At 70.1% G+C, this 56,636-nt stretch carries 54 protein-coding genes (1 of these 54 running past the window's edge); 22 read left to right on the top strand and 32 right to left on the bottom strand.

From position 1 onward, the window contains the following. A protein-coding gene (locus ACIRG5_RS40480; RefSeq protein ID WP_402915282.1) for an Hsp70 family protein crosses the window boundary here: on the bottom strand, positions 1–88 show its beginning. 1,793 nt of this gene lie to the left of the window's left edge; the window shows 88 of its 1,881 coding nt (coding positions 1–88); the start codon lies at positions 86–88; its stop codon lies beyond the left edge, outside the window. 97 nt (positions 89–185) lie between these two features. Between ACIRG5_RS40480 and ACIRG5_RS40475 the strand changes: the two genes are divergently transcribed. Continuing rightward, positions 186–4,742: an ATP-dependent helicase gene (locus ACIRG5_RS40475; protein WP_402915609.1), complete on the top strand. Its 4,557-nt coding sequence runs from the start codon at positions 186–188 to the stop codon at positions 4,740–4,742. A 1-nt stretch (position 4,743) separates the two neighbouring features. Here the strand turns inward: ACIRG5_RS40475 and ACIRG5_RS40470 are convergent, their stop codons facing one another. The 4 genes from ACIRG5_RS40470 to ACIRG5_RS40455 all read right to left on the bottom strand — a co-directional run bounded on the left by ACIRG5_RS40470 (position 4,744) and on the right by ACIRG5_RS40455 (position 7,511). After that, positions 4,744–5,730, bottom strand: a complete 987-nt coding sequence (locus tag ACIRG5_RS40470; RefSeq protein ID WP_402915280.1) for a 1-aminocyclopropane-1-carboxylate deaminase — start codon at positions 5,728–5,730, stop codon at positions 4,744–4,746. Then, entirely contained in the window at positions 5,727–6,356 is a 630-nt protein-coding gene (locus tag ACIRG5_RS40465) for a GntR family transcriptional regulator (protein ID WP_402915278.1), read from the bottom strand. The genes ACIRG5_RS40470 and ACIRG5_RS40465 overlap by 4 nt, the downstream gene beginning before the upstream one ends. Positions 6,357–6,462: 106 nt before the next feature. Further along, entirely contained in the window at positions 6,463–7,026 is a 564-nt protein-coding gene (locus tag ACIRG5_RS40460) for a GNAT family N-acetyltransferase (protein WP_402915276.1), read from the bottom strand. Then, the gene (locus ACIRG5_RS40455) at positions 7,023–7,511 is read right to left on the bottom strand and encodes a YbaK/EbsC family protein (protein ID WP_402915274.1); all 489 of its coding nucleotides are present in this window, start codon (positions 7,509–7,511) and stop codon (positions 7,023–7,025) included. Before ACIRG5_RS40455 ends, ACIRG5_RS40460 begins: the two co-directional genes overlap by 4 nt. Positions 7,512–7,714: 203 nt before the next feature. On the opposite strand from ACIRG5_RS40455, the gene ACIRG5_RS40450 reads away from it, so the two are divergent. Then, the gene (locus ACIRG5_RS40450) at positions 7,715–8,134 is read left to right on the top strand and encodes an SAV_6107 family HEPN domain-containing protein (RefSeq protein WP_402915272.1); all 420 of its coding nucleotides are present in this window, start codon (positions 7,715–7,717) and stop codon (positions 8,132–8,134) included. Next, complete coding sequence (locus tag ACIRG5_RS40445; RefSeq protein WP_402915269.1) at positions 8,131–8,877, top strand: maleylpyruvate isomerase N-terminal domain-containing protein; 747 nt, start codon at positions 8,131–8,133, stop codon at positions 8,875–8,877. The genes ACIRG5_RS40450 and ACIRG5_RS40445 overlap by 4 nt, the downstream gene beginning before the upstream one ends. Here ACIRG5_RS40445 and ACIRG5_RS40440 read toward each other — a convergent pair. Then, positions 8,854–10,419 carry an alkaline phosphatase D family protein gene (locus tag ACIRG5_RS40440; RefSeq protein WP_402915266.1) on the bottom strand — a complete coding sequence of 522 codons (1,566 nt, stop codon included), beginning with the start codon at positions 10,417–10,419 and terminating at the stop codon, positions 8,854–8,856. The genes ACIRG5_RS40445 and ACIRG5_RS40440 overlap by 24 nt on opposite strands. 24 nt (positions 10,420–10,443) lie before the next feature. Between ACIRG5_RS40440 and ACIRG5_RS40435 the strand changes: the two genes are divergently transcribed. Continuing rightward, a complete protein-coding gene (locus ACIRG5_RS40435) occupies positions 10,444–10,938 on the top strand; it encodes a VOC family protein (protein WP_402915263.1) in 495 nt (164 codons plus the stop codon). A 252-nt stretch (positions 10,939–11,190) separates the two neighbouring features. On the opposite strand, the gene ACIRG5_RS40430 is transcribed toward ACIRG5_RS40435, so the two are convergent. Next, a complete protein-coding gene (locus tag ACIRG5_RS40430; RefSeq protein WP_402915260.1) occupies positions 11,191–12,843 on the bottom strand; it encodes a DUF885 domain-containing protein in 1,653 nt (550 codons plus the stop codon). A 107-nt stretch (positions 12,844–12,950) separates the two neighbouring features. Between ACIRG5_RS40430 and ACIRG5_RS40425 the strand changes: the two genes are divergently transcribed. Then, entirely contained in the window at positions 12,951–13,604 is a 654-nt protein-coding gene (locus ACIRG5_RS40425) for a DUF3153 domain-containing protein (RefSeq protein ID WP_402915257.1), read from the top strand. Here the strand turns inward: ACIRG5_RS40425 and metF are convergent. Continuing rightward, positions 13,601–14,482, bottom strand: a complete 882-nt coding sequence (gene metF / locus ACIRG5_RS40420; RefSeq protein ID WP_402915255.1) for a methylenetetrahydrofolate reductase [NAD(P)H] — start codon at positions 14,480–14,482, stop codon at positions 13,601–13,603. The two genes, ACIRG5_RS40425 and metF, sit on opposite strands and share 4 nt — an antisense overlap. Before the next feature lie 104 nt (positions 14,483–14,586). Between metF and ACIRG5_RS40415 the strand changes: the two genes are divergently transcribed. From ACIRG5_RS40415 to ACIRG5_RS40405, 3 genes are all read left to right on the top strand, one after another. Continuing rightward, entirely contained in the window at positions 14,587–15,654 is a 1,068-nt protein-coding gene (locus ACIRG5_RS40415; protein WP_402915252.1) for a polyprenyl synthetase family protein, read from the top strand. A gap of 170 nt (positions 15,655–15,824) precedes the next feature. Continuing rightward, complete coding sequence (gene mptB, locus ACIRG5_RS40410) at positions 15,825–17,273, top strand: polyprenol phosphomannose-dependent alpha 1,6 mannosyltransferase MptB (RefSeq protein WP_402915249.1); 1,449 nt, start codon at positions 15,825–15,827, stop codon at positions 17,271–17,273. Further along, complete coding sequence (locus tag ACIRG5_RS40405; protein WP_402915246.1) at positions 17,270–18,157, top strand: phytoene/squalene synthase family protein; 888 nt, start codon at positions 17,270–17,272, stop codon at positions 18,155–18,157. Before mptB ends, ACIRG5_RS40405 begins: the two co-directional genes overlap by 4 nt. An 80-nt stretch (positions 18,158–18,237) precedes the next feature. Here ACIRG5_RS40405 and ACIRG5_RS40400 read toward each other — a convergent pair whose 3' ends face one another. Next, positions 18,238–18,603 carry an Rv2175c family DNA-binding protein gene (locus ACIRG5_RS40400; protein ID WP_030474641.1) on the bottom strand — a complete coding sequence of 122 codons (366 nt, stop codon included), beginning with the start codon at positions 18,601–18,603 and terminating at the stop codon, positions 18,238–18,240. Positions 18,604–18,680: 77 nt separating this feature from the next. On the opposite strand from ACIRG5_RS40400, the gene pknB reads away from it, so the two are divergent. Further along, the gene (gene pknB, locus ACIRG5_RS40395) at positions 18,681–20,717 is read left to right on the top strand and encodes a Stk1 family PASTA domain-containing Ser/Thr kinase (RefSeq protein ID WP_402915243.1); all 2,037 of its coding nucleotides are present in this window, start codon (positions 18,681–18,683) and stop codon (positions 20,715–20,717) included. Positions 20,718–20,790: 73 nt separating this feature from the next. Here the strand turns inward: pknB and ACIRG5_RS40390 are convergent, their stop codons facing one another. Further along, a complete protein-coding gene (locus ACIRG5_RS40390) occupies positions 20,791–22,179 on the bottom strand; it encodes a class II 3-deoxy-7-phosphoheptulonate synthase (protein ID WP_402915241.1) in 1,389 nt (462 codons plus the stop codon). A 176-nt stretch (positions 22,180–22,355) separates the two neighbouring features. On the opposite strand from ACIRG5_RS40390, the gene ACIRG5_RS40385 reads away from it, so the two are divergent. After that, a complete protein-coding gene (locus ACIRG5_RS40385) occupies positions 22,356–23,363 on the top strand; it encodes a DUF2891 domain-containing protein (protein ID WP_402915238.1) in 1,008 nt (335 codons plus the stop codon). 110 nt (positions 23,364–23,473) lie between these two features. Here ACIRG5_RS40385 and ACIRG5_RS40380 read toward each other — a convergent pair whose 3' ends face one another. Beyond that, a complete protein-coding gene (locus ACIRG5_RS40380) occupies positions 23,474–24,238 on the bottom strand; it encodes an IclR family transcriptional regulator (RefSeq protein WP_402915235.1) in 765 nt (254 codons plus the stop codon). A gap of 80 nt (positions 24,239–24,318) precedes the next feature. Here ACIRG5_RS40380 and ACIRG5_RS40375 point away from each other — a divergent pair, with 80 nt between their 5' ends. From ACIRG5_RS40375 to dmpG, 3 genes are read left to right on the top strand one after another with little or no spacing between them, the layout of a single operon-like run. Further along, positions 24,319–25,098 (top strand): 2-keto-4-pentenoate hydratase, encoded by a 780-nt coding sequence (locus ACIRG5_RS40375; protein WP_402915234.1) that lies wholly within the window; start codon positions 24,319–24,321, stop codon positions 25,096–25,098. After that, a complete protein-coding gene (locus tag ACIRG5_RS40370) occupies positions 25,098–26,021 on the top strand; it encodes an acetaldehyde dehydrogenase (acetylating) (RefSeq protein ID WP_402915232.1) in 924 nt (307 codons plus the stop codon). The genes ACIRG5_RS40375 and ACIRG5_RS40370 overlap by 1 nt, the downstream gene beginning before the upstream one ends. Beyond that, complete coding sequence (gene dmpG, locus ACIRG5_RS40365) at positions 26,018–27,016, top strand: 4-hydroxy-2-oxovalerate aldolase (RefSeq protein ID WP_402915229.1); 999 nt, start codon at positions 26,018–26,020, stop codon at positions 27,014–27,016. The genes ACIRG5_RS40370 and dmpG overlap by 4 nt, the downstream gene beginning before the upstream one ends. Here the strand turns inward: dmpG and ACIRG5_RS40360 are convergent. Genes ACIRG5_RS40360 through ACIRG5_RS40345 form a run of 4 tightly spaced genes read right to left on the bottom strand, consistent with a single transcriptional unit; the run spans position 27,006 to position 30,134 of the window. Beyond that, positions 27,006–27,938: a 2,3-dihydroxyphenylpropionate 1,2-dioxygenase gene (locus tag ACIRG5_RS40360; RefSeq protein ID WP_402915226.1), complete on the bottom strand. Its 933-nt coding sequence runs from the start codon at positions 27,936–27,938 to the stop codon at positions 27,006–27,008. The genes dmpG and ACIRG5_RS40360 overlap by 11 nt on opposite strands. Further along, entirely contained in the window at positions 27,938–28,822 is an 885-nt protein-coding gene (locus tag ACIRG5_RS40355) for an alpha/beta fold hydrolase (RefSeq protein ID WP_402915223.1), read from the bottom strand. Before ACIRG5_RS40355 ends, ACIRG5_RS40360 begins: the two co-directional genes overlap by 1 nt. Then, on the bottom strand, positions 28,819–29,322 hold the full coding sequence (locus ACIRG5_RS40350) for a cupin domain-containing protein (protein WP_402915220.1): 504 nt from the start codon (positions 29,320–29,322) through the stop codon (positions 28,819–28,821). The genes ACIRG5_RS40355 and ACIRG5_RS40350 overlap by 4 nt, the downstream gene beginning before the upstream one ends. Positions 29,323–29,363: 41 nt before the next feature. Next, positions 29,364–30,134, bottom strand: coding sequence for an SDR family oxidoreductase (locus ACIRG5_RS40345; protein ID WP_402915217.1), 771 nt, complete (start codon positions 30,132–30,134; stop codon positions 29,364–29,366). A 39-nt stretch (positions 30,135–30,173) separates the two neighbouring features. Here ACIRG5_RS40345 and ACIRG5_RS40340 point away from each other — a divergent pair, with 39 nt between their 5' ends. The 4 genes from ACIRG5_RS40340 (at position 30,174) to ACIRG5_RS40325 (ending at position 33,313) form a co-directional block, all read left to right on the top strand. Next, complete coding sequence (locus tag ACIRG5_RS40340; protein ID WP_402915214.1) at positions 30,174–30,956, top strand: IclR family transcriptional regulator; 783 nt, start codon at positions 30,174–30,176, stop codon at positions 30,954–30,956. Positions 30,957–31,033: 77 nt separating this feature from the next. Then, positions 31,034–32,539: a flavin-containing monooxygenase gene (locus tag ACIRG5_RS40335; protein ID WP_402915212.1), complete on the top strand. Its 1,506-nt coding sequence runs from the start codon at positions 31,034–31,036 to the stop codon at positions 32,537–32,539. A 91-nt stretch (positions 32,540–32,630) separates the two neighbouring features. Next, entirely contained in the window at positions 32,631–32,957 is a 327-nt protein-coding gene (locus ACIRG5_RS40330; RefSeq protein WP_402915209.1) for a cupin domain-containing protein, read from the top strand. After that, on the top strand, positions 32,954–33,313 hold the full coding sequence (locus ACIRG5_RS40325) for a nuclear transport factor 2 family protein (RefSeq protein WP_402915206.1): 360 nt from the start codon (positions 32,954–32,956) through the stop codon (positions 33,311–33,313). The genes ACIRG5_RS40330 and ACIRG5_RS40325 overlap by 4 nt, the downstream gene beginning before the upstream one ends. A gap of 37 nt (positions 33,314–33,350) precedes the next feature. Here ACIRG5_RS40325 and ACIRG5_RS40320 read toward each other — a convergent pair whose 3' ends face one another. The 5 genes from ACIRG5_RS40320 to ACIRG5_RS40300 form a co-directional block, all read right to left on the bottom strand. After that, positions 33,351–35,150: an FAD-dependent monooxygenase gene (locus tag ACIRG5_RS40320; protein WP_402915203.1), complete on the bottom strand. Its 1,800-nt coding sequence runs from the start codon at positions 35,148–35,150 to the stop codon at positions 33,351–33,353. A gap of 2 nt (positions 35,151–35,152) precedes the next feature. Next, positions 35,153–35,509: a putative quinol monooxygenase gene (locus tag ACIRG5_RS40315; protein WP_402915201.1), complete on the bottom strand. Its 357-nt coding sequence runs from the start codon at positions 35,507–35,509 to the stop codon at positions 35,153–35,155. Positions 35,510–35,705: 196 nt separating this feature from the next. Further along, a complete protein-coding gene (locus tag ACIRG5_RS40310) occupies positions 35,706–36,734 on the bottom strand; it encodes a 6-phosphofructokinase (RefSeq protein WP_319978683.1) in 1,029 nt (342 codons plus the stop codon). A 75-nt stretch (positions 36,735–36,809) separates the two neighbouring features. Continuing rightward, positions 36,810–37,322 carry a polyadenylate-specific 3'-exoribonuclease AS gene (locus tag ACIRG5_RS40305; protein WP_402915198.1) on the bottom strand — a complete coding sequence of 171 codons (513 nt, stop codon included), beginning with the start codon at positions 37,320–37,322 and terminating at the stop codon, positions 36,810–36,812. A gap of 21 nt (positions 37,323–37,343) precedes the next feature. Continuing rightward, a complete protein-coding gene (locus ACIRG5_RS40300; RefSeq protein ID WP_402915195.1) occupies positions 37,344–38,078 on the bottom strand; it encodes a lysophospholipid acyltransferase family protein in 735 nt (244 codons plus the stop codon). Between the two features lie 233 nt (positions 38,079–38,311). Between ACIRG5_RS40300 and ACIRG5_RS40295 the strand changes: the two genes are divergently transcribed. Beyond that, on the top strand, positions 38,312–38,767 hold the full coding sequence (locus ACIRG5_RS40295) for a hypothetical protein (protein ID WP_402915193.1): 456 nt from the start codon (positions 38,312–38,314) through the stop codon (positions 38,765–38,767). A 417-nt stretch (positions 38,768–39,184) separates the two neighbouring features. Here the strand turns inward: ACIRG5_RS40295 and ACIRG5_RS40290 are convergent, their stop codons facing one another. The 7 genes from ACIRG5_RS40290 to ACIRG5_RS40260 all read right to left on the bottom strand — a co-directional run bounded on the left by ACIRG5_RS40290 (position 39,185) and on the right by ACIRG5_RS40260 (position 43,841). Further along, positions 39,185–39,409 (bottom strand): DUF2945 domain-containing protein, encoded by a 225-nt coding sequence (locus ACIRG5_RS40290; protein WP_319978378.1) that lies wholly within the window; start codon positions 39,407–39,409, stop codon positions 39,185–39,187. Between the two features lie 163 nt (positions 39,410–39,572). Beyond that, a complete protein-coding gene (locus tag ACIRG5_RS40285; protein WP_402915190.1) occupies positions 39,573–40,571 on the bottom strand; it encodes an ROK family glucokinase in 999 nt (332 codons plus the stop codon). After that, the gene (locus ACIRG5_RS40280) at positions 40,571–40,930 is read right to left on the bottom strand and encodes a hypothetical protein (RefSeq protein ID WP_402915187.1); all 360 of its coding nucleotides are present in this window, start codon (positions 40,928–40,930) and stop codon (positions 40,571–40,573) included. Before ACIRG5_RS40280 ends, ACIRG5_RS40285 begins: the two co-directional genes overlap by 1 nt. Before the next feature lie 14 nt (positions 40,931–40,944). Then, positions 40,945–42,153: an ArsA family ATPase gene (locus ACIRG5_RS40275; protein ID WP_402915185.1), complete on the bottom strand. Its 1,209-nt coding sequence runs from the start codon at positions 42,151–42,153 to the stop codon at positions 40,945–40,947. Next, positions 42,150–42,590, bottom strand: a complete 441-nt coding sequence (locus ACIRG5_RS40270; RefSeq protein WP_093599897.1) for an SRPBCC family protein — start codon at positions 42,588–42,590, stop codon at positions 42,150–42,152. Before ACIRG5_RS40270 ends, ACIRG5_RS40275 begins: the two co-directional genes overlap by 4 nt. Before the next feature lie 23 nt (positions 42,591–42,613). Further along, complete coding sequence (locus ACIRG5_RS40265; RefSeq protein WP_402915182.1) at positions 42,614–43,402, bottom strand: metallophosphoesterase; 789 nt, start codon at positions 43,400–43,402, stop codon at positions 42,614–42,616. Positions 43,403–43,460: 58 nt separating this feature from the next. After that, positions 43,461–43,841 carry a polyketide cyclase / dehydrase and lipid transport gene (locus tag ACIRG5_RS40260; RefSeq protein WP_319978383.1) on the bottom strand — a complete coding sequence of 127 codons (381 nt, stop codon included), beginning with the start codon at positions 43,839–43,841 and terminating at the stop codon, positions 43,461–43,463. Between the two features lie 98 nt (positions 43,842–43,939). On the opposite strand from ACIRG5_RS40260, the gene ACIRG5_RS40255 reads away from it, so the two are divergent. Both ACIRG5_RS40255 and ACIRG5_RS40250 read left to right on the top strand, forming a co-directional pair. After that, positions 43,940–45,736 carry an AMP-dependent synthetase/ligase gene (locus ACIRG5_RS40255; protein WP_402915179.1) on the top strand — a complete coding sequence of 599 codons (1,797 nt, stop codon included), beginning with the start codon at positions 43,940–43,942 and terminating at the stop codon, positions 45,734–45,736. Between the two features lie 249 nt (positions 45,737–45,985). Beyond that, positions 45,986–48,853, top strand: coding sequence for a BTAD domain-containing putative transcriptional regulator (locus ACIRG5_RS40250; protein ID WP_402915177.1), 2,868 nt, complete (start codon positions 45,986–45,988; stop codon positions 48,851–48,853). Between the two features lie 469 nt (positions 48,854–49,322). On the opposite strand, the gene ACIRG5_RS40245 is transcribed toward ACIRG5_RS40250, so the two are convergent. The 5 genes from ACIRG5_RS40245 to ACIRG5_RS40225 all read right to left on the bottom strand — a co-directional run bounded on the left by ACIRG5_RS40245 (position 49,323) and on the right by ACIRG5_RS40225 (position 54,029). Next, entirely contained in the window at positions 49,323–49,625 is a 303-nt protein-coding gene (locus ACIRG5_RS40245; protein ID WP_402915176.1) for a MerR family transcriptional regulator, read from the bottom strand. A gap of 77 nt (positions 49,626–49,702) precedes the next feature. Next, on the bottom strand, positions 49,703–50,806 hold the full coding sequence (locus tag ACIRG5_RS40240; protein WP_402915173.1) for a glycosyltransferase family 4 protein: 1,104 nt from the start codon (positions 50,804–50,806) through the stop codon (positions 49,703–49,705). Positions 50,807–50,816: 10 nt separating this feature from the next. Further along, positions 50,817–51,590: a hypothetical protein gene (locus ACIRG5_RS40235; RefSeq protein ID WP_402915171.1), complete on the bottom strand. Its 774-nt coding sequence runs from the start codon at positions 51,588–51,590 to the stop codon at positions 50,817–50,819. Positions 51,591–51,600: 10 nt separating this feature from the next. Further along, on the bottom strand, positions 51,601–52,605 hold the full coding sequence (locus ACIRG5_RS40230; RefSeq protein WP_402915168.1) for a C40 family peptidase: 1,005 nt from the start codon (positions 52,603–52,605) through the stop codon (positions 51,601–51,603). A 65-nt stretch (positions 52,606–52,670) separates the two neighbouring features. Then, complete coding sequence (locus ACIRG5_RS40225) at positions 52,671–54,029, bottom strand: NYN domain-containing protein (RefSeq protein ID WP_402915606.1); 1,359 nt, start codon at positions 54,027–54,029, stop codon at positions 52,671–52,673. A 183-nt stretch (positions 54,030–54,212) separates the two neighbouring features. On the opposite strand from ACIRG5_RS40225, the gene ACIRG5_RS40220 reads away from it, so the two are divergent. Then, positions 54,213–55,913, top strand: a complete 1,701-nt coding sequence (locus tag ACIRG5_RS40220) for a DEDD exonuclease domain-containing protein (protein ID WP_402915165.1) — start codon at positions 54,213–54,215, stop codon at positions 55,911–55,913. Positions 55,914–56,172: 259 nt separating this feature from the next. Further along, complete coding sequence (locus tag ACIRG5_RS40215; protein WP_030465012.1) at positions 56,173–56,460, top strand: Lrp/AsnC family transcriptional regulator; 288 nt, start codon at positions 56,173–56,175, stop codon at positions 56,458–56,460. Positions 56,461–56,636: the final 176 nt, after the last annotated feature.

Here is a 56,636-nt window from a genome sequence, read left to right as displayed (position 1 = left end):
TCGGCCCACCGTCCACATCCACCACGCCGTGGTCGGACAGCACCGCAACCGTGTTGGCGGTGCCCAGGTCGACGGACAGGACGCGCACCGTGCTCCCCTCGCAGACGTACTGCGGTGATCGTGCCACAGAGGGCTTCGCCGGGTGCTCGGACCTGCGCGATCGGAAATTGTCAGACCCCGGCGTCATGATGGTCGCCATGGACGTGATGGAGGCATTCTCACCGGCGACCAGGCAGTGGTTCGCCGGGGCCTTCGCCGCGCCCACCCAGGCGCAGACAGGTGCGTGGGCGGCCGCGGCGGCGGGCGAACACGCGCTGGTCATCGCCCCGACGGGCTCGGGCAAGACGCTGGCCGCGTTCCTGTGGGCACTGGACCGGCTGGCCGCCTCCCCGACGCCGGCGGAGCCGAAACGGCGCTGCCGGGTGCTGTACGTGTCGCCGTTGAAAGCGCTGGCGGTGGACGTCGAACGAAACCTGCGCGCTCCGCTGACCGGCATCCGGCAGGCCGCTCAGCGGCTGGGGGTGACGGAACCGTCGATCACCGTGGGCATGAGGACGGGCGACACGTCCCCCGAGGAGCGGCGGGCGTTCGGGCGCACTCCCCCCGACGTGCTGGTGACGACGCCGGAGTCGTTGTTCCTGCTGCTCACGTCGTCGGCGCGCGAGTCGTTGCGCGGCGTGGAGACGGTGATCGTCGACGAGGTGCACGCGGTGGCTGGCACCAAACGCGGCGGGCACCTGGCGTTGTCGCTGGAACGGCTCGATGCGCTGCTCGAACGGCCCGCACAGCGGATCGGGTTGTCGGCGACGGTGCGGCCGGTCGAGGAGATCAGCACGTTCCTCGCCGGCGGGCGGCCGGTGTCGGTCGTGCAGCCGAAGACCCCGAAGGTCATCCAGGTCGAGGTGGAGGTGCCGGTCGAGGACATGGCGCTGCTCGGCCAGCCGACGGGTGAGGTGTCGGGGTCGGCCGCGGGAGCCGAGCAACGCACGTCCATCTGGCCGTCGGTCGAGGCACGGATCCTGGAACTCGTGCGGGCGCACCGGTCGACGATCGTCTTCGCGAACTCGCGGCGGCTCGCGGAACGGCTGACCGCGCGCCTCAACGAGCTCGCCGAAGAGGCGGCCGAGCTGGAGTCGTTCCCGGCCGAGGCCATCGGCCAGTCGGGCATGACGGTGCAGAAGACCGCGTCCGTCGCCCGCGCGCACCACGGCTCGATGTCGCGAGAGCAGCGCACGGCCGTGGAAGAAGACTTGAAGACCGGGCGGCTGCCGTGCGTCGTGGCGACGTCGTCGCTGGAGCTCGGCATCGACATGGGCGCGGTCGACCTGGTGGTGCAGGTGGAGGCGCCGCCGTCGGTCGCGTCCGGGCTGCAGCGCGTCGGCCGGGCCGGGCACCAGGTCGGCGCGGTGTCGCGGGGCGTGATGTTCCCGAAGTTCCGCGGCGACCTGGTGTCGTGCGCGGTGGTGGCGGAACGGATGCGGGACGGCGCGATCGAGGCCGTGAGGTTCCCGCGCAATCCGCTCGACGTGCTGGCGCAGCACATCGTGGCGATGGTGGCGATGGAGTCGTGGACGGTCGAGGAGCTGACGGCGCTGGTGCGGCGGGCCGCGCCGTTCGCCGGGCTGCCGGACTCGGCGCTGAACGCGGTGCTCGACATGCTGTCCGGCCGGTATCCGTCCGAGGAGTTCGGCGAGCTGCGGCCCCGGATCACCTGGGACCGGGTGAACTCCGAACTGCGCGGCCGGCCGGGCTCGCAACGGCTGGCGGTCACGTCCGGCGGCACGATCCCCGACCGGGGGATGTACACCGTCATGACCCCGGCCTCGGAGAACGGGGCCGGTTCGCGCGTCGGTGAGCTCGACGAGGAGATGGTCTACGAGTCGCGGGTCGGCGACACGTTCCTGCTGGGCACGTCGTCGTGGCGGGTCCAGGACATCACGCACGACCGGGTGATCGTGGTGCCCGCGCCGGGGCAGCCCGCGCGGATGCCGTTCTGGAAGGGCGACGCTCCCGGCCGCCCGCTGGAACTCGGCCGTGCGATGGGCAAGTTCCTGCGCGAAGTGTCCACGATGGAGGACTCGGCGGCGCGTGAACGGGCCAGGTCCGCCGGTCTGGACGAGTGGGCGACGGACAACCTGCTCGCGTACCTGGGCGAGCAGCGGGAGGCCACGCGGCACGTCCCGAACGATAGGATCGTTCTGGTGGAACGGTTCCGCGACGAGCTGGGCGACTGGCGGCTCGTCGTGCACTCCCCGTTCGGCGCCCAGGTCAACGCTCCGTGGGCGCTCGCGATCGCGGCACGCCTGCGGGAGAAGCGCGGGGTCGAGGTGCAGGCCGCGCACTCCGACGACGGCATCGTGCTGCGGCTGCCCGACGCCCTGGACTACGAGGGCGTGGAGGTGACGGCGGGCGCGGAGGACGTGCTGCTCGATCCCGACGAGGTCGAGCAGATCGTGGTCGCGGAGGTGGGCGGCTCGGCGTTGTTCGCGGCCCGGTTCCGCGAGTGCGCGGCCCGGTCCCTGCTGCTGCCCCGCCGTGATCCACGCCGCCGCACCCCGTTGTGGCAGCAGCGGCAACGGTCGGCGCAACTGCTGTCGGTCGCCTCGAAGTACGAGAGCTTCCCGGTGGTCCTGGAGGCGATGCGCGAGTGCCTGCAGGACGTGTACGACGTGCCGGGCCTGCGGGAGCTGATGTCGGACGTCCGCGCGCGCAAGGTGCGCGTGGTCGAGGTGGAGACGCAGTCGCCGTCGCCGTTCGCCCGCAGCCTGCTCTTCGGCTATGTCGGCATGTTCCTCTACGAGCTGGACGCTCCGCTGGCGGAACGGCGTGCGGCGGCGTTGTCGCTCGACTCGACGCTGCTCGCGGAACTGCTCGGCTCGGAGGCGATCCGCGAACTGCTCGACCCGGAGGTCGTGGCCGAGGTCGAACGCAGCCTGCAGCGCCTCTCAGAGGACCGCCGGCCGCGGCACGCCGAGGACACCGCGGACCTGTTGCGGTTCCTGGGAGATCTCTCCGACGCTGAGGCGCTCGAACGCGGTGTTCCCCGCGCGTGGCTCGACGAACTGGTGTCCGAGCGCCGGGTGATCCGGGTCCGGATCGCCGGCGAGGAACGCAGCATCTCGATCGAGGACGCGGGCAAGGTCCGTGACGCGCTCGGTGTCGCTCTCCCGGTCGGCGTGCCGGAGGCGTTCACCGAACCGGTGGCGGACCCGCTGGGCGATCTGCTGAGCCGTTACGCCCGCACGCACGGGCCGTTCCCCGCCTCCGAACCCGCCGCCCGCTTCGGTCTGGGCGTGGCCGTGGTGACGGGGGTGCTGGAACGCATGGCGGCCACGGGCCGGTTGGTGCGCGGTGAGCTCCGGCCTGGTGGCACGCACACCGAGTACTGCGACGCGGACGTGTTGCGCCGTCTGCGCCGGGCCTCGCTGGCTCTGCTGCGGTCCGAGGTGGAGCCGGTCGAACCCGCCGCGCTGGGCCGATTCCTCCCGCAGTGGCACGGCCTGGGCCGCCGGTTGCGGTCGGCGCCGACGGTCGACGACGTGTTCTCGGTGGTGGAACAGCTCGCCGGAGCGCCACTTCCCGCGAGCGCCCTGGAATCGCTGCTGTTCCCGTCCCGGTTGCCCGGCTACTACCCGGCGTTGCTGGACGAGCTGACGGCGTCCGGCGAGGTCACGTGGACGGGGTGTGGCGCGCTGGCCGGTGGCGACGGCTGGATCGCGCTCGCGCCGACCGACGTGGCCGATCTGCTGCTGCCCGACCTGGTACCGGAGTCCATTCCGGAGTCGCCGCTGCACACGGCGGTGCTGGAGGCGTTGTCCGGCGGGGCGTTGTTCTTCCGCCAGGTGGTCGACCGGGCCTCGCTCACCGTGACGTGCACGGACGCCGAAGTCGTCGGCACGCTGTGGGATCTGGTGTGGGCGGGGCTGATCACCAACGACACGCTGGCGCCGCTGCGCGCGCTGGTGTCCGGTGGCGGGGCGGCGCACAAGCCTCGCCGCACTGCCCCGCGCGGCCGTTATGCACGGCTGCGCGCCGCTCGTCCCGACATGCCTTCCCGCACGGGGCCGCCGACCGCCGCCGGTCGCTGGTCCCTGGCGGTCGCGCCGGCGGAGGACCCGACCCGCCGGGCACACGCTCGCGCCGAGGCTTTCCTGGAACGCCACGGCGTGCTGACCAGGGGCGCGCTGGACACCGAGCGCGTGACAGGTGGGTTCAGCGGCGTCTACAAGGTGTTGCGGGCCATGGAGGAGTCGGGACAGGTCATCCGCGGCTACGTCGTCGAGGGGCTGGGCGCGGCCCAGTTCGCGGCGCGCGGCGCGGTGGATCGCCTGCGGGCGTTGTCCCGTCCTCCTGGTCAGCCGTCCCCGGCCGACCAGGCCGCGGTGGTGCTCGCCGCGGCCGATCCCGCCCAGCCCTACGGTGCCGCGCTGGCGTGGCCGGACCCGTTGGGCGAGGGCAAACACCGACCGGCTCGCAAGGCCGGCGCGCTGGCGGTGCTGGTCGACGGCACCCCGGCGCTCTACGTGGAGAGAGGAGGTAAATCACTGCTGTCGTTCACCGACGACGAGCCGACCCTGCGCACCGCCGCGAACGCCCTGAGCCGGGCCGTCCGCGATGGCTGGCTGGGCCAGCTGGCGGTCCAGCGGGCCGACGGCGAGGTCGCGCTGACCTCGCACCTGGCGACGGTCCTGCAGGAAGCCGGTTTCCGCGCCACTCCGAAGGGTCTGCGCCTGCGCGCGTGACTTACGCGGGGAACAGGGAGCTGTAGGCGTTGAGCGCCGGCTGCCCGCCGAGGTGGGCGTAGAGGACCGTGCTGTCGCGGCCGATCTCGCCCGACGACACGAGGTGGATGAGCCCTGCCAGGGACTTTCCCTCGTAGACCGGGTCGGTGATCATGCCTTCGAGGCTCGCGCCCAGGCGCATGGCGTCCACGGTGGACTCGTCGGCGATGCCGTAGGTGCCGGCGTGGAAGCGGTCGTCGAGGAGGATGTCCTCTTCGGACACCGTGACCTCGCGGAGCTTGGCGGTGTTGTGCGCGATGCGGGTGATCTGGGCGAGGGTCTCGGCGGGTTTGGCGGACGCGTCGATGCCCAGCACGCGGCGGTTCGGGTCGTTCGCGAAACCGGCGACCATGCCCGCCTGGGTGCTGCCGGTGACCGAGCAGACGACGACGGTGTCGAAGAAGACGCCGAGCTGGGCTTCCTGCTGGCGGACCTCGTCGGCCCAGTTCGCGAAGCCCATGCCGCCCAGCGGGTGGTCGGAGGCGCCGGCGGGGATCGGGTAGGGCTTGCCGCCGTTCACGCGGACCTCTTCGATCGCCTGTTCCCAGGCGGGTTTGACGCCGATGCCGAACTCGGCGCTCACCAGCCGGACGTCGGCTCCCATCATGCGGCTGAGCAGGATGTTGCCGACCCGGTCGCTGCCGACGTCGGCCCAGTCGACCCAGCTCTCCTGCACCAGCACGGCTTTCAGGCCTGCCCTGGCCGCGGCGGCCGCGACCTGCCGGGTGTGGTTGGACTGGATGCCGCCGATCGACACGAGGGTGTCGCAGCCGGTGGCGAGCGCGTCGGCGACGAGGTACTCGAGCTTGCGGGTCTTGTTGCCGCCGTAGGCGAGGCCGGAGTTGCAGTCCTCGCGCTTGGCCCAGACCGCGGCGCCGCCGAGGTGAGCGGTGAGGCGGTCCAGGCGGTGGACCGGCGAGGGGCCGAAGAGGAGCGGGAATCTGTTCACAGCTCGGCCTCCAGGGTGTTCCAGTTCTCGTCGACCAGGGTGGCGGCCAGCGCGGGGTCGCCCTTCTCGCACGCCTCGATGATCTGCTGGTGCTGGGTGACGGAGTGGCGGGCGTCCGGCGAGGAGAACCGGCTGTGCTCGGCCCGGCGCACCAGCGGGGTGAAGCGGTCGATGGTCGCGGCGATCGCGAAGTTGCCGCAGCGGTGGACGGCCACCGCGTGGAACTCGTCGTCGGCGGCCAGCGCGGCGACGGCGTCGTTGGTGTCGAGCGCCTTCTTGAAGGCCTTGTTCGCGGCGCGCATCGCGGCGAGGTCCTCGGCCGGCATCTTCGGCACCGCGATGCCGATGGCGAGGGCGTGCATGGACTGGACGACGACGAGGGCGTCGCGCACGGGTTCCGCTTCCAGCGCGGTGACACGCGTGTACGCGTGCGGCTTGGTCTCGACCAGGCCCTCGTCGGTCAGCGTGGCGAGTGCCTCGCGCACCGGGGTGCGGGACAGGCCGAGCTTCTCCGCCAGTTCGACGTCCTTGATGGGCGTGCCCGGCTCCAGGTCGCCGCGCACGATCGCCGTCCGTATCTCGGCCGCCGCCCGCTCCTTCAGTGACCCATATCCAATATATTGCATATCAGTGAGCGTAGGGCTCGGGTCGGGTGATCGCAACAACAAGCCCCCGAGCCGCGGCGCGACTCGGGGGCTTGGGTGGTTCAGGCGAGTTGACTGACCGGCGGTGTCAGTTCACGGGCAGGGCGCGGCCGAGGACCGCGAACGGCCGCGGGTCGCCGGTGAACTGGTAGTGCCGCAACACGTCCACGAAGCCGACGCGGCGGTAGAGCTTCCACGCCTTGCTCGGACCTTCGGGCGTGGACAGCAGCACGCGGGAGGACGACACGCCCTCCATCAGGCGGCGCAACAGCTCCTCGCCGAGGCCACGGCCCTGGGCGCGCGGCAGCACGTGCAGTTCGGTCAGCTCGAAGTAGTCGGTGAGCCAGTCCTCGACGACGGTGGGCGGCGAGACCTGCATCAGCCCGCGCCGCACCTGCTCGTGCCACCACTGGCCGGCCGCGCCGCGATAGCCGTAGCCGATGCCGACGAGTTCGTCCTGCTCCCCCAGCGCGACGACGCAGCGCCAGTCCTCGCGCATCATGTGCGCGAGCCACATCGGGGCGCGCTGCTCGACGGTGCCGGGCGGGTAGTTCATGGCCGTCACGTACAGCGCGAGCGCTTCGCCCAGCCGCACGTTCAGCTCCGAGGCCGTCATCTCGACGATGCGCTCCAGGCGCGGCGAGGCCGTCATGCCGTCACCACCGCCACGCGTCCGCCCGTCAGCGCCACCAGATCCGCGAAGGTCGTGGGGTAGACGGCGTGCGGATGCCCCGCGGCCGCCCAGATCTCCTCGTAACCGGACAACGCCCTGTCCACGATGGTCTCGATCGGCGCCGGGTGCCCGACCGGCGACACCCCGCCGATCACCTGGCCCGTGTGCTCGCGGACGAACTCCGGGGCGGCGCGCTTCACGGCGTCCGCGCCCACGAGTTCGGCCACCATCGACGTGTCCGCGCGGTGTGCGCCCGAGGTCAGGACCAGCAGCGGGGCGGCGACTCCGTCACGCACCGCGGCGAACAGCAGGCTGTTCGCGATCGCGCCGACCTGCACGCCCACCGCTTCCGCGGCGGCCGCCGCGGTCCGCACGGCGTCCGGCAGCACGACGATGCGTTCGGCGGTGGCTGACGGCAGGGCTTCCGCGACCTTGCGGATTCCGGGGTGTTCGAGCGCACTCACGTATCCATCAGACCACGACTCGCGCCCACGTGGTGGGGCGGGTTGAGGAATCCATCGGCCGGGAGCTACGCTGACGGAGACTCGAACATGTGTTCGAGTCTCACCATGCCTCGGAGGTGGGGTGGGGGAAGCACCCCACCTCCGAGAGCCGCCGGCTTCCCCTCGGCGGTGACGTCGTTCACCGACGCCACGAGGAGGCCGAGATGACAGCCGATCTTTCGAATCCGGCAGCCTTCCCCATCCCGTTGCCACCCGCGTCCGCGCTCGCCCTGCTGCGGCAGGCCCACGACTCGCTCGCCGAGTCGGAGCGGACGCCCGAACCCCCGCAGCGGTTCGCGACCGCTTATCTCGCCGCACTGCGCGCTGCCGCCGCGGTGCTCGCCTTACGTGGACGACCCCATCGCGGACGGTCGAGGCCGACCAGCGCGTGGGTGCTGCTCGGCGCGCTCGCGCCGGAGATGAGTGAGTGGGCCGCTTTCTTCGCGTCGTGGTCGTCCACGCGGGCTGCCGTGCTCGCGGGGATCACCCGGCACGTCGACGCGCGCACGGCCGACGACCTGGTGCGCCAGACCCATCAGTTCGTGCTGCTCGTCGACCGCGTGATGAGCGAGGAGATGCGGTGAACTCTCTCGACATCCTGCGTCGTGAGGCGGAACTGCTCGCCATGTCCGCGATCGGCCAGCCACCGCACAAGGGCGTGCCGGCCTGTCCCGGTCTGAACCTCGGGGAGACCGTGCGGCACATCGGCGGCGGTTACCGCAGCGTGCTGGCGTGGATCAGGCTCGGCCGGGAGCCCCGAGCCGGGGAGTGGCAGGACTACCCGGCGCCCGGCGAGGACACGCTCGACTTCATGCGGTCGGGCGCGGAGGCCGTGATCGCGGAACTCGAGGCGCACGACGAGGACGAGCCGTGCGCGACGTGGTGGCCTGACCGGCAGAACTACGGGTTCTGGCGGCGACGGCTCGCGCACGAGACGACGGTGCACCGCATGGACGTCCAGGGCGCCTCCGGCGTAGAACCCGGCGCCGTCGCCGACGAGGTCGCGATCGACGGCGTCGACGAGGTGCTCACGTTGTGGCTGGGACACAAGCTGGACGTGCTCGGGGTGCGGGGGTCGCGGGAGAGCCTCGTGGCCATCCAGGTCGAGGACCACCTTTGGCTCACGCGCTGCGGCCCGCGCGGCGCGTCGGCGTGGCGCGTGGTCGACCCGGAGGACGCGCACGCCGCCGACGCTCAGGTGTCGGCGAGCCCGATGACGATGTACCGCTGGCTGTGGGGCCGGTTGCCCGACCGTCTGGTCACGACGGTCGGCGACGACGACGCCATCGCGCAGCTGTGGGCGCTACTGCGGCTCGCGACCAAGTAGGACGGACGCGGTCTCCTCGCCCGTTGCCGACAGCAGCCGGTAGCGGGCGCGGGGGCCGTCGAAGTCCAGCACTGCCACGGAGTTCCCGAAGTGCGGGCCGCTGGTCTTGCGCCAGTGCACCAGGTCCTCCGGCACGCCGGCCAGCGTCGCGAGGCGGCGGAACACCCACGAGGCCCCGCGCGACCACGACAGCCGGAACCCCGGCCTCAGGAACTTCGGCGCCTCGTTGTGGATGGGCGAGCACACGAGTTGCGCGACCACTGCCTTGGTGGGCTTGGGGAACTCGGCCTCGGCGACGTAGCTGTGGTGCACGTCGCCGGACAGCACGCAGACCGTCGCGGCGCCGTTGCCCGCTGCCTTCTCGATCATCCGCGTGAGCCGGTCGAACGACTCGCGGAACGCCGGCCAGTGCTCCAGGTCGACCGCCTGCCTGATCGCCTCGGCGGCTTTGCCCTGCCAGCCCGGTTTGCGCGCGCCGATCTCGTTGAGGGACTGGAAGTGACTGAGCGCGTGTGGCATCAGCCACGGCAGCGACGAGCCGATCAGCAGGTGGTCGATGTCGCCGCCGGTGTTCTCCTCGATCCAGTCGAACTCGGCGTCGCTGACCATCTGCCGCTTGTCCTCTTCGAGGATGCGGCCGCAGCGCGTGTCGACCATGAGCAGCCGGGCGCGGCCGAAGTCGCGGCGGAAGCTCCACCACGTCGACTTGCGGCCCTCCACCTCCTTGTCCGCCTCCTCGGCGAACTCCTCCAGCAACGGCAGCACGTCCGTGTCCTGGGCCTTCACCTTGGCGTACAAGGGATTCCGCGCGAGCTCGTCCGGGCTGAGGTTGCCCAGGTGCTGGTAGACCCAGTACGAGGAGAGGGCGCCGCGGATCCTGTCGCGCCACCACGGCTTGTCCGCCATCTCCGCGCGCCACGTCGCGGAGGTGTTCCAGTCGTCGCGCACGTCGTGGTCGTCGAAGATCATCGCCGTCGGCACGACCGACAGCAGCCAGCGGATCTCCGGGTCGCCCCAGGTCTCGTGGTAGAGGTGGGCGTACTCGCCGAAGTGCACGACCTCGCCGTCCGGTTCCTCCGTGCCCTGCCTGCGTTCCCGCAGCCACTGCTTGGTGGCCTCGGTGGGTTCGTCGGCGTAGACCTGGTCTCCCAGCAGGATCAGCGCGTGCGGCCACTCTTCCTCGGGCGTCTCCATGAGCCGCTGCGCGAACGCGTCGAGGGCGTCGGGGCCGACGGGCTGGGTCGGCGCGGCGCGGCACGAGCCGAAGGCGATCCGGCGGACCTCACCGGTGCGGATGACCGGTTTCGGGAACTCGCTGCCGGGTTCCGGCCAGACCTGCTCGCCGTCGAGCCGGACGTCGTATTCCGTGCGCTCGCCGAGGTTCTCGAGTCTGACGAGCGCGAAGTGCTGCCGTCCCGCCTGAAACGTGCGCGCGGTGTTCCCCGCGATCACGACCTCGCACGCGGCGTCCGTCTCGACCCACACCGTCGCGGACGATTCGTCGACATGCCTCAGGAGGGGTCCGAGCACCAGCTTCGCCACGCGCGAGACAGTACCCTCGTACGCGTGGAAATCACGTTCGAGGCGGCGGATCCCCCGGCCCTGGCCGCGTTCTGGTCCGAGTTCGCCGGTGACGAGATCGAGTTGACGTTCGTGTGGAGCGACGCCCCGAAGATCGAGAAGAACCGGGTGCACATCGACCTGGCCTCGTCGTCGCCCGAACACCAGGCGGACATCGTGGCGCGAGCGTTGAAGCTCGGCGCCGAACCCGCCGACGTCGGTCAGGGCGACGTGCCGTGGGTGGTGCTGCGCGATCCGCAGGGCAACGAGTTCTGCGTCCTCGAACCCCGCCCGGAATATCCCGGCGTGATCGCGGCCGTCGTCGTCGACTCGCGTGATCCGCTGGCGTCGGCCAGGGCGACCGGGCATCCGGTGGTGCGTGACGGGGACGGCTTCGCCTCGGTCCGGCCCGAGCCGGGTCCGTGGCTCGAGTTCGTGCGGACCGACGACCCGGAGCCGATCACGAACCGCGTGCGCGTCCGGTGGTCCGATCCGGCGTAACGCCCCAGGGCGCACCTTGAGTTCGCTCGCGAACTCAAGGTGGAGGTGGGCGGCACCGGCAAGGACAGCAGCCTCACGGGCACCGGCTTCGGCATCTCGATGTTCCGCCTGCGCCCCGCCGGTGACCACTGACATCCGATATATCAGCCCACCGATATATCAGTTATGCAAAAGACGTTTGCGGGCGTTCGCAAACGTCTTTTGCATAAGGGTGGATCAGCGCAGGTCAGCGCGTTGCACGACGGGGACGGGTCAGAGGGCGGCCAACCGTTCACGAAGGGTGTCGAGGCCCATCGCGCCCATCTCCAGGGCCTCCTTGTGGAAGGCCTTGAGGTCGAAGTCGGCGCCCTTGCGGGTCCGCGCGTCCTCGCGGGCGGCGAGCCACAGGCGCTCGCCGATCTTGTACGCCGGCGCCTGGCCCGGCCAGCCGAGGTAGCGGTCGATCTCGTCGCGGATGTGGGCGGGCTCCGAGAGCGTGCGGGTCATCATGAACTCGAGGCCGAGTTCGGGCGTCCAGCGCTCGCCGGGGTGGAAGCCGGTGCCGGCCGGGATCTCCAGCTCCAGGTGCATGCCGATGTCGATGATCACGCGGGCCGCGCGGAACAGGTGCGCGTCGAGCATGCCGAGCAGGTCGCCGTCGTCGTCGAGGTAGCCGAGTTCGCGCATGAGGCGTTCCGCGTAGAGCGCCCAGCCCTCGCCGTGGCCCGACACCCAGCACATGAGGCGCTGGAAGTCGTTCAGCGTCTCCGACTGGTACACGGCCGTCGCACACTGGAGGTGATGGCCCGGCACGCCCTCGTGGTAGACCGTCGAGGTCTCGCGCCACGTCGGGAACACCGACTTGCCCTCGGCGATCGACCACCACATGCGGCCGGGGCGGGAGAAGTCGGCGGTCGGCGGCGTGTAGTAGGCGCCGACGGCACCGCCGGGCGGGGCGATCCTGCATTCGAGGCTCATCAGCGCGTCCGGCAGGTCGAAGTGCACGTCGCGCAGGTCGAGCAAGGCCTTGTCGGACAGTTCCTGCATCCACGTCTGCAGGCCGTCCTGGCCGTGCACCTGGTAGCGCGGGTGCTCGTCGAGGAACGCCGCGGTCTCCGCCAGCGAAGCGCCCGGCTTGAGCCGCGCGGCGACCTTCTTCATCTCGGCCTCGATGCCGAGGAACTCCTCCCAGCCCCACGCGTAGGCCTCGGCCAGGTCGAGCCGCGACCCGGTGAAGTAGCGCGAGCCGAGGCGGTAGCGCTCCTCGCCGACCGCGTCCTTGGCCGGTGCCTGTGGTGCCAGCGTCGTGCGCAGGAACGAGGCGAAGTCCGCGTAGGCGGCGGCAGCGGCGGTGGCGCCGGCGTCGAGAGAGGAGCGCACCGAGCCGTCCACGTTGGCGGAAGCGGCGAACGGGCCGAAGAAGGTCGTAGCGAAGGTGTCGCACTGCTTGGCGACCTGAGTGACCTGACGGATCGCGGAGACGTGCCCGCGAGAAGCGGCGTGTGAGAGAGAGGCGCGCAGACCGTCGAGAGCGGCGGGCACGGCGGAGAGGCGACGGCCGATCGTGGCCCACTGCTCCGGCGTGTCGGTCGGCATCTGGTCGAAGATGTCGCGCACGGACTGGATCGGGCTCGCGATGACGTTCAGCGAGGACTCGGTCTCACCGGCCTCATACAGCTCGTGCTCCAGGCCCGTCCGTTCCAGGAAGACGGCGCGTGCCGCTTCCTCGGAGGCATCCGCGGGCTGTGCGGCGGTGATGTCGGCGAGAGCGCGGACGGCGAGTTCGTCGCGCGCCGCGTGCCCTTCCGGAGAGAGGTCCGTCAGCTGGTCGTCGGCTCCCGCGAAGCCCAGACTGGTGGCGGTGATGGGGTCCAGCGCCACGTAGTCGCTGACGAATTTGTTGCTGATCTCGTGCACGGATGCCATGTTTCGAGACGCTACCTCGCGCCCCTCCACACCAAAAGGTAGTTAGTCAAGCTCACGACCTTTGGAGGGGACCTGCGTCGTTTGGGCCGTGCTGGCAGGATGTCCGCGTGCGTCGTTCCCGGGCACTTCTGCTGCCGGTCTTCTTGCTGCTCACCCTGTTTTCGTTGAGCGGTTGCGTTCGCGTGTACGCCGCCATGGCCGTGTCGGACGACGACCGCATCTCCGGCGAGATCGTCGCGGCCACGCCTCCGACGCAGGACAACGACCCCGGCCCGCAGCTCAAGGTGCCGCCGGAGCTCGCGAGCCGCGTCACCACCAAGCCGTACCGGGTGGAGTCCTATGCGGGCACGCAGCTGTTCTTCAACGGCCTGTCGTTCGACGAGATGCGGACGCTGTCGGCGTCCACGAGCTCGTCGAACAGCCGCTACAGCCTCAGCTTCCGCCGGTCGGGTGATCTTGTCACGCTGTCGGGGTCGGTCGACCTGACCCAGGTCCCGGTGGAACGCGCGGACATCCAGGTGAAGGTCAGCTTCCCCGGCCAGATCGTGAACACCAACGGCCGCGAGGAGGAGAACAACACGATCGCGTGGTCTCCGAAACCCGGTCAGGCGTCGATGCTGCAGGCCACCGTGCAGTACGCGGGCGAGAACTCCAGCTCGTTCTTCGGCTGGGCGCTGCTGGTCGCCGGGCTCACCGGCGGTGCCGCGCTGATCGTCGTCGTTCTCGCCCTCATCGCGCACAAGCGCAACGTCACTCTCTAGGCGCGGGTCACCAGACCCAGGCGTCCCAGCACTTCCTTCGTCGCCTTGGACCTGTTCATCGTGTAGAAGTGCAGCGCGGGAACGCCCTCGTCGAGCAGGCGCTGGCACATCTCGGTCGCGATGTCGATGCCGGTCGCCCGGAACCCCGCGACGTCGTCCGCGTACGGCTCCAACCGGCGCGCGACGTCGAGCGGCAGGTCGGCGCCGGACAGCTCCACGATCTTGGCCAGGCCTCGCGGCGAGAGCATCGGCATGATTCCCGGCAGGATCGCCGCGGAACAGCCCGCCTCCGCCACCCGGTCGCGCATCCGCAGGAACGGCTCCGGCGCGTGGAACAACTGGGCCACCGCGTAGTCCGCGCCCGCGTCGAGCTTGCGCAGCAGGAACTTCAGGTCGGTGTCGAGGTCGCCGGAGCGCGGGTGCCCGTACGGGAACGCCGCCACGCCCACGCAGAAGTCGCCGAGCTCGCGGACCAGCCGCACCAGCTCGTCGGCGTAGTTCAGGCCCTCCGGGTGCGCGACCCACTCGCCCATCGGGTCGCCGGGAGGGTCGCCGCGCAGCGCCAGGATGTTGCGCACGCCGATCGCCGCGTACCAGCCGATCACGTTGCGCAGCTCGGCCACCGAGTGCTCGACGGCGGTGAGGTGCGCGACGGGGAGCAGCGTCGTCTCCTGCGCGATGCGGCCGGTGGCGCGGATCGTGCGGTCCCGGCGCGACCCGCCGGCGCCGTAGGTGATCGACACGAACGCCGGGTCGAGGCCTTCCAGCTCGCGAACGGCCTTCCAGAGGACCTTCTCGTCCTCCGCGTCCCGAGGCGGCAGGAACTCCACCGAGAACTTGGGTGACTCTCCCCGGAGCCGCTCCACCACCGACGTCATGGGACCAACCCTAGTGGGTCTTCCGCTAGGTGAGACCCCAGCTCAGCATGTGGTACGCGGGCCCCGGCATGCGGGTGGTCCCGGACACAGCGGACCATGGACGTGTGTCCCACCACCCCATCGACGCCGCTCTGCCCCAGCACGTCGAAGCAGCGCTGACCACCTACCTGGCCTCCCGGCGCGCGTCCGGGGAGGCGATGGACCCGAGCTTCGCGAGCGCGGTGGACGCGCTCTCCGATTTCGTGCTGGGCGGCGGCAAGCGCATCCGCCCGACCTACGCGTGGTGGGGCTGGCGGGCGGCGGGCGGCGATCCCGACGGCGAACTCGCGGACGAGGTGCTCACGGCGGTCAGCTCGCTGGAGCTGATCCAGGCGTGCGCGCTGATCCACGACGACCTGATGGACGCCTCGTCGGTGCGCCGGGGCAAGCCGACCGTGCACATCGCGTTCGGCGCGCGGCACCGCGAGCAGGGGTGGCTCGGTTCGTCGGAGCGCTTCGGCATGTCGGCGGCCGTGCTGATCGGCGACGTCGCGCTGGCGTGGGCGGACGACATGCTCTTCGCCGCCGGACTGCCGCCGGAGGTGCTGCGCCGGATGAGCGAGCCGTGGCGGGACATGCGCACCGAGATGCTCGCGGGCCAGTACCTCGACGTGCTGACGCAGGCGCGGGGCGACTCGTCCGCGGACGCCGCGCTGCGCATCGACCGGCTCAAGACCGCCGCCTACACCGTCGAACGGCCGTTGCACATGGGTGCGGCGATGGCGGGCGGTTCGCCGGAGCTGATCGACGGGCTGCGCGCGTTCGGCGCCGACATCGGCGTCGCGTTCCAGCTGCGCGACGACCTGCTCGGCGTGTTCGGCGACCCCGAGGTCACCGGCAAGCCGGCGGGCGACGACCTCGCCGAGGGCAAGCGCACGCTGCTCGTCGCGCTCGGCATGCAGTTCGGCGCCGATGTATTGGATATCGCACTGGGCAAGCCCGACCTCGACCTCGACACCGTCGAAGAGGTCCGGCGCGCCCTCGTCAAGGTCGGCGCCGTCGACGCCGTCGAGGAACGCATCGAGGAGCTGACGAAGAGCGCGCTGGCCGCCCTCGACACCGCTCCGGTGGCCGAACCGGCCGCCGCCAGGCTCGCCGGCCTCGCGATCAGCTCCACCAGGCGCACGTTCTGAAGTTGATCACCTTTCCCGGGCGGACGGCTCGCATTAAGTCCACGTGACCAGTGTGGCCCGTTGCTTGCCGACGCTTCAGCGCCTTGTGCAACGATGTTCGGGCGATGGCAGCAACTCCGTCCCTCCCCCGCACGAGCTCCGAGGCACCTCCACAGGAGCTTGATCCAGTCGTGCGCACGAACACCTACGCCATCCCCATCCGCACGACCATGCTCGGCCTGCTGGGCGTGGCTCTGATCGCGCTCGGGGGCATGGGTGCCGGCGCGATCCTCGAGCGTGACCCGCTGCTCGCCCAGGTCGGGCTGAGCTGGCTGCGCTACGGCCACGGCCGCGACCTCGCGAGCATGGTCTTGTACCTCGGGCTCGGCCTCGTCATCTGGGCGTGGATCCGGCTCGGCCGCCTCGTGCGGTGGGGTGAGATCGGCGACTTCGCGGTGCTGGTCGCGGTGACGGTCTGGACGTTGCCGCTGCTGTTCGCGCCGCCGCTGTTCAGCAAGGACATCTACAGCTACCTGGCACAGGGCCAGCTCGCGCTGAGCGGCTACGACCCGTACACGGTCGGGCCCGCGGTCCTGCAGAGCACGCTCAGCGAGAACGTCAGCTGGGTGTGGCAGCACACGCCGGCACCGTACGGGCCGTTGTTCATCCTGGTCGCCAAGGCGATCGTGTGGATCACGGACGCGAGCGTCATCCTCGGCGTCGTCGCCATGCGCCTCTCTCTCGCGGGCGGGCTGGTGCTGCTGTGCTGGGCGCTGCCGGGCCTGAGCAGGCACCTGGGCGGCAAGTCGGCGGTCGCGCTGTGGCTGGTCGCGGCGAACCCGCTGGTGCTGATCCACCTGATCGGCGGCGCGCACAACGACCTGCTGATGATCGGGCTGATGGCGGCCGGTGTGCTGCTGGTGCTCGACCGCAGGCACGTTCTCGGCTTCGTGCTGCTGTCCCTCGCGTTCTCGGTGAAGGCGACGGCGGTCGTGATCGTCCCGTTCCTCGTCTGGATCTGGGCTGCGCGCCTGGAGGGCGACAAGCGCGCCCAGTTCCGCAAGGCGCTGCTGCCGGGCCTGGCCGCGTTCCTCGGGACGTTCCTCGTGTGCACGCTGATCGCCGGGGTGAGCCTCGGCTGGATCCCGGCGCTGCGCAGCTCGTCGATGATCATCAACTGGTTGTCGGTGCCGAGCGCGGTCGGCGACTTCGTGCGCATGGTCGTGAACTGGTTCGTCTACGTCGACGGCGGCATCTTCATCGGCGTGGCGCGGGCGCTGGGCTCCGTGGTGCTGATCTGGATCGCGTACACGCAGTGGTGGGCGTCGCGCGACGGCGAGGTGCGCAACGCCGTCCGGCGCGGCGCGCTGACGCTGCTGGCCGTGGCGCTGCTGTCCCCCGCGACGCTGCCCTGGTACTTCACCTGGGCGCTGGCGCTGGCCGCCGGGTTCGCGTGGAGCACGGGCGCGCTGGTCACGGTGACGACCGCGTCGCTGTTCCTGCTGCTGGTGACGTTCCCGAACGGCGACACGGCGCTGTACTCGTGGGCCTACCTGCTCTTCGCGCTGGTGGTGTCGGGACTCGCGGCGCGCTCACTGGTGAAGCCGGACCCGTTCGGCCTGTCCTCTCGCTACGAATGAGCTCCGGGACTGTGGACCTGGGCTCCGCCTATGCCGCCTGCCGCCGCGTGAACGCGCGGTACGGCAAGACGTTCTTCCTGGCCACGACGCTGCTGCGGCCTGAACAGCGGCCCGCGGTGCACGCCCTGTACGCGTTCGCCCGGTGGGCCGACGAGATCGTCGACGCGGCCGGGGTGACCGACCGCGCGGGTGAACTCGACCGGCTGGAGCGGCTCCTGGAGAAGGCGCCGTCGAACCCGATCCTGCACGCGCTGGCCGACACGATGCGTCGCTACGACATCGACAGGTCGCTGTTCACCGACTTCCTCGCGTCGATGCGGATGGACCTCGACGTGACGGAGTATGCGGACCTCGACGCGCTCGGCGTCTACGTGCACGGCTCGGCGGAGGTCATCGGGCTGCAGATGCTGCCGGTGCTCGGCACCGTCGTGCCGCGTGAGGAGGCCGAACCGTACGCGGCCCGGCTCGGGGCGGCGTTCCAGCTCACGAACTTCCTGCGCGACGTGGGCGAGGACCTCGACCGCGGCCGCGTGTACCTGCCGCAGGACGTCCTCGGCGCGCACGGCGTCGACCGCGACCTTTTGCAATGGTGTCGTCGTCATCGTCGCGCAAACGAGCGGGTGCAACGGACTCTCGACGACCTCGTCGCGCACTCGTATGCGATATATCAGTCTGCGGAACCCGGCATCGGGATGCTGTCCGCGACGTCGCGGCCCTGCGTGCGGACCGCGTACACGCTGTACCGCGACATCCTCGGGCTCGTCGGCTGCGAGGTGTTGTGGCGGCGTGTGGCCGTGCCGAACTCACGGCGGCTCGCCGTGGCGGCGCCGGGCGTCGGCCGAGCCCTCCTCGCCCGTGTGACGACTCACGGGTTTCCGGGGTGAGCCCCGCTCTTTTAGCCTCGCGCAGGGATTCCAGACGTCTCTCACCTGCGGAGACGTCTGGAACCCCGGTGATCGACGACCTAGAAGCCCATGGCTTGCGCGCGGCGCTTTACCTCACGCCCACGGTCTCCGCGCAATGCTTCGATCGGAGTGCCAGGGAGGCTTTCGTCCTCCGTGAAGAGCCAGCGCAGAATCTCGTCCGTGGAGTAGTTCTGGTCGCGCAGCACCGTGATGGTGCCGGGCAGACCCTTCACCACCCCTCCGGCAGCGAGAAACGCCTCGGGGACGACGAGAACGCCGGCCCGCCGCTCGGCGAGCAGTTGCCCGTCGCGCAACATTTGGTGGACCCGGGTGACCGGAAGTCCCATTCGGTCGGCCACCTCGGGGAGAGGAAGAACCTCCAGGTCGGCAGCCAATACATCCGCAGCGGCAGGAATCGCACTCACGGGGGTCACGATGCCATAACCGAACTGGGAACGCCCTTCCGCCAACCGGGTCATCCTGAGCTTTACCATCTCGCACTGTGGAGAGGTCGGTTTCGAACGTGATGGGTGGACTGCTGGAGCAGCGCTACCGGGTGGACTCCGTGCTGGCGCGCGGTGGCATGTCCACCGTCTATCGAGGTCGCGACACTCGCCTCGATCGCGATGTGGCCATCAAGGTGATGGATCCGCACCTGACGGCGGACCCGGCGTTCGTCGCGCGCTTCGAGCGCGAGGCACGCGCGGCGGCCCAGTTGCATCACCCGGCAGTGGTGTCCGTGCACGACCAGGGCGTCGACGGTGACCAGGTGTACCTGGTGATGGAGCTGATCGACGGCGGCAACCTCCGTGACCTGCTCAATCAGCGCGGCAAGCTCGCTCCCGCCGTGGCGCTGAGCATCCTCGGGCCGGTGCTGTCGGCGTTGGGCGCTGCCCACCGCGCCGGGCTCGTGCACCGGGACGTGAAGCCGGAGAACGTGCTGATCGGGCCTGGTGGACAGGTGAAGGTGGCGGACTTCGGGCTGGCCCGCGCGATCGCCGAGAACGGCGTCACGAGCGACAGCGAGATCCTCGGCACCGTCGCCTATCTTTCACCCGAACAGGTGGAATCGGGCGCTGCGGACGCGCGTAGTGACGTCTACGCGGCCGGGATCGTGCTCTACGAGATGCTGGCGGGTCAGGCGCCCTATCGCGGCGAGACGGCCATCTCGGTGGCCTATCAGCACGTGAACTCGGACGTCCCGTCGGTTCCGGAGATCCCGCTGGCGCTCGACACGCTGGTGCGCAAGGCGACGCGGCGCGACCCGGTGCTGCGGCCCGCGAACGCCGACGCGTTCCTGGCCGAACTGGAGCGCGTGGGCACGGACCTGGGCCTGACGCCGCAGCCGGTGCCCGTGCCCGGTTCGGCACCCGAGAACGACAGGACGGTCATCATGCGGCCGGTTCCGGTCGCGGTCGGCGCCACTCCTCCCTCGGCGGCCGAGCTGACCAGGCCGGTGGTGCCGAAGCCGTCCCTGAACTCGGCCGCGATGACGACGGTGAGCACCGGGCCTCCTCCGACCCCGCCTCCCGGTATCCCCGTCGGCAACTCGGCGACGCGCACGATGCAGCGGCCGGAGCCGCCACGCCGTCGTCCCCCGCAGAAGCGGAAGCCGAAGGTCGACCCGGTCGAGGAGGAGCGCAAGAGGCGCAAGAAGCTCTTCACGATCTGGGGTTCCGTGGCCGTCGTGGTGGCGCTCCTCGTCGGCCTGTTCGCCTGGTACGTCGGCGCCGGCCGCTACACGGAGATGCCGTCGGTGGCCGGGCAGTCCGAGCAGAACGCGATGGTGCTGCTCTCGAAGGCCGACCTCACCGGGCTGGTCGAGAAGGTGCCGTCCAACGACGTGCCCAACGGCACGGTCATCAGCTCCGACCCTGGTCCTGGCGCGGAGCTGCGCAAGAACCAGCAGGTGAAGCTCGTCGTGTCGCGCGGCAGGCCCGTGGTGCCGTTCATCACCACCGGTGCCGAGGTGGACGCCGCGACCAAGGAGATCGAGGCCTCAGGCCTGAAGGCGGCCAAGGACCCCACGAAGGACGCGTTCCACGACACCGTGCCGATCGGCAAGGTCGTGGGTGTCGATCCGCGTCCCGGTACGGCGCTCGCGCTCGACGCCCCGGTGACCCTGATCCTGAGCAAGGGACCGCCGCCGCGCCTGCCCGTGCCGAACGTGACGGGCAAGACGAAGGACGAGGCGGTCGCCGAACTGCAGCGCGCCGGCCTGGAAGCGGTCGACGCAGGTGGCGAGGACGCGCCGGAGAACAACGGGTCGCGCGTGGTGCGGACGGATCCGCCCGCGGGCACGGTGCTGGACCCGACGCAGAACAAGCGGGTCACGCTCTTCTACCAGAACAACCAGGAGATCGAGGTTCCGGACGTCACCCGGCAGAAGGTGCGGGAGGCCAAGGAACAGCTCGAACGGGCTGGCCTGAAGGTGAAGGTCGAGTTCAACAAGAGCAACAACGCGACCGTGGTGAACCAGTCGATCCCGCCGCGCACACGGGTGAAGCGAGGAACCGAGATCACGATCGTCGGCCTCTGATCACGGCAAAGGCGAAGGGCCCCGCGTTCTCGACGCGGGGCCCTTCGTTCTTCAGCTCGTCTTCAGGAAACCGTCAGGACCGCAGCATCTCGGCGACGAGGAACGCGAGTTCGAGCGACTGCTGCGTGTTCAGGCGCGGGTCGCACGCCGTCTCGTAGCGGCCGGCGAGGTCGTCGTCGGAGATCTCCTGCGCGCCGCCGAGGCACTCGGTGACGTCCTCACCCGTGAGCTCGATGTGGATGCCGCCGGGGTGCGTGCCGAGGCGGCGGTGCACCTCGAAGAAGCCCTGGACCTCGTCGACGATGCGGTCGAAGTGCCGGGTCTTGTAGCCGGTCGACGACTCGTGCGTGTTGCCGTGCATCGGGTCGCACTGCCAGATGACCTTGTGGCCGCTGGCCTCGACCTTCTCGATGATGGCGGGCAGCACGTCGCGCACCTTCTGGTTGCCCATGCGCGAGATGAGCGTCAGGCGGCCCGGCTCGCCCCGCGGGTCGAGGCGCTCGACGTACTCGACGGCCATCTCCGGCGTCGTCGTCGGACCGATCTTGAGGCCGATCGGATTCGACAGCATCTCGGCGAACGCGATGTGCGCGCCGTCGAGCTGACGGGTGCGCTCACCGATCCACACGAAGTGCGACGACAGGTCGTAGAGCCTGGGCTCGTCACGCGTCGTGTCGAGGCGGAGCAGCGCGCGCTCGTAGTCGAGGAGCAGCGCCTCGTGCGAGGCGAAGATCTCGGTGCCGTGCAGCGACTGGTCGTTCACGCCGCACGCCGACATGAACTTGAGGCCGCGGTCGATCTCGCCGGCCAGGGCCTCGTAGCGCTCGCCCGCGGGCGAGGTGCGCACGAAGTCGCGGTTCCAGTCGTGCACGCGGTGCAGGTCGGCCAGACCCGCGCCGGTCAGCGCCCGCAGCAGGTTCATGGCCGCGCCGGCGTTCGCGTAGGCGCGGATCATGCGACCGGGGTCGGCGACGCGGGCTTCGGGCGTCGCGACCAGGGAGTTGATGATGTCGCCGCGGTAGGACGGCAGGCCGAGAGCGTCGATGCCCGACGAACGCGGCTTGGCGTACTGGCCGGCGATGCGGCCGACCTTCACCACCGGAAGACTCGCGCCGTAGGTCAGCACCACGGCCATCTGCAGCAGGGTCCGGATGTTCGCGCGGATGTGCGGCTCGGTGTTGTCAGCGAACGTCTCCGCGCAGTCACCGCCCTGCAGGAGAAATGCCTCACCGTTCGCGACCTGCGCCAGTTGCGTGTGCAGCCGGTCGATCTCGGCGGGCACGGTGATCGGCGGCACGCTCTCGAGCACGGTCCGCACGCGACGCACCTGTTCGGCGTCGGGCCAGTCGGGCTGCTGGGCGGCCGGGCGCGACAGTGCGTCGTCCAGGCGCTTGCGCATCTCGGGAGGCAGCGGCGGAAGCTCGGGAAGCGTGTCGATGGGCACGTCCACGGTCCAGTTCACGCTGCTCATCCTAGTTGTCCCACACTGAGAGACCCTGCCGGGCCTGTCAGCTGTTCAGCACGTGTTTTCCACGTCACCCGGCCGGTGTGCCGATCCCCCGCCCGCCGGGTGAGGTCTGTTACTTGTCAACTATCTGCCCCTGCCCTATTGAGATGTCGCACTGCATGATGTGGGCCATGGACGCCACCCGATTGGATGACAGCACCGCTACCCGGCTGCTGGGCATCGCGATCGACAACATCCAGCGCGACCACCCGGTGCACTGGACGCACGTGATCGACGGAGACGACCGGCTGATGCCTCAGCGGGTGCTGCACCCGGTGTTCGCCGGGTCGTTCGACTGGCACTCGTGCGTGCACCAGACGTGGCTCGCCGTGCGCCTGCTGCGGCTGCGGCCCTCTCTCGCGGGAGCGGACACGGCCCGCAACGCCCTGGACAAGCTGATCACGCCCGAGAACTGCGCCGTCGAGGCCTCGTTCTTCGCCTCCCCGGCTGGACGGCACTGGGAGCGCCCGTACGGCTGGGCGTGGCTGCTGCTGCTCGACGCGGAACTGCGTACCTCAGGCCTGCCGTGGTCGGTGGCGCCGATCGCGGACGTGCTGCGCGACCGATGGCTGGAATGGATCTCGGCGGCACGCCTGCCGATCCGCACCGGCACGCACAGCAACACCGCGTTCGCGACCGGGCTCGTGTACGACTCCGCCCAGGTGAACGGCGACTCCGAACTGGCCTCCGCCTGCGTCGACGCGGCGCTGCGGTGGCACCGGGACGAGACCGCGTACGGCGGCTTCGAACCGGACGCCGCCGACTTCCTGTCCCCCGCGCTGACGACGGCCGACCTGATGCGCCGCGCCCTGGACACCGACGAGTTCGCCGGCTGGCTCGACGCCTACCTGCCGGAGCTCGAATCGGAACGGTGGCGGGTGCTGCGCGAGCCCTACCCGGTCGACGACCCCAGCGACCCCTACGGCTCGCACCTGGCCGGGCTCGCGTTGTCGCGTGCCTGGAACTGGGAGGCGATCGCGGAGGCACTGCCCGCCGACCACCGGTACGCCTCGCTGGCCCGGACGGCTTCCGCCGCGCACCGCGAGGCCGGGTGGACCTACGTGTTCGGCGGCCACGGCTACATGGCCGACCACTGGCTCGGCACGTTCGGCGCCTACCTCGACGTAAAGGCCTTCTGACCTGCGCTTACTCACCCCATTGCAAAAGACGTTTGCGGACGTCCGCAAACGTCTTTTGCATAAGGTCGGGCAAAACGGGCACCGATATATTGGATTTCAGGTGCCGTCCATCAGGTTCCTGACGCCAGGGTCGCCCGCCGGATCAGCGTCAGCGCGATGCCCGTCGCCGCCGCGTGCACCGAGGCCGCGTGCGCGCGGGGATCGAACCGGATGGTCGGTCCGGCGACGCTGACCGCGGCCACCACACTGCCGTCGTGGCCGAGCACCGGCGACGCCACGCAGGCCAGGCCGACCCTGGACTCCTCGAACTCGTAGGCCACGCCGGTCTGCCGGATCGTGGTCAGCTGACGGCGGAGCATGCCGGGAGTGACGACGGTGCGGGGCGTCCGGCGGGCCAGCGGGGAGCCGAGGATCTCGGTGCGCAACGACGGCGAGGCGTGGGCGAGCAGGGCCTTGCCGATCGCCGTCGCGTGCAGGGGCATGCGGCCGCCCAGACGTGACGGTGAGGACGCCTGGCGGTGGCCGCCGATCTTCGCGGCGTAGACGACCTCGTGGCCTTCGAGGAGTCCGAGGTGGACGGTTTCGTGGGTGCGTTCGTAGAGGTCTTCCAGGTAAGGCGTGGACACCTCGACCAGGCGGCGTTCGACCGACGCGCGGATGCCCAGCTGGAACAGGTGGCCGCCCAGGCGGTAGCCGCGTGGGCCCCGGTCGAGCAGGCGGACGTCGGCCAGGTCGCCCAGCAGGCGGTGCAGCGTCCCCTTCGGCAGGCCGGTGCGTCGGCCCAGTTCCGCGAAGCCGAGCTCGTCGTCGTCGGCGCCGAAGGCGTTCAGCACCGACATCACCTTGCCCAGCAGGGTGTTCGGCACCTCGGTCATCACCTGATCGTGCCACTGAGTTCCGGTCAGCGGAACTCCGAAGTCCCCTCGAAGCAGTCAGCACCGTCACGATGGGCGGCATGAACGAAGTCCTCATTGCAGCGGAGCGCCTGGCCACGGCGGCGCGCGAGAAGGTTCCGTGTGCGCCCGTGCGGGACCTCATCGGCGAGGCCGAGGCGTACGCGGTGCAGCAGCACAACATCGCCGCGCGGATCGCGGACGGAGCCACGGTCATCGGCCGCAAGATCGGCCTGACCTCTCCGGCGGTCCAGCAGCAGCTCGGCGTGGACCAGCCGGACTTCGGAGTGCTGCTCGACGACATGGCCTACCAGGACGGCGACGAACTGCCGGCGTCCGGGCTGCTGCAGCCGAAGGTGGAGGCGGAGCTGGCGTTCGTGCTGAAGGCGGACCTCACCGAAGGGCCCTTCGACGAGCAGACCGTCGCGAACGCCGTCGACCACGTCAAGGCCTCGCTGGAGATCGTGGACAGCCGGATCAGCGGCTGGGACATCACCTTCACCGACACCGTCGCCGACAACGCCTCGTCGGGGCTGTTCGTCCTCGGCACCGAGCAGGCGGATCTGGGCGAGGTCGTGCCGAAGAACGTGTCGATGGTGCTCAGCGTCAACGGCGAGGAACGCTCGGCGGGGACCGGTGCCGCGTGCCTGGGCGATCCGCTGACGGCGCTGGCCTGGCTCGCCACGACCGCCGCGGGCCTCGGCGCTCCGTTGAGGGCGGGCGACGTCGTGCTCAGCGGCGCGCTCGGACCGATGGTGGAAGTCCAGGCGAGCGACCAGGTCGAGGCGACGTTCACCGGGCTCGGCACCGTGCGGGCCACCTTCGCGAAACTGGAGGCGTGATGCGCACGAAGGTCGCGATCATCGGGTCGGGCAACATCGGCACCGACCTCGTCATCAAGGTGCTCAAGCGGTCCACCAGGCTGGAGGTGGCGGCGCTCGTCGGCATCGACCCCGCGTCGGACGGTCTCGCCAAGGCCGCCAAACTCGGAGTTCCGACCACTTCGGACGGTGTTCAAGGCCTCCTGAGCATGCCGGGGTTCGAGGACGTCGAGATCGTGTTCGACGCCACCTCCGCGGGCGCCCACGCGAAACACGCCGAAATCCTGGCCGCGCACGGCAAGCGGGTCATCGACCTCACCCCTGCCGCGATCGGGCCGATGGTGGTGCCGACGGTCAACCTCGACGAGCATCTCGGCGCGCCGAACGTCAACATGGTCACCTGCGGCGGTCAGGCCACGATCCCCATCGTCGCCGCGATCAACACCATCACCCCGGTGCAGTACGCGGAGATCGTCGCCTCGATCTCGTCACGAAGCGCGGGACCGGGTACGAGAGCGAACATCGACGAGTTCACCGAGACGACCGCACAGGCCATCGCGGACGTGGGCGGCGCGCGAAGAGGCAAGGCCGTCATCGTGCTCAACCCCGCGGACCCGCCGATCACCATGCGGGACACCGTTCTCGCGCTCGTCAACGCCCCGGATCCCCAGACACGGCACCGGATCCGCGCCTCCATCGAGTACATGATCACCCAGGTGGCCGCGTACGTTCCCGGCTACCGCCTCAAGCAGCCCGTGCAGATCGACCCGGTCGACCAGCCGCACACGCTCACCGAGGAACCGGTGACACACCAGGTCACCGTGCTGCTGGAGGTCGAGGGCGCGGCCGACCACCTGCCTGCCTACGCGGGCAACTTGGACATCATGACCAGCGCGGCACTGCGAGTCGCGGAGACCATGGCGAAGGCGCTGGTGCGCGCATGAAGATCTACCTCCAGGACGTGACACTCAGGGACGGCATGCACGCCCTGCGGCACCGCATCGATCCCCAGAAGGTCGCCGAGATCGCCAGGGCGCTGGACCAGGCCGGAGTCGACGCCGTCGAGGTGTCGCACGGCGACGGCCTCAGCGGCGGATCGCTCGTCTACGGCCCCGGCAGCCACACCGACTGGGAGTGGATCGAGGCGGCCGCGGAGGCGTTGACTCAGGCCACACTCACGACGTTGCTGCTCCCCGGCATCGGCACACTCCACGACCTCAAACGCGCCCACGGCCTTGGCGTGCAGTCGGTTCGCATCGCCACGCACTGCACCGAGGCCGACATCTCCGCCCAGCACATCGCCGGCGCGCGCGACCTCGGCATGGACGTGTCCGGGTTCCTGATGATGAGCCACCTCGCCGAGCCGCAAGAGCTCGCGCGCCAGGCGAAGCTGATGGAGTCCTACGGCGCGAACTGCGTCTACGTAACGGATTCCGGCGGCCGACTGCTCCCCCACGACGTCCGCGACCGAATCCGCGCCTACACGGACGTCCTCGACGCCGGCACCGAAATTGGCATTCACGCGCACGAGAACCTCTCACTGGCGGTGGCGAACTCGATCACCGCCGTCGAAGAAGGCGCCACGCGGGTCGACGCCTCCCTGGCCGGGCTTGGTGCCGGAGCGGGGAACTGCCCCATCGAACCGTTCGTCGCCGTCGCGAACCTCCAGGAATGGCAGCACAACGCCGACCTGTTCGCTCTCCAGGACGCCGCCGACGACCTGGTCCGGCCGCTCATGGACCGCCCGGTGCGCGTCGACCGCGAGAGCCTCACCCTCGGCTACGCGGGCGTGTACGGCTCGTTCCTGCGCCACGCCGACACCGCCGCGCAACGCACCGGCGCCGACGTCCGGACCCTCCTGCTGGAAGCCGGACGCCGGCGCCTGGTGGGCGGTCAGGAGGACATGCTCACCGACATCGCCCTGGATCTCACACGCTGAACGTGGTTCCGATGCCCATGCCCGTGATCCACTCCGGCACGGGCTCGTAACTCGTCCACACCAGCGGCAGGCCGACGGCGACCTGTCCGATGAGCCAGCAGCGGATCTCGTGCCCGCCGCTGCCGGCGTGATCCTCCAGCGTCTCGTGCCCGAGGGAGGCGATCTCAGCAGCCGACCCCGCCGACAGCCGGTCGAGGAACCACTCGTCCCACACCGCGTTCACCTTTGCGTCCGGGTTGCCGCCCATGGCCTTCACCCGAGGCTCACGGGCCGCGGCGAACTCCTTCGCGTACGCCCGCCCCCGGATCAACGACTCGCGCCGCTGCCCCACCACGGACGGATCACGCGGGTCGTTGGACGGCAACCAGTGCGACAACCCGCCAGAAGCAACCACCAGCACTCGCCCGGGAAACACCGACGACCGCAGCGCGGCCCCCAAAGCACGCCCCAGCTCCACGCACCGGTCCAGCGACGGCAACGGAGGCGCGGCCGTGTTGACCACCAACGGCACCAACGGGAGCGTCGTGCCGCCGGTGATCATCTCGTAGCTCTGCACGATGCCGTGGTCGACGGTCAGCGAGTACGACAGCGACACGTCGAACCCCGCGTCCGCCAGCCCGCTGTGCGCCGACCAGGCCAGCGTCTGGGCCACCGGCAACGGCCCCGAGCCGCTGCCGAAGTCGCCGAACCCCACCGCTTCCTCGACGCCGAGCACGAACGGCGGCATCACGTCGTAGAAGTTGGCGTGGAAGTGGTCCGGCCCGATCACGACTATCGCGTCCGGCTCCAGCTTCTCCACCGCGAGCCGCACGCGGTCCGCGTCGCGCAGGAACACCGACCCCGGCCCGTCGGGACCGTCCGGCGGCAGCAGCGTCGCGAACGGGCTGTGCGACATCCCCGCGAATCCGATGATCTCGGCCATCAGGACGGGTCCTTTCCGTGCAGCAACCAGGTGCGGTGCGTGTCGAGGAACTCGGAGACCTTCTCCCACTGCGGCCAATGGCCGGCGTCGTCGATGACGTGCACCCGCGCGTCCGGCAGCCACCCCAGCAGCATGTCCGCCTCGTCCAGCCCGCCCGTCGGATCGTGGCTGGTCCAGAGCAACAACGTCGGCGCCGCGACCTTCCCCACCCACGCCGGGTCCCAGGCGAAGTCCTTGCGCACCACGGGGTCCTGCAACACCAGCGTGTTCGTGATCGCCTGCACGAAGCCCGGCCGCGAGTACACCTGACGGCGCAGGTTCACCAGTTCATCGGTGACCATCTCCTTGTGGTGGAACAGGAACTCCACCCGCCGCCGCACGGTCTCCTCGCTGGGATCGAGCACGGCGGCCATCGTGCTGTCCCGCATGCGTTGCATGACCTCGGGCTTGTTCGCGATGTTGCCCGGCGTGTTCAGCACGAGCCGGTCGACGCGGTCCGGGAAGTGCGCGGCGACCCACGCGACCACCCAGCCGCCCAACGATTCGCCGGACAGGTGCGCTTTCTCGACGCCCAGCGCGTCCAGCAACCCCACGAGGTGTTCGGACAGCACGTCGATCGTGTACGGCAGGTCCGGCAGGTCGGACCAGCCGTGGCCGACCATGTCGTAGGCGGTGACGTGGAAGTCCTCCGCCAGCCCCGCGATGTCGCGCGCGTAGGCCTCCAGGTGGCCGCCGGTGCCGTGCAGCAGCACGAGTTCCGGACCGGAGCCGGCCTGCAGGATCCTGGTCCGCACGGTGTGGCCGCGCACCGGGACGTCGACGTGCCGCACAGTGTGGTCCACATGCGACAGTTCGCTCCAGATGCTGACGTGCTCGGGAATCACTGGTCCTCCCCAGATGTCGTGTCGAAACGGGCGCGCGCCTCGTCGAACGTCGCGAGGCCGGCGCTCTGCCTGCGGGCGAGCCCGAACAGCGCGAGCAGCCGGGAGTTCTCGATGGTGAGGAACTCGACGGGGTGCTCGGTGGAGTCGTTGTAGTGGCGGTGCCAGGTCCACGGCGGCGTGTAGACGAACGAGCCGGAAGTCCACGACACCGTCTCGAACTTCTCCGGTTCCGCGAGCTGGATCTCGCTGTGGCCGTCGCCGGAGATCACGAAGTGCACGGTCTCGTGGTAGTGCCTTTGCATGTCCGAGCTCTCGCCCGCCGGGATCACCTGGCGGAACAGCTCGAACGTCGACGTCGGCAGCTTGCCCGCGATCCGCAGCGTGGTCGGGTTCGGCACCGCGCCGGGAGGAATCGTCTCCAGCTCGTCGTCGTGCACGACCAGCGGACGTCCGCCGTCCGGCCGTACCGCGTGCGTGAGCGCCCCGAGGAAGTCGGTCATGGTGAAGTCGGGTCCTGAGGTGGCCAACGCGATCGTCCCTTTCAGACTGCGGTTTCGGTGCGGCCGCCGTCGACGGTCAGCACGGTGCCGTTGACGTACGACGCTTGTGGCGAAGCAAGAAACGCCACGGCGGCGGCGATCTCGCCCGGATCCGCCGCGCGCAGGGCGGGAATGTCCGCGAGGTCCTGCGCGGCGGCGGTGTCGAGATCCACGACCGCCGCCTCGGCTCTGCGCCGCAACACCTCCAGCCTGCGCGGAGTCAGCGTCGCGCCAGGAGCGACACAGTTGACCGTGACGCCGTCCGCCGCGAACTGCCGTGACACGAGCTTCATCGCCGACGTCACGGCAGCGCGCAGCACCGTCGACGACGCCAAGCCGGGTTGCGGCTGCCGCACGGCCGTCGACGTGATCGTGACAGCCCGCCCGAACCCGCGCCGCGCCATCAGCGGCAACGCCTCGCGCAGCAACGCCAGCGGCCCGAGCAGCAACAGGTCGAGGTCGCGGTGCCACTGCGCGTCCAGCACCTCGAAGATCCCGCCCGGTGACGGCCCGCCCGCGTTCACGACCAGCACGTCGAGCGAACCGAACCGGTCGGCGACTTCACCGACGACAGCAGTGGCCTCACCGGGATCGGCGAGGTCGCAGACGAGGTGATCGGCGCCGAGGGGCGCGGCCGTCTCCTTCAGCGTGGATTCGGTGCGTCCGGCCAGCACGACGCGGTGCCCGCTCTCGACGAGCGCCGCGGCCGTCGCCGCACCGATTCCGCCGGCGCCGCCCCCGACGAGCGCGACCCGCGTGGTGTTTGCGTCCATGAGCTCCTACAGTCGCCGTGTGCGGATGGTCGGCCAAGGATGAGTCCCAGTGACCGGGACTCGCAGTCAACCGAGCCGAGCGGTTCACTCGAACGCGCGGCGGCGATCCTGGACGCCTTCGACTTCTCCCACCGCGAGCTGGGCCTGGCCGAACTCGTGCGCAGGTCCGGGCTTCCGCGCTCGACGGTGCACCGCACGGCAGGCCGCATGATCGAGCTGGGCTGGCTCGACAAACCGGGCGACCGCTACCGGATCAGCACCGGCCTGTTCAAGCTCTCCAGCCTCGTGCCCGTGCGGCACGAGCTGCGCGAGGCCGTGCTGCCGTTCCTGCAGGACCTCTACGCCGCCGCCCGCGTCACGGTCCAGCTCGGTGTCCTCGACGGCACGCAGGTCCTGGTCGTCGAGAAGATCACCGGGCACCGGCCGATGCCGATGCTCGACCAGGTCGGCGGCATGATCCCGGCGCACTGCTCGGGCCTGGGCCGCGCGATCCTCGCCTTCTCCGCCGCGTCCACTGTGGACGCGGTCATCGCCGCCGGGCTGGCACGCCGCACCCCTCGCACGATCACGAGCCCCACGGCGTTGCGTCGTGAGCTGGCCGCGATCCCGGACCAGGGCTGGGCCTACGACCGCGAGGAGGGCAACGTCGGCATCAGCTGCATCGCGGCTCCGATCTTCAGCGCGGGTGGCGACGTCGCCGCGGCGTTGTCGGTGACCGGCCCGAGCGCGGCGGTGCGGCCGGACCGGATCGGCCCGGCCGTGCGGATGGCGGCCGCGGCGGCGACCCGCGCCTACTCGACCCGGCGCTGGGAGTCCCACTAGCCGGGACTTCTGGTTGGCCGTGGCCAGGGCAGCGCTCCACAGTGTGGTCCGTCACATCCTCACTCAGGAGGACCAGGATGCGAGTAGCGATCATCGGCGCCGGAGTCGCCGGCCTCACCACCGCCAAGGTGCTGCTGCAGGCAGGGCACGAGGTCGAGGTGTTCGACCGGACACCGGACGTCGGCGGCGTGTGGAGCCGCACCAGGCGCTACCCCGGTCTCACCACGCAGAGCCCGAAGGCCCAGTACTCGTTCTCCGACTTCCCGATGCCGAAGGAACTGCCGGAGTGGCCGACCGGCGAGCAGGTGCAGGCGTACCTGGAGGCCTACACGTGGCACTTCGGCGTCGACGCGTGCCTGCGCCTGGAGACGACGGTGACGTCCGTCGTGCCCGTCGGCGACGCGTGGGACCTGACCACGCACACCGGCACGACGTATCGCTACGACAGCGTGATCGTGGCCAACGGCGTGTTCTGCGAGCCGTCCGTACCGGCGTTTCCCGGCCGTGAGGAGTTCGAGGCGGCCGGCGGGCGAGTGCTCGCGGGCACCGAGTTCCTCGACGTCGAGGAGGCGCGGGACAAGCACGCGCTCGTCGTCGGGTACGGCAAGTCGGCGTGCGACGTGACGGTGCCGATCAGCGGTGTCGCCGCGAGCACTGACATCATCGCGCGGCAGCTGCTGTGGAAGGTCCCGCGCAGGATCGGCGGCGTCGTCAACTTCAAGATGCTGCTGCTGACCCGCATGGGCGAGGCGCTGTTCCGCTACCGGTGGCTGCGCGGGTTCGAGAAGTTCCTGCACGGCCCCGCGAACGGGATGCGGCGCTCGATGCTCAACTCGCTCGGATCGGTGTCGGTGAAGCAGTTCGGGCTCGCGCGGCACGACCTGGTGCCGTCCGGGCAGATGGAGGACATCGTCAAGGGCGCGATCGGACTCGCGACCGAGGGGTTCTTCGAGGGCGTCGAGTCGGGCGAGATCCGCGTGCACCGCGACAGGACGATCGCACGGCTCAAGGCCGGCGGCGCGGAACTCTCGGACGGCTCGGTGCTGCCCGCCGACCTGATCGTCTGCGCCACCGGGTTCACGCAGGGCGTGCCGTTCCTGCCGGACTCCGTGCAGGAAAAGCTGTTCGATGAGCGCGGCAACTTCGCGCTGTACCGGCAGATCCAGCCGATCGGCGTGCCTGGGCTCTACTTCAACGGCTACAACTCGTCGTTCTTCAGCCCGCTCAACGCGGAGATGGCGGCGTTGTGGATCGCGGCCGATCTCGCGGGAGCGCTCTCGCTGCCGGACGCCGCCGCCCGCCGGGCTGATGTGGCCGCGCAGCTCGCGTTCATGGACGAGGCGACGAACACGCACCACTGCCGCGGCACGAAGATCATCCCGTTCTCCCTGAAGAACGCCGACGAGGTGCTCGCGGACCTCGGTCTGCAGATCGGCCGGATGACCCGCGCGTCGCACTGGCTCAACCCGGTCGCGCCGTCGGCGTACCGCAAGGTCACGCCCCGGTTGCTCGCCCGGATCAGTCGAAACGAGGTTGGAGATCATGGAAACCCCCGTGAAGCATCACGTCTACCGCAGCGGTGAGGGCACGAACGTCGGCGCGATCGGCCTGGGCATCTACACGCGGCTGACCGGCGCGGACACCAAGGGCGCCTACTCGCTGTTCGAGTACGTCGTGCCGCCGAACCTGGGCGGGCCGCCCACGCACATCCACAGCCGCGAGGACGAGCTGTTCACGTGCGTGCAGGGACGGGTCGTCGTCGAACTGGACGGCGAGGAACACGTGCTGGGGCCGGGGGATTCGCTGCTGATGCCGCGCGGGGTACCGCACATGTTCCACAATCCGTTCGACGAGGAGACGCGCGTGGTGGCCGTCGTGTCGCCGCCGGGGCTGGAGAACTACTACCAGGCGTTGTCGGAGCTCCCGCCGGGCCCGCGGGACATGAAGCTGGTCGCGGAGATCATGGTGCGGCACGGGCTTTCGCTGCAGAAGAAGCCATGAGCCGGGCCGGCATGGTGCGGCAGATGTGTGCCGCGGTCGATTCCGGTGACGCCGAAGCGTTCGGTGCTTGGTTCGCCGCCGATGCCACCTACGTCTTCGGCAACAACGAGCCGCTGATCGGGCGTGAGGCCGTCGTGGCGGCGACCGCGGGTGCCGCCCATGCGTTGCCGTGGGTGCGGCACGTGGTCGACCAGGTCGTGGAGGTCGGGGACCAGCTGTTCTGCCGGTTCACCATCGAGACCGAGGCGCCGGACGGCAAACAGCTCGCGTTGCCCTGTGTGACGGTGATCTGGATGTCCGGAGACGAGATCGTCGACTATCGCGTGCACATGGACATATCGTCGGCGATGGCGTGAGAAAAGGGGCCCGGTTCAGTTCGCCGGGCCCCTCTCTTCATGCGGCTTGGGTTTGCCGGGTGGCCGGGCGGTGCACTGTGACGAGGAACCGTTGGCAGGCCTCGAAGTCGAGTTCGTCGCAGCGCCACGCGATGTGGCCGTCCGGGCGGATGACGTAGAGGGCCTGCGAGTCCGGTTCGGTGAGGCCGTAGTGCTCGAACACCTGCGCCGAGTCGGCGCGGTGCACCCGTTCGTCCGGCCTGGCTTCGACGCGGGCGACGAGGTGACTCGTGACACCGAGCTGGTTCAGGGCTGTTGTGTGCTCGGTGATCTCGGTCGCGGTGAGGTGCTTGCGGGACAACGCGATCACGTGCAGCTGATAGCCCTGCAGGAGGTCGAACACCTGCTCGCGGTCGTTGATCCTGGCGTCGGGAACGCGCTGGCCCGCCAGCGGGCCCTTGAGCGAGTAGAGCAGCTCGTTGACGTTGATCTCGCTGGGCCGGTAGCCGAGGCTCAGTTGCGAGAGGCGGTGGAACGACTTGCGGTGCGGGATCGGTGCCGCCGACATCCGTCCGATCAGGAACGGCCCCGCCGTGTCGCGCAGCCACGCCTGCCAGCCGCGCAGGCCCGCCGCGACCCGGTAGAGGCGGTCGGTGAACTTCAGCAGCCGCACGCCGGCCGGATGACGTTCGGCCGAGTAGGTGTCGAGCAGGTCCACGTCGTCGTTGATCGCCGCCGCGAGCTTCCAGGCGAGGTTGGCGGCGTCGTGCAGGCCGGTGTTCATGCCCTGGCCGCCCGCCGGGGAGTGGATGTGGGCGGCGTCGCCGACGAGGAACCCCCTGCCGCGGCGGTAGTCGTCGACGCCGCGCAGGTGGACCTGGTAGCGGCTGGTCCAGATCGGGGCGCTGAGGGTGACGGGCAGGTTCATCGCCCTGCGCAGCTCGGCTTGCAGGATCTCCAGGTCGAAGTCCGCTCCGGGCTCGCCGAAGTCGGTGACCATCACGCGTGAGGTCTCGGCGCCTTTCAGGGGCAGGAAGAGGCCGATGCGGTCGCGGTTCATGAACACCCGGAAGTGCGCGTGGTCAAGCGGCCACTCGACCTTGCAGTCGGCCAGGAGATAGCGCTGGCCGTACTTGTCGCCGTCGAAGCCGAGCCCGAGTTGCCGGCGGACCGTGCTGTGGGCGCCGTCCGCGCCGACGACGTACTGGGCGGTGATGGTCCGCTCTCCGACGACCGCGGTGATGGCGTCCTCGGTCTGGTTCAGCTCGGTGAGCCTCATGCCGCGCCTGACGGTGACGCCGTGCCGAGCGAGGTCCTTGAGCAGCACTTCCTCCACTTCGGACTGCGGCGCCATCAGGATGAACTGGTACGGCGTGGTCGCCGCCTTCGCGCGGTCGAAGTCGAGGCCACCGGCCTGCCTGCCCCTGATGTGGAAGCGGATGCCGGTCGTGACGACGCCGCGTTCGAGCAACTCTTCAGCGAGTCCGATGCCGCGGAACAGCTCGATGGTGCGGGCCTGGACGGCGAACGCTCTCGACTCCGTGGCGGGACCGGCGTTGGCGTCGACCACGCACACCCTGACGCCCTGGCGGACCAACAGCGCCGCGGTCATCAGCCCGCTCGGACCGGCGCCGACGACGAGCACGTCGCAGTCGTAGCCGGCCGGCCGAGCCGATGAGGCGGTCCTGGGTTTCGGCGGCGGGTTGACGGGGCGAGTCCGCGACTTGCCCAGACGGGTCCGGAAGCCACTGCCAGGCCGTGCGGTGATCTGCGGCAGCGGATTTCCGGTGAACCTGCCCCACAGACGGCGGGTGAGGAGGAAGACCAGCGTGACGATGGCAATGATCAGCAGTCCCACGGCTACCTCACCGCCGGCAGGTCGCTGGACATGCGCAGGAACTGCTGGACCAGCGGTCCTTCCACGAGCGGCTGGATCGCGCGCCGGAACTCCAGGACGTAGGGCTCGGCGAGGTGCTTCTCCAGGTCCTGCTTCGACCGGAACATCTCGTAGATCACGAACTGCGACCGGTCGGCCCGATCGCGGTGGACGTGGAACTCGATCGAGCCCGGCTCCGCGCGCAACGGCTCGACGAGACCGAGGATCAGCGCCTCGACGTCGTCCTCACGGCCCGGCCTGGCCCTGGCGAATCCCAGGTGGGTGTAGGGCCCTGTCTCGTCGGCGTCCGGCTCGGGCAGGACGACTCGCGCGTCGCTCATCAGGTCTCCCTCGACTGCTCAACGGATGATGAATTCACCATCGCAGCCAGCGGAAGAGCGATCACAGCGCGAGTCCCAGCGAGCGGGACCGCGACCCTTATGCAAAAGACGTTTGCGGTCGTCCGCAAACGTCTTTTGCATAACCGATATATCGGATATTGGATGTCGCCGGATCAGGCCAGGTCAGGCCCAGAGATCAGGCACCGAAGAAGACCTCGGCCTCTTCGTAGCGCTCGGTCGGGACCGTCTTGAGCTCGGCCGTCGCCTCCGACAGCTTCACGCGCACGATGTCGGTGCCGCGCAGCGCGACCATGGTGCCGAAGTCACCGGCGGCGACGGCGTCGACGGCGTGCAGGCCGAAGCGGGTCGCGAGCACGCGGTCGTAGGCGGTCGGCGTGCCACCGCGCTGGATGTGGCCGAGGATGGCGGCGCGCGATTCCTTGCCGGTGCGGTCCGCGATCTCCTCCGCGAGCCACTGGCCGACGCCACCGAGGCGAACGTGACCGAAGGCGTCGCGCTCACCGGAGTGCAGCATCTCGGCGCCGCCCTCGGGGATCGCGCCCTCGGCGACGACGATGATCGGCGCGAACTCGCTCTCGAAGCGGCGCTCGACCCATCCGACGACCTTGTCGACGTTGAACGGGCGCTCGGGCACGAGAATGACGTTCGCGCCACCGGCGAGACCGGAGTGCAGCGCGATCCAGCCGGCGTGACGGCCCATGACCTCGACGACGAGCGCACGGTGGTGCGACTCGGCCGTGGTGCGCAGGCGGTCGATGGCCTCGGTCGCGATGTGCACGGCCGTGTCGAAGCCGAACGTGTAGTCCGTGGCGCCGAGGTCGTTGTCGATCGTCTTCGGCACACCGACGACGCCGATGCCGTCATCGGTCAGGCGCTTCGCGACACCGAGGGTGTCCTCGCCGCCGATCGCGATGATGGCGTCGATGTTGTTCGCCGCGATGGTCTCGCGAATGCGGTCGACACCGCCCTCGACCTTGTAGGGGTTCGTGCGCGACGAGCCCAGGATGGTGCCACCGCGGGTGAGGATCTCCTCGACGTCCGCGAGGCCGATCTCCTTGGTGAGGTTCTCGATCGGGCCCTGCCACCCGTTGCGGAACCCGACGATCTCCCAGCCGTGTGCCTTGATGCCCTTGCGGACCACGGCCCGGATCACGGCGTTCAGACCGGGGCAGTCACCACCGCCAGTGAGCACACCGATGCGCATCTGCTTCCCCATCTCTCGTGTTCTGTGTCACGCAGACTGTCACGAGCTGTATCGGTGCAGCAACGCGGGTCTCACTTACCGGACGGGAAACCCGATTTTCCGCCGCTGCTCCTCGATCACCTTCCACCGTGCGAGGTTGTGCCGCGCGTCGGCGAGAGCGTCGTGCGCGTCCGCCGGAGGAGCAGGCAGCCTGGGGCGGCCGACGTCGTCCCAGCGTTGCCGCAGGTCACGCGTGAAGCGGGGCAGCGCACGCGGCAACGCCGGCATCGCACCCCACAGCTGCGCCAGCGCCACGTGGTCGTAGGCGGCGAACCACGCCCACAGCTCGACCTCGTCGCGCGCCGCGTTGCGGGCGCCCAGGAAGTCGAGCAGGTCCTCGCGGATGCGCTCGCGGCCGCGCCACGCCTTGTCCGCGGGCGAGGGCAGCTGGTTGAGCACGTTCTGCCGCACCCACGGTCCCGCTCGATCGGGATCGAACTCGGTGGACACGGCGTAGAACTCGCGGCCTTCCTCGTCGACCACACCGATCGACACGAGATCGATCGTCAGCCCGTCCTCGATGAACTCACAGTCGTAGAAAAACCGCACCGCGACACCCTAGGGGTGCGCTCAGCTCGCCTTCTTCTCGGGCACCCGGTCGCCCTTCTTGCCCTGTTCCGGCACGTCGGCGGTCTGCTCCTTGGCCTTCGCCGCGTAGACGTCGACGTACTCCTGGCCGGAGAGCTCCATCAACGCGTACATGATCTCGTCGGTGATCGACCGGAGCACGAACCTGTCGCCGGACAGCCCCTCGTAGCGGGAGAAGTCGAGCGGCTTGCCGATCTTGATGCGGATCGGGTACGGCTTCCACATCTTCGAGCCGATGGGGTTCGCCTTGTCCGTGCCGAACATCGCGACAGGAATGACCGGCGCACCGGACTCCAGTGCGATCCACGCGACGCCGACCTTGCCCTTGTAGAGGCGGGCGTCCGGCGAACGCGTGCCCTCGGGATAGATGCCGAGCAGCTTGCCCTCGCGCACGATCCGCACGCCGGTGTCGAGCGCTCCCTGCGCGGCGGACGCGCTGGACCGGTCGATCGGCACCTGGCCGACGCCGGTGAAGAACCACTTCTGCAGCTTGCCCTTGATCCCCTTGCCGGTGAAGTACTCGATCTTCGCCGGGAAGGTCATGCGCCGCGACAGCATCAACGGCAGGAAGAACGAGTCGGAGACGGCGAGGTGGTTGCTCGCCAGGATGGCGCCGCCGTCCTTCGGGATGTTCTCGGCGCCCTCGATGATCTTCGGCTGGAAGAACAGCCGCAGAATCGGTCCCAGGAGGACGTGCTTCATCAACCAGTACAGCACCTTGGGAAGCGCCTCCCTTAAGACCCCGCGAAACCTTGATCCCGACAATCAGCCTACGGAGCCGACCGCACCTCACACAACGAGTCCCAAGTTAGTGCGTCACGGCCGTGCCAGAACGCGGGCCGGGAGGCGGACCTGGGGACGCGACTGGGCCGACTGCCGTAACCCGCAACACATCCCGCCCGTGCAACGATGTGGGGTCAGAGGGTGGCGGCACGTGGGAGAGGCTCTGGATGAACGCCCGGCGCGACTCGACCGACGGACCGGAGAACGTCGACGAGCTCTTTGCCGAGATCGTCGCGGGTCTCGAACGGGACGGGGTCGGCAAGGACTGGCTCGACCTCGATGAGGCGAGTCCGCAAGAACCGGAACCACGCACCGCCGTGGCCGACGATCCGGCACCGGAGCCCGTTGACGAGCCCGAAGCCCGTGATCCTGCCGACGAGGACCACTACGTCCCGCCGGAGCCGCCGCCGTTCCCGGTGCTGCGCGCCTCCACGCTCGCGGCTCTCGGCCTGTTCGTGCTGGGCATCCTGCTGCTGGTCGCGCCCGGCATCTTCGGACTGCAGGCGCGCATCGGCACCCCGCTGTCCCTGGTGGCGCTGTGCGCGGGTGTCGGCTGGCTGATCCTGCGCATGCGCAACACCCCGCCGCCCGACTCGGGCTGGGACGACGGCGCCCAGGTGTGACACGTCACGTCCCACTTGGTAACGACGTGATAACAGCCACTCAAACCTTCAGATAACGATTCGGTCGTGCTTACCGTGTCGCCCATGGACCAGATGCAGCACCTGATGATGGCCCGCGCCATGGCGACCCTGAGCAAGAAGGACGCGGAGCGCGCCAAGCGCCGCCCGCGCATCCTGCGCCTGCTCGGCCGCTAGATCTGGGTCCGGCGCTCTTCCGCCGGACGTTCGAGCCAGATGTTCGCGGCGGGTGAACAACCCCGACACGCCCGCCGCGACATTCCCCAAATCGATATATCAGTCTCGCTGACCTGCACCTTTGCAACAAGTCTTTTGACTGCGTCCGCAAATGAGCTGATGCAATGCCGCTTCCCGCGGGTGCGCGCCGACCGGGCTGCTCAGGGCAGGCCGGTAGTCAGGTCAGCCGGACTTCGAACGCCGGCGCAGTGCGGACGGTTTGTGGACCGCGTCCCTGCCGCTCTTCGCGCTCTCCACGCGGTACTGGGGCTCGTCCTCCGAGGCCTTCACCTTGCGGCCCGCCGCCTCCGTCTCCTCGGTGATCTCCTCCTTCACCTCGCCGTGCGTCGTCGAGCCGTGGCTCGACCACTCGACCTCGTCACCTGGTTCGTAGGGATGCTTCGTCATACCGGACGGGTACCCCGTTCGGACGCGTCAACCCGGCCAGAAGGAGGCCTTGGAGCTGGAGCGATGGCTCGGCTCCGACGAGTCCGAGGAGGTCGGCGACGTCGAGGACGGCCGCTGGCGCCACTCCCTGATGAACTGGGGCCACGACCCCTCGGGAAATAGCTCAGGAACGGCGCGAGTGGTTCTTCGCCGCCGGTGCGGTCGTCTGGGAGGTCATCTGGGCCGCCATCTCGCGGGCCAGAGTCGCCGCGCCCACGATGCCCGCGTCGTCGCCGAGCTGGGCGGTGCGGATCCGGGCCAGCGGGCGGTGGCCCGCTCCCGTCACCACGGCGGAGTAGCGCTCGCGGGCGTCGTCGAGGAACAGCGGCGCCGACGTCGACACGCCTCCGCCGATGACGATCACCTCGGGGTCGTAGACGTCGGCGACGAGCGCCAGGCCCTCGCCGAGCCAGCGGGCCAGGTCGGCCATCGCGCGCTTGGCCAGCGGGTCGCCGTCACGGGCCGCGCCCGCCACCCGGCGGCCGGTCACCGCGCGGGAGTCGCCGGCGGCCTCGCGGGCCAGGACGGTGGAGACGCCGGGGTGCTTGGCTAGCAGTTCCACCGCCGTGGCGCTCAGGGCCGTGCCGCTGCAGTAGCGCTCCCAGCAGCCGTTCTTGCCGCACGGGCAGGGGCGGCCGTCCGGGACGACGCGCAGGTGGCCCAGTTCGGGGGCCACGCCGTACGCGCCGCGGAAGACCTCGCCGTTGAGCAGCAGCGCGGCTCCGATGCCCGTGCCGATGGCGACCAGGACGGCGGTCTTGGCGCCTCGGGCTGCGCCGAAGCGGTGTTCGGCGAGGGCGGCGGCGTTCGCGTCGTGTTCCAGGACGACCGGCATGCCCAGGCGGTCGCTCATGCGGTCGGCCACGTCGGCCTGCCGCCACGCCAGGTGGGGCGCGAAACGGACCGTGCGGCGGTCTGAGGCGATGAAGCCCGCCACGGCCAGTCCGACGGCGCTCACGGCGTGGCGGTCCGCCACCTCCTCCACGGCGGCGACGATCGCGTCTTCGAGCGCGCGCTCGCCCGCCGGGGTGGGCGCGCGGGAGGTGTCCAGCACCGAGCCGCGCGGGTCCACGACGCCAGCGCGCACGCTGGTGCCACCGATGTCCACTCCGACCGTGAGCACTAGTCGGTCTTCCTGACGACCTTGATGTGCTGCACGCGCTGTCCCGCGCCGGAATCATGCTCCGGCGCGTGCTCCTCGGAACCCGCGGAAGGAGCCGGGGCACCGGGCTCGCGCAGGGCGGCACGCAGCACCGCGACCAGGCCCGCCGCGTGTTCGGCGGCCTTCGCGGCCAGTTCGGAACGGTCGCCGCGCAGCAGTGCCACGCCGTTGCACAACGGACACCAGCCGCACGTCTCGGGCGTGTGCGAACCGTCGCCCGCCTCGGAGACGCGCTGCAACCACGGCTGCATGCGCTCGGCGGCCGTGTCGATGAGCAGCCGCAGCTCCTCGGCGAGCTTGCCGGTGTTGTCCTGAGTCATCTACAAGCTCCTGATCAGCGCCAGAGGGAAGGGTCCGGGCGGAACCCCACCGTCACGCCACCCGAGTCCATCTCCGCACCGGTGACGATGCAGCGCCTCAGCAACGACGGCAGCGCCACGAGCCGACGCCGGCCGTCAATGGTCAGCGCCAGGTCGTCGCCCACGCGCGCGAGGTCCAGCTCCGTGTCGTCGGCCAGCGGCAAAGCGATCCGCAACGAATATCGGGCGTCGAGCCCGCGACCGCTGCCCGACACCTCCAGCAACGACTCCGAGACCGCGGCGCCCGGCAACGGGTCCGAGTCGCCGTACAGCTGCTCGGCGACCTCCAGCAGCGCCGAAACGCCCACGGGCTCCGACGCGCGGTGGTCGACCGTGCGGATCTCACCGATCCCGGTCAGCTCGGCCAGCACCGCGTCCTGCTCGTGGCGACGCGTGCGCAGCCACGAGGCAGCGGCACCGCGCGCGGCACCCGGCGAGGGCACCAGCCGGTTCGCGATCACGCTGTCGACCCGGATTCCCTGCAACGCCAACGCGGTCAGCGTGCGGCGGGTCTCGGCGGCGACGACGCGTTCCGGCGTCAGCACCAGCCGCACCGAGCACGACGACGAGTCCGTGAGCATCGAACGCAACGCGTCCAGCCGCTCGGCGAGCCGGCTCAGCGCGTCGGCCGTCGCGTCCCACTTCTCGACGGTCCCGGTGCCGGCGACGCCCGCGAGAAGCCCGCGGACCACGCGCCGGTGCGTCGGGAAGAGCCGTTCGAGGTAGCCGGCGAACGCTTCGGGCAGCGACAGCAGCCGCAACGTCTCCGCGGTCGGCCCGCAGTCGACGACCACGACCTCCCACGGCCCGGACGACGCGAGCCGCCGCACCTCCGCCAGCGCGAGGAGTTCCTCGACACCGGGAAGCACGGTCAGTTCCTCGGCGTCGAGCTCGTCGACACCGGCGCCGGCCAGCACGGTCCGCAGGTGCCCGCGCAGATCACCCCAGGCCTCGTCGACGAGACCGCGAGGGTCGATCTGGCAGGCGAACAAGCCATCCGATCCGTCCACTTCGGACGGTTCGGCACCGAGACGCACGTCGAGCGCGTCCCCCAGCGAGTGCGCGGGATCGGTGGAGACCACGAGCGCCTTGCGGCCGTGCGCGGCCAGCGAGGCGGCCGTCGCGGCCGACAGCGTCGTCTTGCCGACCCCGCCCTTGCCGGTGAAGAGCAGGACCCGGCTCAAGCCGCCTTCTCCGCGCGCTTCTTGAGTTCCTTGAGCGCGGTGTCGAGGATCAGCTTCTCGGCCTTGCGGCGGAACAGCCCGATCATCGGGATCACCAGCTGCACCGACAGCGTGTAGGTGACCTTGGTGCCGGTACCGGACGGCGCCAGCACGTAGCTGCCCTGCTGCGCCTTCTGCATGGTGCCCTTGACGAGCTGCCACTTCACCGACAGACCGTCGGCGGCCCAGTCGTACTTCAGGGTGTACTCGTCCTTCACGGGACCCTGGTCGATCGCGAACCGCACCTGCTCGGCACGGCCGTCGTCGCGGGAGTCGAGGACCTCGACTTCCTTCATCCCGTTCGCCCAGTCCGGGTACGACGGGAAGTCCGCGATGATCGCCATGATCTTCTCAGGCGGAGCGTCGATGACGATGGACTGAGTGGACTCGTCGGCCATGTGTGAGGAGGTTACTCGCGTCTTTACCAGTTGAGGACGTGAGGCTTGCCGCTGCGCTGGAAGTGCCCGACGTTGACGCACTCGGTGTAGCCGACGCGCACGCGCCTGGCCAAGGGCTGGTGCACGTGCCCGAACACCGACCAGCGCGGACGCTCGCGCACGATCTTGTCCAGCGCGGCCCGCGATCCCCATTCGGGACGGCGCGCGACGACGTCGTAGGTCAGTTCCGGCACGAGCGGCGGTATGTGCGTGCACAGCACGTCGACCTGGCCGATCCGCTCCAGCGCGGCCGCCATGTCGGCCTCCGTCCGCAGGTACGGGAACCACGGCGCGTTGGGGTTGCGGACCAGTCCGGGCACCATCAGCCCGCCGCCCGCGAAGCCGAACCTCAGCCCGCCGATCTCCGCGGCCTCGCCGTCGAGCACGTGCACGCCGTCCCGGGCGAACTGCGGCCACAGGTGCGGACTGTCCACATTGCCCGGTGTCGCGTACGTCGGCGCGGACATGGCGCTGAACAACGCGTGGTACTGCTCCAGCACCGCTTCTTCCACGACGGAACGGGCGTCGGCGAGTCCGTCCCACAGCGATCGGATGTAGCTCGCCGTGTCCGCGCGCCTGGTGCCGCGTCTCAGTTCGGCGAAGATCCCGACCTTCTCCGCGCCGAAGACGCGGCCGAGGATCCCCTTGGAGTGGTCGTAGTAGTCGACGAAGTCGATCAGGTCGCCGAGCACGACGAGAGCGTCCGCCCCGTCGCCGGCACGCGCCAGCGCCTCAGCGTTGCCGTGCACATCCGAGACCACGTGAACCCGCACGGTTCCAACTTAGTTGACGCCGCATGGGGGTGTTCTGTGAGACGCGCGTCAAGCAAGATCACCCTGCCGGCGGGCAGCCGGCCGGACGACCGTCCTCCAGAGTCAGCTTGAGCCCCAGTGCGACGGATTTCGCGTCGAGCTGACGGCGTTGCACCTCGCGGCGGGCGTTGCGCGGTGTGAGCGAACCGGCGGGAGAATCAGCGCGGAGGAAGTAGTGCAACACGGTGCCGTCGAGCATAGGTTCGAGCCAGACCTCCATCGTGCCGACGAGTGCGCCGCCCACGGTCCAGCGCAGCCCCTCTTCGCCCCTGTCGGCGTACACGTCCAGTTCGAGATCAGGCCAGAAAGCCCGCCACGACGAGGGCGAGGCAAAGGCGGCGGCGACCACGCTGGGTGGTACCGCGAGGAAAGTCTCGTCGACGACGTCCACGCTGGCCATGAGGACAAAAGGTAACGGAAGGGCGTACCGACCTTTGTATCGCCGGAATCACACGCTAAGTTTCCCCACCAGTAACATTTCACCGTACGGAGGTTGACGTGCGCGAGTTCAGCGTCCCCGCCACCGCCGCTGTGGCTCCGGAGGAGAACCTCACCGACATGGTGTGGGCCAACGCGGAGCGCTTCGGCAACGCCGTCAGCTTCCGCAGGCAGGTCGACGGCACCTGGATCGACATCACCGCGCGTGACTTCGCCGCGCAGGTGATGGCAGTCGCCAAGGGCATGGTCGCGGCCGGTGTCGAACTGGGCGACCGGGTCGGTTTGGTCTCCAAGACCCGCTACGAGTGGTCGTTGCTCGACTTCGCCATCTGGGCGGCGGGCGGCGTCGTGGTGCCCATCTACGAGACGTCGTCGGCGGACCAGATCGAGTGGATCCTGTCCGACTCCGGCGCGAAGGCGGTGTTCGTCGAGGCGCCATCGCACCGCGCGATGGTCGACGAGGTCGTCGGCACGCTGCCCGAACTGCGCCACGTGTGGCAGATCGACGGTGCGGCGGCCGCGGTCGACGAGCTGACCGCGCTCGGCGCCGAGATCACCGACGAGCAGGTGCACGAGCGTCGCGGGCAGGCGAAGGCCGACCAGACGGCGACGCTGGTCTACACCTCCGGTACCACCGGCCGTCCCAAGGGCTGCACGCTGACGCACCGCAACCTGCTGTCCGAGGTGCGTTCGGCGCTGTCGCGGTTCCCCGAGATCCTCACCGCGGGCAACTCGCTGCTGCTGTTCCTGCCGCTGGCGCACATCCTGGCGCGTGCTCTGGCGCTGGCGTGCGTGTACTCGCGGGTGACCGTGGGCCACACCGCCGACGTGAAGAACCTCGTCGAGGACCTCGGCCAGTTCCGCCCGACCTTCGTCGTCGCGGTGCCGCGGGTGTTCGAAAAGGTCTACAACGGCGCGAAGCAGAAGGCGCACGCCGGCGGCAAGGGCAAGATCTTCGACGCCGCCGAGGCGACGTCGGTCGCCTACAGCTCCGCGCTCGACAACGGTGGTCCCGGCCTCGGCCTGCGGATCAAGCACGCGGTGTTCGACAAGCTGGTGTTCGCGAAGCTGCGTGCCGCCCTCGGTGGCCGCGCGATCGCGGCGGTCTCCGGTGGCGCGCCGCTGGGTGACCGGCTGTCGCACTTCTTCCGCGGTGCGGGCATCCCGGTCTACGAGGGCTACGGCCTGACCGAGACGTCGGCGGCGGCGTGCGTGACGTTCCGCGGCCAGGAGAAGGTCGGCACGGTCGGCCTGCCGGTGCCCGGCACGTCGGTGAAGATCGCCGAGGACGGCGAGATCCTCATCAAGGGCGAGATCGTCTTCACCGGCTACTGGAACAACGAGGCCGCCACCAAGGAGGCCCTGGAGGACGGCTGGTTCCACACCGGTGACATCGGCGAGCTCGACACCGACGGGTTCCTGAAGATCACGGGCCGCAAGAAGGAGATCATCGTCACCGCCGGTGGCAAGAACGTCTCCCCCGCGCAGCTCGAGGACCGGATCCGGGCGCACCCGCTCATCTCGCAGTGCATGGTCGTCGGCGACAAGCAGCCGTTCATCGGCGCGCTGATCACGATCGACCCGGAGTTCTTCCCGTCGTGGAAGGAGTCGCACGGCAAGCCGGCGTCGGCCGAGGTTCCCGATCTGATCGAGGACGCGGACCTGCTGGCCGAGATCCAGGCCGTGGTGGACGACGCGAACAAGACGGTGTCCAAGGCCGAGGCGATCCGCAAGTTCCGGGTGCTGCCGGTGGACTTCACCGAGGCCGGTGGCGAGATGACGCCGTCGCTGAAGCTGAAGCGCTCTGTCGTGGCGACGACCTACTCGTCCGACATCGACGCCATCTACGCGAAGTAACCGCAGGTCAAATGCGCGAAAGGCCCAGGAGCCAGAGAGTGCTCCTGGGCCTTTCGACCCCCAGCGATCGTGATCCGCGAACTTTCCGCGGAACCCGAGAAGTTTGTTGCCCCGGCCCCCCGACCGGGACATGAAGAAGATTGCCGTACGGCGCTGACGTATCGCTGACGCGCCGATGTCACTTGGCGACAGCGCGCTAATAGGCTGTGAGTCAGACGGGGATCATCTGGCGCGCACGAGGGGTTGGCGATGGCTTCGGGTCCGCAGTTCCGGCTGCTCGGCCCGATGGAGGTGCGCCTGGCCGGCTCCGCTGTCGTGTTGCGCGCGGGCAAGCACAGGGCGTTGCTGGCGGCGTTGCTGCTGCGGCCGAACCGCGTGGTTCCCGTGACGGAACTCGTCGAGCACGTGTGGGGGGACACACCGCCTGCGCGCACGCGTGGGACGTTGCAGACGTACGTGATGCGGCTGCGGGCGGCGCTGGGCGATCCGTCGTTGATCCAGACGGCCGCCGACGGCTATCGGATGCTGGTCGACCCGCTGGCCGTGGACGCGCATCGGTTCGCGGACGCCGCGGCTCGCGGACGTGCGGCGGCGGCGTCGGAAAACCTGGTCACAGCGCGGAAAGCGTTTGCCGAGGCGTTGGAGCTGTGGTGCGGGCCGGTGCTGTCGGACGTGCCTTCGGAGACGTTGTACTCGGAGCACGCGCCGCGGCTGAACGAGCTGCTGATGACGGTGCACGAGCAGCGGATCGACGTGGAACTCGCGTTGAGCAACCACGCGGACCTGGTGCCGGAGCTGTTCGCGCTGACACGGGACCACCCGTTGCGGGAGCGGTTCTGGGCGCAGCTGATGCTCGCGCTGTACCGCTGCAGCAGGCAGGCGGAGGCGCTGGAAGCGTTCCGGCAGCTCGACCGGACTCTGGACGACCAGCTGGGCATCGATCCGTCCGCCGAGCTGCGGGCGTTGCACCAGGCGATCCTGAAGGGGTCCCGGGAGCTGGCGGCGCCGGTGGTGGCTCGGGAGCCGGAACGCGCGCCGGCGTCGCCCATGCGGTTGCCGGACGACATCGCGGACTTCACCGGGCGGTCCTGGCACGTGGAGCGGATCTCCGGGCTGATCGCGGGCGGGTCGGTGCCGATCGTGACGCTGGCGGGGCAGCCGGGGGTGGGCAAGACGACGCTGGCCGTGCGCGTGGCGCATCTGCTGCGGGACCAGTTCCCAGACGGGCAGCTCTACGTCGACCTGCGCGGGTATGCGCTGGGCGCGCCCGCGGACGGAATGGACGTGCTGTCGCGGTTCCTGCGGGCGCTGGGCGTGCCGCCGGACGAGATCCCGCCGGACGCCGACGAGCAGAGCACGATGCTGCGGTCGTTGCTGTCGGGCCGCCGGATGTTGCTGCTGCTGGACAACGCCTCCGCGCCCGACCAGGTGCGCCCGCTGCTGCCGGGGACGGCGTCGTGCCGGGTGATCGTGACGTCGCGGGACGACCTGCGCGGGCTGATCGCGATGAACGGCGCGCGGACCGTGCCGGTGGACGTGTTCTCTGCGGCGGAGTCGGCGTCGCTGCTGGAGAAGCTGCTCGGGCCCGGTGACCACGCGGAGCTGGCGTCGCGGTGCGGGCACCTGCCGCTGGCGTTGCGGGTGGCGGCGGCGTACCTGGCCGGGCGGGACGACGTGACGATCTCCGGCTCGCCGATCGAGCTCGCCTACGCCGCGCTGCCTCCCGCGCCGCAGCGGTTGTTCCGGCTGCTGTCGCTGGTGCCGGGACCGGACTTCACGGCGGAGGCGGCGTCCGCGCTGGCCGACGTGGACGCCGAGGGGCTGCTGACGGTGCTGGCGATCGCGCGTCTGGTCGTGCGGGCGGTGCCCGGTCGCTACCGGTTCCACGACGAACTGGTCCGCTACGCCGCCGCGTTGCGCGAAGAGTCGGACAGCCCGTTCGAACAGCAGGCGTCGTGGACGGCGCTGCTCGACCACTACCTGCGCGGCGTCGAACGCTGCGCCGAACTGCTCTATCCCGGAATCGTGCGGCTGCCGTCGTCGGCCTCGGGCCCGGCGCCGCGGATCTCGACCTCCGCCGAGGCACTGGCGTGGCTCGACGCGGAACGCCCGAACCTGATCGCCGCCATCCGGCACGCGGCCGAGCACGGCCCAGCGGAGATGCCCTGGCAGCTGGCCGACGCGCTGCGCGGCTACCTGTGGATCGGCCAGCACGTCGGCGAATGGCTCGCGACGGCGCACCACGGCCTGCAGGCCGCCCAGAAGTCCGCGCACCGCCCGGCCGAGGCCGCGATGCACGCGAACCTCGGCACCCTCTACCTGCGGCTGGGCGAGTTCGCGCGCTCCGTCGAGCACCACGACCACGCCATCGAGTTGTACCGGGCGCTGGGCGACAAGGACGCCGAGGCGAGCGTGCTGAACAACCTCAGCCTCGTGCACCGCCGCTCCGGAGACCTGGCCGCAGCGAAGGACGCACTGCTCCGCTGCCTGGAGATGCTGCGCTCGGCCCCGGCGGACAGCGTCAGCACCGGCCTGTACAACCTCGGCCAGCTCGCCGTGGAACTCGGCGAGATCGACGGCGCCGTCGAGCACTTCTCGCAGGCGCTGGCCCTGGCGCCGAACGCGGACAGCCACACCTACCTCGGCATGGCCCTGCGCCTGCAGGGCCGCCTGGACGAGGCCCGCGCCCACCTCGACCGCGCCCTGGAGATCGGCAACGTCCCCGCCGGCGAGGCCGAGGCCCTGGAGAACCTCGCCGCCCTGGAACTCGCCTCCGGCAACGCCGAAGCGGCCCTGTCCCTGGCCTCGCGCGCCCTGGCTCTGGTCGCGGACGGCGGCGACCAGCAGGTCGCGACCACGACCCGGATCACGCTCGGCGAGATCCGCCGCGCCCTGTCCGACCTCGACACCGCCGCCGGCCTGTTCGAACAGGCCCTCGCGACGGCCCGGCGCATCGGCTACGCCTCAGGAGAGGTCCGCGCGCTGATCGACCTCGCCGTGGTGCTGCGGGACCTCGACCGCGACGCCGACTCCCGATCGGCCGCCGAGCAGGCCGCGCGGCGCGGCGCCGAGCTGGGATTGCGCGCCCTGGAGAACCGGGCCCGCGAACTCGCCTGACCCCGGCGGCTCCCGGTGTGCGCGCAGCGCGGCGGCGAGCCAGGTGAAGGCAGGCACGCTGGGCGGGGCCGGTGTGCGGTCGTTGATCGAGCTCAGCAGTTCCCAGTAGCGTTCGACGCGGGGTTCGGCCACCGCGTCCAGCCAGTCGAGCAATGCCCGTGACTCGCTCTCGTCGAGATCGGCGGGCACGATGCGATCGAGGATCGCACGGCCGGTGTCGGACTCCGGTGCGATCTTCTTCTCGGCTGCCGGGCCCGCGTGCTTGAGAACGAGTGGCCGGATATCGAGGCCGAACTCGATGCGGTTGCCGGACTCGCCACGGAGCACCAGCAGTTGCACGGTGCGTTGGAAGTCATCGTCGGAAACGAGCTCCGCGAGCTCTATCCAGGCGTCCACCTGTGTGGAGGTCGGGTCGACCGGCAACTGTGGCGGCATCTCCCGCATGAAACCGGCGATGACGAGAGCGTCCTCATCGGTGACGCATCCGGATCCGGGTGTCGAGCGCTTCGACGCGGACCGCGGCGATCTCGGCCAGCGTGGACCGCCGGTCGACCACCTTCCGCACCTCGTCCAGCCCTAGGCCGAGTTCACGCAGTGTCCGGACCAGGTGCAGGCGGCCGACCGCGTCGGCGCCGTAGATGCGGTAGCCACCCGAGTTCCGTTCCAGGGGCGGCACCACTCCGCTGTCGGACCAGAACCGGATCGTGCGCGCCGGCAGCCCGGTGCGGCGAGCCAGCTCTCCGATCGTGTAGCGGTCCGTCTCGTCGTCCATGCCGTCAACCCGCACCTCCCACCCGCTGGAAGGTCAAGCCGGCCGAGCGGATCCCGGTGCGATATATCGGATATCGGTCAGCCGATGAGGTTTTCCAGGCGGTGTGCGAGCTGGTCCCAGCGCCAGTGGTCGCTGACCCATTCCCGGCCCGTGCGCCCCATCTTGGCCGCCGTCTCGGGATCGGCGAGCAACGAGGCGACCCGCTCGGCGACGTTCTCGACGTCGCGGCCGTCGACGACGTTGCCGGTGATGCCGTCGCGCACGGTCTCCGGAGCACCGCCGGACCGTCCGGCCACCACGGGCAGCCCGGTCGCCGAGGCTTCCAGGTAGACGATGCCGAGACCTTCGACGTCGAGGCCTCGGCCGCGGGTGCGGCACGGCATCGCGAACACGTCGCCGGCGTTGTAGTGCGCGGGCAGTTCCTCCCACGGCACCGAGCCGGTCAGCACGACGTCCCGCGAACCGGCGGCCAGCTTCTCCAGCGTCCCCCGGTACGGCCCGCCGCCGACGATCAGCAGAGCGGCGTCCGGCACCGTCCGCTGGATCAGCGGCAGCGCGCGGATCAGGACGTCCTGCCCCTTGCGCGGCACCAGGCGCGACACGCAGACGATCACCGGCCGGTCGCCCAGCCCGTACCGGCGGCGGATCTCGGCGCGCGCGGCGGGATCCGGGCGGTACAGCTCGGTGTCCACGCCGGAGGGAAGGTGTTCGAGCGCCGCCATCGGCCCGAACGCCGCCGCGAACCGCGAGCGGGTGTAGCGGCTGACGTAGGTCACGACGTCCACTCCGGACCCGATGGCCCGCAACGCCTGCCGCGCCACCGGCAGCATCGACCAGCCGACCTCGTGCCCGTGCGTGCACGCCACCGCGCGACTGAGCCCCAGCGACGGCGCGAGCAACGCCAGCGGTGCCGCTGCCCCGAACCACGCGGCCTCACACGACTCGGCGCGGGCGATGTCGCGGGCACGGGCGAGGACGTCGGGCGTCGGCAGCATCAACGACGTCGGGTGCCGCACCACCGGGAACGGCTGCTCGGCGTCGAACTCCTCCGCGCCCTTCCACTTCGGCGCGTACACGACGAGTGAGTCCGCGGGCAGTCGTGTCGCCAAAGCGTGCAGGTAGGACTGGATGCCACCGGGGCGGGGCGGGAAGTCGTTGGTCACCAGCAAGGTTCGGCGCACGAACTCAACGCTATCCGATGCTCGTTCTCAGGAACTCACGCCAACCCGCCACGTCGACGACGCTCGGGTCCACAGAAGACAACGACGCGTGTCGCAGGAAGAAGTCCACGACACCTCGCTCCCCCAGGCGCGACTCCAGGTACACCATGATCGAGTACGCCTGCTGATAGGCCAGGTCACGGCCGGAACCGCCGAAGTCCACCGGCAACGCCGAGACGTCCGGCGTGAGCAGCGGCGCGGCCTGGCGAAGCGACAACCCCGTGCCGTGGAACGCCACCCAGTCCGCGAACCCCTCCACCAGCCACAGCGGAGCCGAGTCCGAGGTCAGGTCCCGCGTCGCGACGTGCGTGATCTCGTGCCGCAGCAGCACGCGCAACTCCAGGTCCGACAACGCCGATGCCCGCACCCGGTTGATGACGACGCGCTGCCCGGAACCGTCGCTGTCCCGGATGGCGATTCCGGCCATGTCCGCGAACGCCGGTCCGACGAGCGACACCAGTTCGCTGTCCGTGGCCGGAACGACGACGTCGACCCGCCGACCCCAGCTGATATCCAATATATCGGCAACCTCGCGCACCGAGGAGTCCAACGACCCCGACACCCGCGACGCCAGCGCACCATCGCAAGAACTGCTGGTCACGGTGCCTGACGCAGCCGGCAGCACGGCCTCATTGCAATGGGGTGTTGCGGTCGGCTGCAACTCAACGGGCCGTAGTGCAACGCTGACGCCCAGCAGGAACGTCATGGCGACGGTGACCGCCAGCAACGTCCGGAGGTGCTTCACCGGCGCAACGCTAGCCCTCGATGCGCCGAATCACCGCGATGGGCCCGATGGCGTCGATCGGTGCGATCTTCACCGGCTGGCCCTCCGTCGAGGCGTGCACCGCCCGCGTGTTGTCGACGGCCATGGCGACGTGCGACCGGCTCGAGTAGTAGACGATCAGATCGCCCGCACGGACCTCGCTACGCGACACGGCGCGTCCGACCCCGGCCTGGCCGCCGGACGTGCGTGGGATCGTGAACCCGGCCGCCGCATAGGCCTTCATCGTCAGCCCGGCGCAGTCCCACCGGTCAGGCCCGGTCCTGCCGTACTCGTACTCGTCCCCGCGCTGCCCCAGCGCGAAGTTCAGCGCGAGGCCCGCCGCTCCGGAAGGCACGCTGACCTGAGAGCGATCCCCCGGATCACGCAGCTGGGTCACGACGGGGGCCGGCAGCCGCGTCAACGCCGTCCGCACCTCGGTGATCTGCGCCTGCAAAGCCTGGTTGCGGGCGTCCAGGTCGCTCTTCAGCTTCTCGGCCGCCGCGGTGGTCTCCGCGGCACGGGCGCGCGCGTTCTCCGCCACCTGGTGCGCCTGCCGGGCCTTCTCCACCGCGCCGGACAGCCGCGCGAGCGACTCCGCGTTGTCGGCCGCCAGCACCCGCATCATCTCGAGGCGGTTCAGGAAGTCCTGCTGCGAGTCCGCCACGAGCAGCGCCGACAGCTGGTTGAAACGCGCACCCTCGAACGACGCCTGGGCGATGAGGTCGACCTGCCCCTGGAAGTCGTCCTCGTCGCGCTTGGCCTGCCGTTCGACCTGCTGCGCCGCCGCCACTGTCGCGGTCGCGCGGTCGAGTTCGGTCTTGCGCTGGACGAGGTCCTCCTGCGCGCGCAGGACTTCCTCGTTGAGCTTCGTCGCCTGCGCCGTCAGATCCGCGTACGCGCGCGCGGGATCAGCCGGCTGCGCGGCTGAAGACACGGCCGGAGTCGCCGGCAGCAACAGCAGGAGAACCACAAAACCACGGGTGAAGTTGCGCGACATGAGGTCGCCGATCCCCCTCGCCAGAACAAGCCCGTCAAGATCGACGGCGTCAGGCTACCGGGTGATCAAACGCGCCCGAGACGGGCCAGCAACACAGCGGACGGCACCGGGTGCGCGCCGCGGCGACGCACCGAATCCGCGACCGCGCGATCCGACGTCACCACCACCACGGGCCGTCCCTCAGGCTCCGCGGTGACCAGCGCACGAATGACGTCGTCCGCCAGAACACCAGGATCGCTGAAGAGCACGCGCACGCCACGAGGAGCCGCAGCGGGCACCGCCACCACGCCGGCACCGTCGAACACCAACGTCACCTCGGCACCCGTGCGCGCGGCGAGCACCGCCAGCTGATGCACGAGCCGATCGCGTTGATCCGACAGCGACAGCTCCGGATAACCGGTCTTCGTGACGTTGTAGCCGTCCACCACCAGATGCACGGCGGGCAACGCCAGCAGCCGGTCCAGAGCCGCCGGGTCCTCCACCCGTCCCACGGCCCCCTGCGACGTGCTGGCGCCGCGCACGAGGTCGGCGGGGCGCGGCCCGGTGCCTTCCCCCAGGGCCAGCTCACGACGCAGGCCCGTGACGGCGCCGTCGAGGGTGTCCACGAGCAACGCGAGCCGCACCTCGTCGGCCTGCCGGGCCTCCCGCGCGGACTGCCGCGCCACCTCGGCGTCGGCGATCGCCCGCTGCGCCTTGCCGCGCTCGGTCTCGGCGCGTTCCCGTTCCCGGTCGCGCTCGGCGGACAGGCGCTTGACCTCGTCCGCGGTGCGGACCTGGATCTTGTCGACCTCGGCGGCCGCCGCCGCAGCGGCGTCCTTGGCCTCCCGGAGCTTCACGCCCTGCTCGCGCAACCGCTTGCGCAGGCGTTCCAGCTCGACTTCGGCGTCCGCGCGAACGCGCTCGGTGGCGCCGTCGAGCTGGGTGCGCTCGGCCCGCAGCCGTTCCAGCTCGCTTTCCATCCGTTCCACGCGCGCGACGGCTGCGTCCCGTTCGGCTCGCAGCGTCGCGTCGCCGACCCGTCGCGAGACCAGTTCCACGTAGTGCAGCGCGACGTCGTCCCCGGTCAGCACCGCCGCCGCGGCCGCCGTCACCGGATCCGGCGAGGTCACCTCCAGCGTCGACGGCCTGTTCTTGCGCAGCCACTCGATCACGGCGGTGCGGAAGTTCGCCGAGTCGCGCAATCCGGCGACGACCTGCGTTCCGCCCAGACGAGCACGTTTGGTCGGGGCGAACTTCGCCACCGGACGCAGGTGCTGGGGCACGTCGACCTTCGCCATCTCGCCCAGCGCGTCGGCACCGAGTTCCGCGAGCCTCACCCGCAACGGCTCCGGCAGGGCCGACCAGTCCACAGTGGATTCCTCTGAGGATTCCTCTGCGGACTCACCTGCCTCGTCGGCAGGCTGGTCGAACTCGGGCGCGGGCATCGGGTCGGGCACCCCATCAGGCTAGAGCCCTCGCGCTTGAGCAGCGCACGGACGTGTCCGCCCTTCGGAACAACGATCTGGAAAAGATCACCCGAAGATCACTCCAACGGAGCAACCGCAGGTCAAGGCATCGCTGGGGATCACCGTCGAAAATTGTCAGACCCCGTCGCTAACGTCGGCCACGTGACCGGACAACTGTCCTTCGACGAGCTCGGGACGCCCCTGCGCGACACGACGTTCGTCGTCTTCGACCTGGAGACGACGGGTGGCAGCGCCGAGGAGGACGCCGTCACCGAGATCGGCGCGGTGAAGGTCCGCGGCGGCCAGATCCTCGGCGAGTTCGCGACCCTCGTCGACCCCGAACGCGGCATCCCGCCGATGGTCGCGCAGCTGACCGGGATCACGCAGCTCATGGTGACGGGCGCGCCGACCATGAAGACGGTGCTGCCCGCGTTCCTCGAGTTCGCGGCCGGGGCGGTGCTGGTGGCGCACAACTCGGGCTTCGACGTCGGCTTCATGAAGGCCGCCTGCGAACGGCACGGCTACCGCTGGCCGAAGCCGTCGGTCGTGTGCACGGTGAAGCTCGCACGGCGAGTGCTGAGCCGCGACGAGGCACCATCGTGCCGCCTGTCCGCGCTCTCGGACCTGTTCCACACGGAGACCAAGCCGACGCACCGGGCGCTGGCCGACGCCCGCACAACCGTCGAGGTGCTGCACGCGCTGCTGGAACGCGTCGGCAACGTCGGCGTGCACTCCCTGGAGGAACTGCTGGCGTACCTGCCGGAGGTGACGCCGGAACAACGCCGCAAACGCTCCCTGGCCGCCCACCTGCCGTCCACGCCGGGCGTGTACCTCTTCCGCGGCCCGAAGGAGGAGGTGCTCTACGTCGGCACGGCGTCAGACCTGCGCCGCCGGGTCCGCCAGTACTTCACGGCCAGCGAAGGCCGCCGCAGGCTGCGCGAGATGGTCGCGCTCGCGGTGCGCGTTGACGCCGTGGAGTGCGCCCACCCGCTGGAGGCCGAGGTGCGCGAGCTACGGCTCCTGCGCGCACACCGCCCCGCGTACAACCGACGCTCGAAGAACCCCCACCACGCCTGGTGGCTCACCCTGACCGACGAGCCGTTCCCGCGGATCTCGCTGGTCAAGGTCCCCCGAGACGGCGCTCTGGGCCCGTTCCGCACTCGAAAGGCCGCCGAGTCGGTCGCGGACGCGCTGCTCGACGCCGTCCCGCTGCGCTCGTGCACCATCAAGATCCCCGCGGCGAACCAACGAGCCTCCCCGTGCGCGCTGGCCGAACTCGACCGTTGCAAAGCGCCCTGCGCAGGCAGGCAGTCCGTCGACGAGTACTCCCCCGCTGTCGTGGCCGTGCAGGATCTGGTCGTCGGCCGCAGCGCGGACCCGTTACGCACTCTCGTCACCCAACTCGACGACCTGGCGTCAGCCGAGCGCTTCGAGGAGGCCGCCCGCCGCCGCGATCGCCTGGCGGGCCTGGTCCGGTCCCTGGATCGCGCCCAGCGACTGGCCGCCCTCGCCGCCCTGCCCCAACTGGTGGCCGCCCGCCCGGACCGCGAAGGCGGCTGGGAGTTCTCCGTCGTGCGCTACGGCCGTTTGGCCTCCGCCGGAGTCGCCCGCCGCGGCACCCGCCCGATGCCGGTCGTCGACGCACTCGTCGCCTCCGCCGAAACGGTCATCCCGACCCCCGGCCCACTGCGCGGCGCGCCGCCGGAAGAAGCCGGGGTCGTCCTGCGCTGGCTCGACCAACCGGGCACCCGCCTCGTCTACGCCGACGAGCCGTGGTCCTCCCCCGCCGGCGCCGCCGCGGCATGGGTGCCGTGGGCCGAACAAGCCGCGAGCGCCCGCCCCATCCACGACCGCTGGAACTGACCCCGAACGCCCCCGTTGCACACCCTTATGCAAAAAACGTTTGCGGACGTCCGCAAACGTTTTTTGCATAAGGGCGGATAAGGGCAGGTCAGCGAGGGTAGCGACAACCGATATATCAGTCGGGATGTCGACAAAGCGACACATGTGAGGTGAGCGCGGCTCGCGTCCCACGACCGGCGACGTCCTCACGCCGGTGATCAGGCGGTAGGGCAGACTACGGGTGCTTGAGACACCGGAGCCCAGACCCGAGGAGGACGCCGTGGTCACCGCCATCGTGCTGATCCAGGCCGCCGCCGAACGCATTCCCGAGGCCGCGCAGGAGATCGCCGACATCGACGGAGTCACCGAGGTGTACTCCTGTGCCGGTGACGTGGACCTGATCGCACTGGTGCGGGTCAGCAAGCACGAGGACCTCGCCGCGCTGGTGCCCGGCAAGATCAGCAAGGTCGCCGGTGTGCTGAACACCGACACGCACATCGCGTTCCGCAGCTACTCGAAGCGCGACGACGAGGCCGCGTTCTCGATCGGCCTGGACGACGCCCAGTAGCCCGAACCGCCAAGACAGCGAAAAGCCCCCGTGAGGATTCACGGGGGCTTTTCAGTGCTTCACGACCGAGAAGGTCAGGCCTTCGGGTCGGACGGCTTGCCCGCGAGCTCGCCGGCCGTGTCCTGGGCGCTGGTGCCCTCGGTCACGTGGTTCTTCGCGCGTGCGTTCTCCAGGGC

It is taken from the genome of Lentzea sp. NPDC102401, assembly GCF_044765805.1.
Lineage (GTDB): Bacteria > Actinomycetota > Actinomycetes > Mycobacteriales > Pseudonocardiaceae > Lentzea > Lentzea sokolovensis.
This window is presented reverse-complemented; position numbering and strand designations above follow the sequence as displayed.

Bases quoted from the DNA above. Each gene is read 5' to 3' on its own strand.
- ACIRG5_RS40475 (WP_402915609.1), top strand. From the start codon at position 186: ATGATGGTCGCCATGGACGTGATGGAGGCATTCTCACCGGCGACCAGG.
- ACIRG5_RS40465 (WP_402915278.1), bottom strand. From the start codon at position 6,356: ATGCAATATATTGGATATGGGTCACTGAAGGAGCGGGCGGCGGCCGAG.
- ACIRG5_RS40460 (WP_402915276.1), bottom strand. From the start codon at position 7,026: ATGACGGCCTCGCCGCGCCTGGAGCGCATCGTCGAGATGACGGCCTCG.
- ACIRG5_RS40450 (WP_402915272.1), top strand. From the start codon at position 7,715: ATGACAGCCGATCTTTCGAATCCGGCAGCCTTCCCCATCCCGTTGCCA.
- ACIRG5_RS40430 (WP_402915260.1), bottom strand. From the start codon at position 12,843: ATGGCATCCGTGCACGAGATCAGCAACAAATTCGTCAGCGACTACGTG.
- metF (WP_402915255.1), bottom strand. From the start codon at position 14,482: ATGACGTCGGTGGTGGAGCGGCTCCGGGGAGAGTCACCCAAGTTCTCG.
- ACIRG5_RS40405 (WP_402915246.1), top strand. From the start codon at position 17,270: ATGAGCTCCGGGACTGTGGACCTGGGCTCCGCCTATGCCGCCTGCCGC.
- ACIRG5_RS40385 (WP_402915238.1), top strand. From the start codon at position 22,356: ATGGACGCCACCCGATTGGATGACAGCACCGCTACCCGGCTGCTGGGC.
- ACIRG5_RS40380 (WP_402915235.1), bottom strand. From the start codon at position 24,238: ATGACCGAGGTGCCGAACACCCTGCTGGGCAAGGTGATGTCGGTGCTG.
- ACIRG5_RS40375 (WP_402915234.1), top strand. From the start codon at position 24,319: ATGAACGAAGTCCTCATTGCAGCGGAGCGCCTGGCCACGGCGGCGCGC.
- ACIRG5_RS40370 (WP_402915232.1), top strand. From the start codon at position 25,098: ATGCGCACGAAGGTCGCGATCATCGGGTCGGGCAACATCGGCACCGAC.
- dmpG (WP_402915229.1), top strand. From the start codon at position 26,018: ATGAAGATCTACCTCCAGGACGTGACACTCAGGGACGGCATGCACGCC.
- ACIRG5_RS40360 (WP_402915226.1), bottom strand. From the start codon at position 27,938: ATGGCCGAGATCATCGGATTCGCGGGGATGTCGCACAGCCCGTTCGCG.
- ACIRG5_RS40350 (WP_402915220.1), bottom strand. From the start codon at position 29,322: ATGACCGACTTCCTCGGGGCGCTCACGCACGCGGTACGGCCGGACGGC.
- ACIRG5_RS40345 (WP_402915217.1), bottom strand. From the start codon at position 30,134: ATGGACGCAAACACCACGCGGGTCGCGCTCGTCGGGGGCGGCGCCGGC.
- ACIRG5_RS40340 (WP_402915214.1), top strand. From the start codon at position 30,174: ATGAGTCCCAGTGACCGGGACTCGCAGTCAACCGAGCCGAGCGGTTCA.
- ACIRG5_RS40335 (WP_402915212.1), top strand. From the start codon at position 31,034: ATGCGAGTAGCGATCATCGGCGCCGGAGTCGCCGGCCTCACCACCGCC.
- ACIRG5_RS40325 (WP_402915206.1), top strand. From the start codon at position 32,954: ATGAGCCGGGCCGGCATGGTGCGGCAGATGTGTGCCGCGGTCGATTCC.
- ACIRG5_RS40315 (WP_402915201.1), bottom strand. From the start codon at position 35,509: ATGAGCGACGCGCGAGTCGTCCTGCCCGAGCCGGACGCCGACGAGACA.
- ACIRG5_RS40310 (WP_319978683.1), bottom strand. From the start codon at position 36,734: ATGCGCATCGGTGTGCTCACTGGCGGTGGTGACTGCCCCGGTCTGAAC.
- ACIRG5_RS40295 (WP_402915193.1), top strand. From the start codon at position 38,312: ATGAACGCCCGGCGCGACTCGACCGACGGACCGGAGAACGTCGACGAG.
- ACIRG5_RS40290 (WP_319978378.1), bottom strand. From the start codon at position 39,409: ATGACGAAGCATCCCTACGAACCAGGTGACGAGGTCGAGTGGTCGAGC.
- ACIRG5_RS40280 (WP_402915187.1), bottom strand. From the start codon at position 40,930: ATGACTCAGGACAACACCGGCAAGCTCGCCGAGGAGCTGCGGCTGCTC.
- ACIRG5_RS40270 (WP_093599897.1), bottom strand. From the start codon at position 42,590: ATGGCCGACGAGTCCACTCAGTCCATCGTCATCGACGCTCCGCCTGAG.
- ACIRG5_RS40260 (WP_319978383.1), bottom strand. From the start codon at position 43,841: ATGGCCAGCGTGGACGTCGTCGACGAGACTTTCCTCGCGGTACCACCC.
- ACIRG5_RS40250 (WP_402915177.1), top strand. From the start codon at position 45,986: ATGGCTTCGGGTCCGCAGTTCCGGCTGCTCGGCCCGATGGAGGTGCGC.
- ACIRG5_RS40245 (WP_402915176.1), bottom strand. From the start codon at position 49,625: ATGGACGACGAGACGGACCGCTACACGATCGGAGAGCTGGCTCGCCGC.
- ACIRG5_RS40230 (WP_402915168.1), bottom strand. From the start codon at position 52,605: ATGTCGCGCAACTTCACCCGTGGTTTTGTGGTTCTCCTGCTGTTGCTG.
- ACIRG5_RS40225 (WP_402915606.1), bottom strand. From the start codon at position 54,029: ATGCCCGCGCCCGAGTTCGACCAGCCTGCCGACGAGGCAGGTGAGTCC.